At 62.0% G+C, this 57,237-nt stretch carries 51 protein-coding genes (2 of these 51 cut by a window edge); 37 read left to right on the forward strand and 14 right to left on the reverse strand.

From position 1 onward, the window contains the following. From purD to PFLQ2_RS03145, 3 genes are all read left to right on the forward strand, one after another. A protein-coding gene (gene purD / locus PFLQ2_RS03155; protein WP_003186241.1) for a phosphoribosylamine--glycine ligase crosses the window boundary here: on the forward strand, positions 1 to 853 show its 3' portion. The gene continues 443 nt to the left of window position 1, outside the view; 853 of the gene's 1,296 nt are visible here — the last part of the coding sequence; its start codon lies beyond the left edge, outside the window; it ends in the stop codon at positions 851 to 853. Between the two features lie 99 nt (positions 854 to 952). After that, positions 953 to 3,727 carry a hybrid sensor histidine kinase/response regulator gene (locus PFLQ2_RS03150; RefSeq protein WP_003186244.1) on the forward strand — a complete coding sequence of 925 codons (2,775 nt, stop codon included), beginning with the start codon at positions 953 to 955 and terminating at the stop codon, positions 3,725 to 3,727. 62 nt (positions 3,728 to 3,789) lie between these two features. Further along, a complete protein-coding gene (locus tag PFLQ2_RS03145) occupies positions 3,790 to 4,386 on the forward strand; it encodes a MarC family protein (protein WP_003186248.1) in 597 nt (198 codons plus the stop codon). Between the two features lie 18 nt (positions 4,387 to 4,404). Here the strand turns inward: PFLQ2_RS03145 and PFLQ2_RS03140 are convergent, their stop codons facing one another. Next, entirely contained in the window at positions 4,405 to 5,223 is an 819-nt protein-coding gene (locus PFLQ2_RS03140; RefSeq protein WP_003186249.1) for a hypothetical protein, read from the reverse strand. A 227-nt stretch (positions 5,224 to 5,450) separates the two neighbouring features. On the opposite strand from PFLQ2_RS03140, the gene PFLQ2_RS03135 reads away from it, so the two are divergent. Beyond that, positions 5,451 to 6,092 carry a hypothetical protein gene (locus tag PFLQ2_RS03135; RefSeq protein WP_003186251.1) on the forward strand — a complete coding sequence of 214 codons (642 nt, stop codon included), beginning with the start codon at positions 5,451 to 5,453 and terminating at the stop codon, positions 6,090 to 6,092. Between the two features lie 77 nt (positions 6,093 to 6,169). On the opposite strand, the gene PFLQ2_RS03130 is transcribed toward PFLQ2_RS03135, so the two are convergent. The 5 genes from PFLQ2_RS03130 to cobG all read right to left on the reverse strand — a co-directional run bounded on the left by PFLQ2_RS03130 (position 6,170) and on the right by cobG (position 17,975). Next, positions 6,170 to 13,231 (reverse strand): TcdA/TcdB pore-forming domain-containing protein, encoded by a 7,062-nt coding sequence (locus PFLQ2_RS03130; protein WP_003186253.1) that lies wholly within the window; start codon positions 13,229 to 13,231, stop codon positions 6,170 to 6,172. Positions 13,232 to 13,614: 383 nt separating this feature from the next. Beyond that, positions 13,615 to 15,309, reverse strand: coding sequence for a precorrin-3B C(17)-methyltransferase (gene cobJ / locus PFLQ2_RS03125; RefSeq protein ID WP_003186254.1), 1,695 nt, complete (start codon positions 15,307 to 15,309; stop codon positions 13,615 to 13,617). Beyond that, complete coding sequence (locus PFLQ2_RS03120) at positions 15,306 to 16,037, reverse strand: precorrin-2 C(20)-methyltransferase (protein ID WP_003186256.1); 732 nt, start codon at positions 16,035 to 16,037, stop codon at positions 15,306 to 15,308. Before PFLQ2_RS03120 ends, cobJ begins: the two co-directional genes overlap by 4 nt. Continuing rightward, positions 16,037 to 16,663 (reverse strand): precorrin-8X methylmutase, encoded by a 627-nt coding sequence (locus PFLQ2_RS03115; RefSeq protein WP_003186258.1) that lies wholly within the window; start codon positions 16,661 to 16,663, stop codon positions 16,037 to 16,039. Before PFLQ2_RS03115 ends, PFLQ2_RS03120 begins: the two co-directional genes overlap by 1 nt. After that, entirely contained in the window at positions 16,656 to 17,975 is a 1,320-nt protein-coding gene (cobG, locus tag PFLQ2_RS03110; RefSeq protein WP_003186260.1) for a precorrin-3B synthase, read from the reverse strand. Before cobG ends, PFLQ2_RS03115 begins: the two co-directional genes overlap by 8 nt. A 417-nt stretch (positions 17,976 to 18,392) precedes the next feature. Between cobG and PFLQ2_RS03105 the strand changes: the two genes are divergently transcribed. The 24 genes from PFLQ2_RS03105 to ureC all read left to right on the forward strand — a co-directional run bounded on the left by PFLQ2_RS03105 (position 18,393) and on the right by ureC (position 41,037). Further along, entirely contained in the window at positions 18,393 to 19,604 is a 1,212-nt protein-coding gene (locus tag PFLQ2_RS03105; protein WP_003186262.1) for a bifunctional cobalt-precorrin-7 (C(5))-methyltransferase/cobalt-precorrin-6B (C(15))-methyltransferase, read from the forward strand. Next, entirely contained in the window at positions 19,597 to 20,694 is a 1,098-nt protein-coding gene (locus PFLQ2_RS03100) for a cobalt-precorrin-5B (C(1))-methyltransferase (protein WP_003186264.1), read from the forward strand. The genes PFLQ2_RS03105 and PFLQ2_RS03100 overlap by 8 nt, the downstream gene beginning before the upstream one ends. Further along, positions 20,691 to 21,413 (forward strand): cobalt-precorrin-6A reductase, encoded by a 723-nt coding sequence (locus tag PFLQ2_RS03095; RefSeq protein ID WP_003186266.1) that lies wholly within the window; start codon positions 20,691 to 20,693, stop codon positions 21,411 to 21,413. Before PFLQ2_RS03100 ends, PFLQ2_RS03095 begins: the two co-directional genes overlap by 4 nt. Positions 21,414 to 21,472: 59 nt before the next feature. Beyond that, on the forward strand, positions 21,473 to 21,808 hold the full coding sequence (locus PFLQ2_RS03090; RefSeq protein ID WP_003186267.1) for a type II toxin-antitoxin system RelE/ParE family toxin: 336 nt from the start codon (positions 21,473 to 21,475) through the stop codon (positions 21,806 to 21,808). 4 nt (positions 21,809 to 21,812) lie between these two features. Beyond that, the gene (locus PFLQ2_RS03085) at positions 21,813 to 22,136 is read left to right on the forward strand and encodes a DNA-binding protein (RefSeq protein WP_003186269.1); all 324 of its coding nucleotides are present in this window, start codon (positions 21,813 to 21,815) and stop codon (positions 22,134 to 22,136) included. Positions 22,137 to 22,436: 300 nt separating this feature from the next. Continuing rightward, on the forward strand, positions 22,437 to 22,847 hold the full coding sequence (locus PFLQ2_RS03080; RefSeq protein ID WP_003186271.1) for a DUF2946 domain-containing protein: 411 nt from the start codon (positions 22,437 to 22,439) through the stop codon (positions 22,845 to 22,847). A 46-nt stretch (positions 22,848 to 22,893) separates the two neighbouring features. Further along, positions 22,894 to 23,373, forward strand: a complete 480-nt coding sequence (locus PFLQ2_RS03075) for a copper chaperone PCu(A)C (RefSeq protein ID WP_003186273.1) — start codon at positions 22,894 to 22,896, stop codon at positions 23,371 to 23,373. Positions 23,374 to 23,430: 57 nt separating this feature from the next. Then, positions 23,431 to 23,820, forward strand: a complete 390-nt coding sequence (locus PFLQ2_RS03070; protein ID WP_003186275.1) for a DUF2946 domain-containing protein — start codon at positions 23,431 to 23,433, stop codon at positions 23,818 to 23,820. 83 nt (positions 23,821 to 23,903) lie between these two features. After that, the gene (locus PFLQ2_RS03065; protein ID WP_003186277.1) at positions 23,904 to 26,030 is read left to right on the forward strand and encodes a TonB-dependent copper receptor; all 2,127 of its coding nucleotides are present in this window, start codon (positions 23,904 to 23,906) and stop codon (positions 26,028 to 26,030) included. A 100-nt stretch (positions 26,031 to 26,130) separates the two neighbouring features. Then, complete coding sequence (locus tag PFLQ2_RS03060; RefSeq protein WP_003186279.1) at positions 26,131 to 27,510, forward strand: PepSY-associated TM helix domain-containing protein; 1,380 nt, start codon at positions 26,131 to 26,133, stop codon at positions 27,508 to 27,510. 202 nt (positions 27,511 to 27,712) lie between these two features. Beyond that, positions 27,713 to 28,501 carry an ABC transporter ATP-binding protein gene (locus tag PFLQ2_RS03055; RefSeq protein ID WP_003186282.1) on the forward strand — a complete coding sequence of 263 codons (789 nt, stop codon included), beginning with the start codon at positions 27,713 to 27,715 and terminating at the stop codon, positions 28,499 to 28,501. After that, positions 28,498 to 29,445 (forward strand): ABC transporter substrate-binding protein, encoded by a 948-nt coding sequence (locus tag PFLQ2_RS03050; protein ID WP_003186283.1) that lies wholly within the window; start codon positions 28,498 to 28,500, stop codon positions 29,443 to 29,445. The genes PFLQ2_RS03055 and PFLQ2_RS03050 overlap by 4 nt, the downstream gene beginning before the upstream one ends. Next, entirely contained in the window at positions 29,442 to 30,452 is a 1,011-nt protein-coding gene (locus tag PFLQ2_RS03045) for a FecCD family ABC transporter permease (RefSeq protein WP_003186285.1), read from the forward strand. Before PFLQ2_RS03050 ends, PFLQ2_RS03045 begins: the two co-directional genes overlap by 4 nt. A gap of 311 nt (positions 30,453 to 30,763) precedes the next feature. Next, a complete protein-coding gene (gene urtA / locus PFLQ2_RS03040) occupies positions 30,764 to 32,029 on the forward strand; it encodes an urea ABC transporter substrate-binding protein (RefSeq protein ID WP_003186287.1) in 1,266 nt (421 codons plus the stop codon). A gap of 160 nt (positions 32,030 to 32,189) precedes the next feature. Then, positions 32,190 to 33,692 (forward strand): urea ABC transporter permease subunit UrtB, encoded by a 1,503-nt coding sequence (gene urtB / locus PFLQ2_RS03035; protein ID WP_003186289.1) that lies wholly within the window; start codon positions 32,190 to 32,192, stop codon positions 33,690 to 33,692. Beyond that, on the forward strand, positions 33,692 to 34,768 hold the full coding sequence (gene urtC / locus PFLQ2_RS03030) for an urea ABC transporter permease subunit UrtC (RefSeq protein ID WP_003186292.1): 1,077 nt from the start codon (positions 33,692 to 33,694) through the stop codon (positions 34,766 to 34,768). The genes urtB and urtC overlap by 1 nt, the downstream gene beginning before the upstream one ends. Then, positions 34,768 to 35,637: an urea ABC transporter ATP-binding protein UrtD gene (gene urtD / locus PFLQ2_RS03025; RefSeq protein ID WP_003186293.1), complete on the forward strand. Its 870-nt coding sequence runs from the start codon at positions 34,768 to 34,770 to the stop codon at positions 35,635 to 35,637. Before urtC ends, urtD begins: the two co-directional genes overlap by 1 nt. 133 nt (positions 35,638 to 35,770) lie before the next feature. Further along, positions 35,771 to 36,469, forward strand: a complete 699-nt coding sequence (urtE, locus tag PFLQ2_RS03020) for an urea ABC transporter ATP-binding subunit UrtE (protein ID WP_003186296.1) — start codon at positions 35,771 to 35,773, stop codon at positions 36,467 to 36,469. A gap of 30 nt (positions 36,470 to 36,499) precedes the next feature. Then, positions 36,500 to 37,351, forward strand: a complete 852-nt coding sequence (locus PFLQ2_RS03015; protein ID WP_003186298.1) for an urease accessory protein UreD — start codon at positions 36,500 to 36,502, stop codon at positions 37,349 to 37,351. Positions 37,352 to 37,502: 151 nt separating this feature from the next. Then, on the forward strand, positions 37,503 to 37,805 hold the full coding sequence (ureA, locus tag PFLQ2_RS03010) for an urease subunit gamma (RefSeq protein ID WP_003186301.1): 303 nt from the start codon (positions 37,503 to 37,505) through the stop codon (positions 37,803 to 37,805). A 9-nt stretch (positions 37,806 to 37,814) separates the two neighbouring features. Continuing rightward, complete coding sequence (locus PFLQ2_RS03005) at positions 37,815 to 38,348, forward strand: GNAT family N-acetyltransferase (RefSeq protein ID WP_003186303.1); 534 nt, start codon at positions 37,815 to 37,817, stop codon at positions 38,346 to 38,348. A gap of 5 nt (positions 38,349 to 38,353) precedes the next feature. After that, on the forward strand, positions 38,354 to 38,842 hold the full coding sequence (locus tag PFLQ2_RS03000) for a GNAT family N-acetyltransferase (protein WP_003186305.1): 489 nt from the start codon (positions 38,354 to 38,356) through the stop codon (positions 38,840 to 38,842). 41 nt (positions 38,843 to 38,883) lie between these two features. Beyond that, positions 38,884 to 39,192, forward strand: a complete 309-nt coding sequence (locus tag PFLQ2_RS02995) for an urease subunit beta (protein WP_003186307.1) — start codon at positions 38,884 to 38,886, stop codon at positions 39,190 to 39,192. Positions 39,193 to 39,336: 144 nt separating this feature from the next. After that, the gene (gene ureC / locus PFLQ2_RS02990; RefSeq protein WP_003186309.1) at positions 39,337 to 41,037 is read left to right on the forward strand and encodes an urease subunit alpha; all 1,701 of its coding nucleotides are present in this window, start codon (positions 39,337 to 39,339) and stop codon (positions 41,035 to 41,037) included. Between the two features lie 172 nt (positions 41,038 to 41,209). Here the strand turns inward: ureC and PFLQ2_RS02985 are convergent, their stop codons facing one another. Both PFLQ2_RS02985 and PFLQ2_RS02980 read right to left on the reverse strand, forming a co-directional pair. After that, on the reverse strand, positions 41,210 to 41,509 hold the full coding sequence (locus PFLQ2_RS02985; RefSeq protein WP_003186311.1) for a chaperone modulator CbpM: 300 nt from the start codon (positions 41,507 to 41,509) through the stop codon (positions 41,210 to 41,212). A gap of 59 nt (positions 41,510 to 41,568) precedes the next feature. Continuing rightward, a complete protein-coding gene (locus PFLQ2_RS02980) occupies positions 41,569 to 42,510 on the reverse strand; it encodes a DnaJ C-terminal domain-containing protein (protein WP_003186315.1) in 942 nt (313 codons plus the stop codon). Between the two features lie 298 nt (positions 42,511 to 42,808). On the opposite strand from PFLQ2_RS02980, the gene PFLQ2_RS02975 reads away from it, so the two are divergent. Beyond that, positions 42,809 to 44,083, forward strand: coding sequence for an Hsp70 family protein (locus PFLQ2_RS02975; RefSeq protein ID WP_003186316.1), 1,275 nt, complete (start codon positions 42,809 to 42,811; stop codon positions 44,081 to 44,083). Between the two features lie 69 nt (positions 44,084 to 44,152). Here PFLQ2_RS02975 and PFLQ2_RS02970 read toward each other — a convergent pair whose 3' ends face one another. From PFLQ2_RS02970 to PFLQ2_RS02960, 3 genes are all read right to left on the reverse strand, one after another. Next, the gene (locus PFLQ2_RS02970; protein ID WP_003186318.1) at positions 44,153 to 45,166 is read right to left on the reverse strand and encodes an AI-2E family transporter; all 1,014 of its coding nucleotides are present in this window, start codon (positions 45,164 to 45,166) and stop codon (positions 44,153 to 44,155) included. 205 nt (positions 45,167 to 45,371) lie between these two features. Beyond that, positions 45,372 to 45,674, reverse strand: a complete 303-nt coding sequence (locus PFLQ2_RS02965; protein WP_003186321.1) for a PsiF family protein — start codon at positions 45,672 to 45,674, stop codon at positions 45,372 to 45,374. 210 nt (positions 45,675 to 45,884) lie between these two features. Further along, positions 45,885 to 46,775 (reverse strand): esterase/lipase family protein, encoded by an 891-nt coding sequence (locus PFLQ2_RS02960; protein ID WP_003186324.1) that lies wholly within the window; start codon positions 46,773 to 46,775, stop codon positions 45,885 to 45,887. Between the two features lie 216 nt (positions 46,776 to 46,991). Here PFLQ2_RS02960 and PFLQ2_RS02955 point away from each other — a divergent pair, with 216 nt between their 5' ends. After that, entirely contained in the window at positions 46,992 to 47,522 is a 531-nt protein-coding gene (locus PFLQ2_RS02955; protein ID WP_003186325.1) for a ferritin-like domain-containing protein, read from the forward strand. Positions 47,523 to 47,631: 109 nt separating this feature from the next. On the opposite strand, the gene PFLQ2_RS02950 is transcribed toward PFLQ2_RS02955, so the two are convergent. Then, positions 47,632 to 49,707 carry an AsmA family protein gene (locus PFLQ2_RS02950; protein ID WP_003186329.1) on the reverse strand — a complete coding sequence of 692 codons (2,076 nt, stop codon included), beginning with the start codon at positions 49,705 to 49,707 and terminating at the stop codon, positions 47,632 to 47,634. Between the two features lie 382 nt (positions 49,708 to 50,089). Between PFLQ2_RS02950 and PFLQ2_RS02945 the strand changes: the two genes are divergently transcribed. From PFLQ2_RS02945 to PFLQ2_RS02915, 7 genes are all read left to right on the forward strand, one after another. Beyond that, complete coding sequence (locus tag PFLQ2_RS02945) at positions 50,090 to 50,473, forward strand: hypothetical protein (RefSeq protein WP_003186331.1); 384 nt, start codon at positions 50,090 to 50,092, stop codon at positions 50,471 to 50,473. Positions 50,474 to 50,628: 155 nt separating this feature from the next. Continuing rightward, the gene (locus PFLQ2_RS02940) at positions 50,629 to 51,261 is read left to right on the forward strand and encodes a TetR family transcriptional regulator (RefSeq protein WP_003186334.1); all 633 of its coding nucleotides are present in this window, start codon (positions 50,629 to 50,631) and stop codon (positions 51,259 to 51,261) included. Positions 51,262 to 51,470: 209 nt separating this feature from the next. Further along, complete coding sequence (ureE, locus tag PFLQ2_RS02935) at positions 51,471 to 51,971, forward strand: urease accessory protein UreE (RefSeq protein WP_003186336.1); 501 nt, start codon at positions 51,471 to 51,473, stop codon at positions 51,969 to 51,971. Continuing rightward, entirely contained in the window at positions 51,968 to 52,642 is a 675-nt protein-coding gene (locus tag PFLQ2_RS02930) for an urease accessory protein UreF (protein ID WP_003186338.1), read from the forward strand. The genes ureE and PFLQ2_RS02930 overlap by 4 nt, the downstream gene beginning before the upstream one ends. Positions 52,643 to 52,651: 9 nt before the next feature. Next, entirely contained in the window at positions 52,652 to 53,266 is a 615-nt protein-coding gene (ureG, locus tag PFLQ2_RS02925; RefSeq protein ID WP_003186339.1) for an urease accessory protein UreG, read from the forward strand. 32 nt (positions 53,267 to 53,298) lie between these two features. Beyond that, the gene (locus PFLQ2_RS02920) at positions 53,299 to 53,871 is read left to right on the forward strand and encodes a HupE/UreJ family protein (protein WP_003186341.1); all 573 of its coding nucleotides are present in this window, start codon (positions 53,299 to 53,301) and stop codon (positions 53,869 to 53,871) included. A gap of 173 nt (positions 53,872 to 54,044) precedes the next feature. Then, positions 54,045 to 55,220, forward strand: a complete 1,176-nt coding sequence (locus tag PFLQ2_RS02915; RefSeq protein ID WP_003186344.1) for an AGE family epimerase/isomerase — start codon at positions 54,045 to 54,047, stop codon at positions 55,218 to 55,220. A gap of 54 nt (positions 55,221 to 55,274) precedes the next feature. Here PFLQ2_RS02915 and PFLQ2_RS02910 read toward each other — a convergent pair whose 3' ends face one another. Both PFLQ2_RS02910 and PFLQ2_RS02905 read right to left on the reverse strand, forming a co-directional pair. After that, a complete protein-coding gene (locus tag PFLQ2_RS02910; RefSeq protein ID WP_003186346.1) occupies positions 55,275 to 56,039 on the reverse strand; it encodes an SDR family oxidoreductase in 765 nt (254 codons plus the stop codon). A 784-nt stretch (positions 56,040 to 56,823) separates the two neighbouring features. Continuing rightward, positions 56,824 to 57,237, reverse strand: the 3' portion of a protein-coding gene (locus PFLQ2_RS02905) for an ABC transporter ATP-binding protein (protein ID WP_003186348.1). 303 nt of this gene lie beyond the right edge of the window; only the last 414 of its 717 coding nucleotides appear in the window; the start codon falls outside the window, past its right edge; its stop codon occupies positions 56,824 to 56,826.

Below are 57,237 nucleotides of genomic sequence, written 5' to 3' on the forward strand. Positions count from 1 at the left end.
GGCCGCCGGTAAAGGCGTGATCGTTGCCATGACCCTGGCCGAAGCCGAAGACGCGGTGCGTGACATGCTGGCCGGCAACGCCTTCGGCGACGCGGGTTCGCGCGTGGTAATCGAAGAGTTCCTTGATGGCGAGGAAGCCAGCTTCATCGTCATGGTGGACGGCAAGAACGTCCTGCCGATGGCCACCAGCCAGGATCACAAGCGCGTCGGCGATGGCGACAGCGGCCCGAACACCGGCGGCATGGGTGCCTATTCCCCTGCCCCGGTGGTCACCGCCCAGGTGCATCAGCGGGTGATGGACCTGGTCATCTGGCCGACCGTGCGAGGCATGGCCGAAGAAGGCAATGTCTACACCGGTTTCCTGTATGCCGGCCTGATGATCGACAAGGCTGGTAACCCAAAAGTCATCGAATTCAACTGCCGTTTCGGCGATCCTGAGACCCAGCCGGTAATGCTGCGCTTGCAGTCGAGCCTGGTGCTGCTGGTCGAGGCCGCATTGGCCCAGGCGCTGGACAAGGTCGAAGCCCAATGGGATCCCCGTCCAAGCGTCGGTGTGGTACTGGCGGCCGGCGGCTACCCGGGCGACTACGCCAAGGGCAGCGCGATCCGGGGCCTGGATGCTGCAGCCCGGCTGGAAGGCAAAGTGTTCCATGCCGGCACTGCGTTGAAGGACGGGCAGGTGGTCACCGCCGGCGGACGCGTACTGTGCGCCACCGCCATGGGCGCCAGTGTCGACGCAGCTCAGCAGCAGGCCTACAAGCTCGCCGCCGAGATCGATTGGGAAGGTTGCTTCTACCGCAAGGACATTGGCTACCGCGCCATTGCCCGTGAACGTGGCGAAAGTCCGGAATAACCCGGTCATTCAGCCGGGCAGGGGCCTATGGCCCTTGCCTGACTGTTCCGGCGCCGCGCATAGTTATAATCTGGCATCAACCTACGAAGGGATTTCGCCGTGCGCTGGCTCAGGATTGCCATAGGCTTTACCGTTACCCTGCTGACGCTGCTCTGCGTGCTCCCGGCCCAGGCCGCGCCAGGCAGTGGCTGGGCGGTATTGCTCGATGAACAGGGCGACCTGAAACTCAGCGACATCCGCTCTGCCCGCTACACCAATCAATTCAGTCCCGTCGACCTGGACCGCCTCAGGGCGGCCGAACCCGGCGGGGCCTTGTGGCTCCGTTTCCGCCTGGCGCCCGACAGGCATGAACAGATCCTGCGAATTTTCGCCCCCGACCTGCTACGCCTGAATCTCTATGTGCTGGACGGCGACGCGCTGATCGACCAGCAAGTCAGCGGCAACTCGCTGCCCCATACCGAACCTACGGTGCCCAGCAACGACTTCATGTTGCCCCTGCCCCGCAGCGAGAAACCACTGGACGTCTACCTGCGACTGGCATCCCGGCATGAACTGCGCCCGTACGTGACCCTGCAATCGGCGGTCGTGGCGGCGGCCGACCAGAACCAGACGCTGGTCTATGGGCTGCTGTTCGGCTGCATCGCCATGCTGATCCTGCACAACCTCACCCGCTACGCCTATACCCGCTCGCGCAGTTGCCTGTGGCTGGCGGCCTGTGAAGGGCTGCTGATGCTGAGCCTGATCCTGCTGCTGAACCTGGCCGGGCCCTGGCTGCCCGACTGGCCGGAAGTCCAGACGCCAGGCGCCTACCTGGCCCTGCTGCTGACGGCACCCTGCGGCCTGATGTTCGCCTACCGCTTTTTCGCCCCCCTGGGCCCGCACCCGCTGAACCGGCTGCTGCTTGGGGACATCGTATTCATCATGCTGTGCAGCCTGTTGCTGCTGTTCGTCAACACGCTGCCGCTCAATATCATGACCTATGCCCTGGTGGCCCTGGCCGGCTTGAGCATGCTGTTCGTCAGCGCCTGGCACTGGCAAAAGGGCTACCGCCCGGCACGGCTGTTCGTCGCGGCCATGGTGGTCTTCAACCTGGGCACGCTGATCATCCTTCCCGCCTTGCAAGGGCTGACGGAAGTCCCGCCCCAGGGCCTGATCATCACGCTGCTGGTGTTCATCTGCATCAGTGGCCTGTTGATGAGTGTCGCCCTGGGCGAGCGCCAGCGTTCGATCAACGAAAGCCGCTTCAGCATCAGCCGCGACCTGGCGGCGAGCAACGCCGAGATCAATGCCAAGGCCGAGTTCCTGGCCAAGATCAGCCACGAGATCCGTACCCCGATGAACGGCGTGCTGGGCATGACCGAGTTGCTGCTGGGCACACCGCTGTCGGTCAAGCAGCGCGACTACGTGCAGACAATCCACAGCGCCGGCAATGAACTGTTGACCCTGATCAACGAGATTCTCGACATCTCCCGCCTCGAATCCGGGCAGATCGAACTGGATGACGTGCAGTTCGACCTCAACGCGCTGATCGAGGACTGCCTGAGCATCTTCCGCGCCAAGGCCGAACAGCAGAATGTCGAGCTGATCAGCTTTATCCAGCCACAGGTGCCGCGCGTGATCAGCGGCGACCCGACCCGATTGCGCCAAGCGCTGCTGAGCCTTTTGGAAAACGCCCTGAAAAAAACCGACGAGGGCGAGGTATTGATCGTCGTCGCCCTCGACGAACGCAGCAACCAGCCGCGCCTGCGCATTGCGGTGCAGGACAGCGGCTCGCCGATGGATGCCGAAGAACGAGACACGCTGATGCATGCAGAACTGCACAGCAAGAACTTCCTCTCGGCCACGCGCCTGGGCGGCAACCTGGGCCTGGTCATCGCTCGCCAGTTGATCATCCTGATGCACGGCGAGTTCGGCATCAAAAGCGGCAGCAGCCAGGGCAGTACCTTGTGGCTGACCTTGCCCCTGGATCCCGATCGCCTCGAACATCCGACTTCCGATCTCGATGGCCCGCTGCAAGGGGCACGGGTGTTGATCGTCGACGACAACGACACCTGCCGCAAAGTACTGGTGCAGCAGTGCAGCGCCTGGGGCCTGAACGTCAGCGCGGTGCCGTCCGGCAAGGAAGCCCTGGCACTGCTGCGCACCAAGGCGCACCTGCGCGACTATTTCGATGTGGTCCTGCTGGACCAGAACATGCCCGGCATGACCGGCATGCAACTGGCGGCCAAGATCAAGGAAGACCCGAGCCTGAACCACGACATCCTGTTGATCATGCTCACCGGCATCAGCAACGCGCCGAGCAAGATCGTGGCGCGCAACAGCGGCGTCAAGCGCATCCTCGCCAAGCCGGTGGCCGGCTATACCCTCAAGACGACCCTGGCGGACGAGTTGAACCAGCGCAACCGGGGCCAGGCCACGACCGTGCAGGCCAATGCCGGTCCGCCCACCCCGGTCAAGGTTCCGAGCGATTTCCGCATTCTCGTGGCCGAGGACAACAGCATTTCCACCAAGGTCATCCGGGGCATGCTCGGCAAGCTCAACCTGCAACCGGACACCGCCAGCAACGGCGAGGAAGCCCTCAAGGCCATGAAGGAGCAGCGCTACGACCTGGTCTTGATGGACTGCGAAATGCCGATCCTCGATGGCTTTTCCGCCACCCAGCAACTTCGCGCCTGGGAAGTCGGCAACCAACGGACCCGTACTCCGGTGGTGGCGCTCACCGCGCACATCCTCGCCGAGCACAAGGAGCGCGCCCGTCAGGCCGGGATGGATGGGCACATGGCCAAGCCGGTGGAGTTGTCACAGTTGCGCGAGCTGATCGAACACTGGGTGGCCCAGCGCGATCAGCAGAACCGTACCGCGCAAACCTCCTGAGCCGACAGGCGGTAAATCGCCTGTTAGACTTCCGTCGTCTTCCTCCGCCTTGAGCCTCGATCATGCTTCATGTGCTGTTCAGCGTTTACCTGAAGATGCTGGTGCTCTACAGCCCCTTCTTCGTGCTTTCGTGTTTTATCGGCCTGACGCGTGGCTATTCGCGTAAAGAACAACGGCGCCTGGCCTGGAAGGTCGCAACCGCGACGCTGGTGTCCAGCGTGTTGCTGTATTTGTTCGGGCGAGTGATTTTCAGCGTGTTCGGCATCACTGTGGATGCGTTCCGCATCGGCGCCGGCAGCGTATTGTTCATCTCGGCGCTGGGCATGGCCCAAGGCAAGTCGGCGGTACAGACTGACAATGTCCAGCAGGACGTCACCATCGTCCCGCTGACCATTCCATTGACCGTTGGCCCTGGCACCATCGGCGCCCTGCTGGTGATGGGCGTGAGCCAGCCGCACTGGGACGACAAACTCATGGCCATCATCAGCATCGCCCTGGCCAGCTTCACCGTCGGGGTGGTGCTCTACCTGTCCAGCCGCATCGAGCGGATTCTTGGCGACCAGGGCTTGCAGATCGTCAGCCGCCTGATGGGGCTGTTTGTGTGCGCGCTGGCGGCGCAGATTATTTTCACCGGAGTGAAAGGCTACCTGGTGCCGTAGCCCTGGCAGCGCCTGGGGTCAGGCGCGCTTGCGGCGGGCGAACCTTCGGCTCAGGACTTCCCGGCGATGCACGCCCAGATACTCTTCGATGTCCTGGCGGAACTCTTCGTAACGAACCGGGTTGAAGGTCACGAATGATTTGCCGCGGAAAATCTCTCGCGCTGAAGACTGCCAGTTCACGAAAAGAACCCCACCGTTACTCGAGGCGCCGGTCTGTTTTATCGAAGTGGACGAGGCGATCAGGATGCCGTTGGCCAATTGTTCGCACGGGATGACCGATAGGCGTGCACCGTCAGCCGTCTTGACCTGATTGTTGAACAGACTGATGGTCTGCTCATCGCGCTTCAAGCCATCGATCGTGGTGTTCACCACCGCCCCCAGCACCGTCGCGGCCGGCACGCTGGCCTTCACACCCTCGATGATCCCCTTGACGATATCGCTGATGACAAAATCCATGTCCACCCGCCGGGTACTTTCGGAATAACGGGTATAGCCGTCATCGGCGACAAAGCAGCCCAGGTCGTGCAGGCACTGGATGAACGCGTCGTACCACGCCCGGGTATTCTTGCCGCCGGGCACTTCGAAATTGGCTTCCATAATGGCCATGGTCATCAGGTTTTCCATGATCGCCATGTTATTGAGCGACATGTTGTTGCCATAGCCAACAAGCGCATCGCCTAGCATAAGCGCGTCCATGTCCTTGGTCGGGCTGTCAGGCTGCTCCAGCGACCGGCGTACACGCCGCCCCGTAACGGCCAGCGTCCTGCGCCGGTTTATACGGGCCTGGATCAACTCAACACTTTGCGCCACACTGATCGAACTTTCGAACTGTTCCATAATCGTCTTCCTTGTTGTGAGTTAACGTTCGCTCCTGCGAACCAGCCTCAATCTAATTCACACTTCCAAAAAACAACAACACCAACTAATTGCAATATATGTAGCCCACAACGCCTGCCACAACTTCAACATCCGGACTTATATTCACGCCCATCCGCACGAGAAGAGCATTCATTATGATCTGTCCAGAAAGTGCGACAGCACACTCAACTTAGCGGAAAGCTTTCATGAATAATGGACTATTAACCGGGCTGGTCACCGGCCCCAATCTGTTCTCGTATATCGGCGCACCGTCCCTGCCCGACCACAACGACATCGCCGATTGCAATAACGTCGCCACCCGATCAGCCGATCTCGGCCATCATCGCTACGCAGATCCCAAGGGCTGGTTCGAAGAATATGCCCGCACCTTGGACTTCCTCGGTTGGTCGCTGTATGGCGACTCCATCCACACACGGACACAACATATTGTCTCGGGCTCCGTGGCTGATTTCCTTGTGGAGAGCGCCTACGCGATGAAGGATGCACGGCAGGCAAACGCGATGATCGATACCCTCGACACATTGAAGACCGATCACCCGGCCCTACTCTCCTTTGACAACGAAACCCAGGAAGGCGAGACGTTCCAAGTTGTCCCGGCCCGATACGACGCACAAGGCAACCTGCATATTGCCCTGTTCAAACTTGAACTGAGTGTTGAAGTAAAAAGACGCAGCTTCCTGTTCTGGAATTGGGAAAAACGCTCGGCCAGGATTATCCAGCGCAGGGCTTTTTTGAAGCTGGACAGACGGGAACTCGACAGCAAAAGAGCGCTTGTCGACAGGTTAGTGAATGAACACTTGATGAGACGATTCAACTTAAGAAAATGATCGTCCAGCGGGTTGCGGGTGATAACACCTGCAACCCTCCTTTATTCAAAGCCCACGCGTAGATGGACTGCCTGGGATCAATCCACCGAGTTGGTTTCCACCTCGGGGGACACCTCCAACAACGCTTGCAGCGTGACGCCGTTCGAGACGTCCTGCAGGGCGCTCAACCGCTCCACTAACGTTGAAACGGCATAATGTCGATGCTCACCGAAACTGAGCAGCACATCGCCACGCAAGGTGACGTCCGCCGCATACACTTGGCGAAGAATCAGACTATGTCCGCTGTTGGGATCAAGGATAACCAGGTGCTCCTGGACCCTGCTGAGCAATAACTCATCAGGCTCATCCAGCTCCCAGACCAACTTGCCGGGAACAGTCACCGGGCCGCCCAGCGGAGGCCGGCAGTCGAGGACGACCGACTTGATTCTCAACCAGGCCGTCCTGGACAGTCGGTAACTCACCGCGCCCTGGCCCATGCGCAGGACCAAGACCCTGACGTCATCCGGCATCAACGCCACGAGATCATCGACCTTCGATTCCTGGCTCTCGACCACCAGCACTTCGCCGTCACGCTGGACATAACTCAGCGGCCCGCCCAGGCCCGTATCTGGCAGGGCAAGCAGCCTTCCATTGCTGCTTTCATGAAGCAGTACATTGGTCTGCCGCTGGGTCCCCAATACATCGAACGATTCCGGGATGGCGGCCTTGGGAACCCGGATCACCCGTTCCGTCCCGGTCACGAACCACTTCAGGCTACCGGACTCCTCCACCGACAACAGCGGACTATGGGGCACCCGGGCGACCAACTGCCTGAGGCCGTCGATCTCCCGCCCCCCTTGAGTGGCGACCCACTCCCGAGTGACACCGGTGATCCGTGCCGGCTCCCCATCGCGCAACACGACCACCACGCCGTCGAGTGTCACGCCGCGCAAGCCAGCCCCCTCGACCGTCAGTTCGCCAAACTGCCAGGGCGCCCATTCACGTTGCGGTTGGGGTAGCGCTTCCGATTGCAGCAATTGCGAACCCTCGCCGAAGGCAGCGTCGAGCGTTTGCGGATCGATAAACCCCTGGCGATAGATTTCGCCACTCGCCACGTCGAACAACCAGGCCGCCTCGCTATCCGGGGTGGCCCCCAGCAGCCGCAACTCCGTTGCGCTACCTAAGTCAGCCAGCAGCAACCGGTTGCCGACGTACCAGGCGCACAACCGCTCGTCACCGCTAACGTTGGTCAAACCGATGAGGACAAGACTTTTACTCCCGTGCCGCTGGGCCAACGTGTCCAGTTCCGACCACCACTGTGCCCGGCCCTTGAACCACTGTTCCCTAACGCCAGCCAGCGCCAGGTCGCCTTGGCCACTCAGGTTGTAGAACACGCCTCCCGAGGTCAGGGCCACGTAGCCACCGTCAACGGCGATGACATTTTCCAGGCTAGGGGTGTTGGTCCACCTGTTGGACCAATGCCCCTTGCCCTCCACCAGAGTACGCCGCCTGCTGCACAGTTCCTGTTTGAGCCTGTCGTAGATGACAAACACATCGCTATCATCCGGTGGTGCAAGCAGCGTCAGATCGGTCATGTTCTTGATCGAGTCGGGCCATCCACGCGGCTGGTTTCGCCTCGGCGCGGGACGGATGATCAAGCGGTCACTGCGGCGAACCCAGGCCATGTCCCGCCATTGCGCGTCGGACTTCCAACAGATCGAAACGAAGGGCGCCGGCTGCCAATTGACGGTGACAAAAGTGTCCTCCGGGTTGGTATTCGGCGTCAGGGGCAGGCTGTCGCCCAGCACCTGCGACCAGTCGGCCAGCGTCTCGCTGGCGCTCAAGGCCGGTTCCATTACCAGATCCAGCTCTCGCGTGTTTGAACTGAGCAGCAGCTGCCCATCATGGATTACATACCTCAGCACATCGACGGTCTGGTCCGCGCGGGTGACTTGCTGGACGACATGAATCACTCCTTGGGCGTCCGCCTCGATGCTCTTGATGGTGCTTACCAGGTTGCTGGTGCTGCGCAACCAATACCGATGGCTCAATAACCCGGTGAGCGCATCGACTTGCCAGATGATCAGGGTCTGCGGATTGTAGAAATAGCAGGCACTGCCCACCACCGCCCCCAGCAGCGCCTCACCGGCACCCGGCAGATCATCGCGGATATAAAGGAAACGGTCCTCCTTCGCGTCATACCAGGCGGTGATCCGGCGGGGCTCGTCCGGGTCCTCAAATGGAATGAGGTGGTGGCTAATCGGTGTGTACGCCATCGCTAGACGGTGGTCTCGAGCCAGGGCCTTGAAATGATCCTGCAATGTTTGCTGATCCATGTCGGGCGGTGCGTCCAGTTCCAAAAGCACCAGCGTGCGATTGGTCAGATCAACCTTGAATATTTGATTGTCGGCGAGCCGCAGTGAAATCTCATGGCGCCACCCTCCAACGATCGTCACCTGAACGTCGTCGATGAAAAACTTATCGTAACTCTCAATCCTTATCTCTTGCTCCGAGGCCCAAGAGGCGTCCATAAACCAAGTGGACACCTGCAGGCTCGTCGATTCCAGGCTCAGTCTCACGCCGGGGTGAATGACCAATGCGCATCGTTTGCCGGCCCCCTGGATTTTATAAGCGATCATGTTGTGCCAAATCGGCGGAATAAGAGGCACCACCAGTGAACGGTCAGCACTGTCGAGCACCACGTCGATCACCGTTTGCCGATAATCGGGAACCATGCGACGGACGATGTACTCGCTGGGAAACGAATAAAAGGAAAACTGAAATTGCCAGCTGCCGTCCGCTTTCCTTTTCTCCAGGCGTCGCGCCGTGTCGAACCCGGTGTCATGACGCGATGTCGCGAATGGCAGGGCGATGTACTCATATCGGTAACAGGTTTGCGGTGTGCAGGGCAGTACGATGACTTGGCCGGCAGGTGGCTTGAATGCAACTTGACCCGGCAGACCTAGATCTCGACGAATGTTAATGGCCCGATCGTAATCGAGCTCTATCGTTGGCACCCCAAAATGATCGCGTTGTGGATAGAGCTTGGGGCTGTCCAACATCAATGCGCCCCGAGTCAGATCTAGCGTCTGGACGATCAACGAGGAGCGCGGCAGCCATGCACCCTGCCTGGCATCAAACCGGTACGCCTGCAGATGAGCCTTGGCGATTTCATCGAATAACAACCCGACCTCTTTGGCTTCTTCGGCGACGATAGCAAAACCCTGGGCCAGCGCCCCCACCCCCACCGCCAACCCACCTAGAATCACAGCGGCGCCACCAAGCACCGCGCCAGCGGTCGTGGCACCAACGGCGTACGCGCCCACCGACAACACCAGGCTGGCCGAATCGAAAGCCAATTGGGTGCCGAACTGAGCGCGTTCAACATCGTTGTGGGCCGTCGACAATTGGTAGATGTCGAACCCGACATTGGCCAACTGCAACAATCCCCCGGTCGCTTCGCTCATGCTGGAGCCCACTGCTGCCTTGACCACGGGCGCGACGGTGCGGGCAATCAGTTTCTCTTCGACCAGTGCCTGCCGAACCAGGCCGACCAGGCCCGCGATATCCACCACGTTGCCATGCGCCAACTGCGCGTAATTGACATAGGCGTGCAAGCGGACCGCCAGGGTCAGGGGCCGACCAGACCCCTCTTGGCTTCGCAACGCGTTCATCAGCGCCTGTATGGCGAAACCGGCGTTCAGCGTGTGGACACTCCCCACCTCGGTGGGATCGCTTGGCACGAAGGGTTTGTTGGCCAATGCCGAAAACTGTTCCGAGAGGTAGCTTTTTATCCGCAGGAGCCGATGGTCATCCGTGACGACCCGGACCAGTTGCTCAGGATTGACCGGATCGATCAGGCTCACCCGGTACGCCCCATCCGGCGTGACCTCCAGCGTGTCGAACAACGGCACAAGATGAGCCGCCAGTTGGTTTTCCTGCTGGAGCCGGCTCGTCGCTTGTTCGATCTGCCGGCTCCACCAATGTCCATCCAGGGCCAGTAGACAGCTGCCCAGCCGAGGATTGTTCTGCAACGACTGCCCACGGGCGCTGGCCAACCGCTGCCTCATAGGGCGTTGCGACTGCCCAGGCAAGGCGCCGGGTTGCAGCAGATGCTCCACCGTGAACCCATCGGACAGCTGCAAGGCCGAGACCTTTTCATTTTGCAGGTCGATCAGATCGAATTCCGGTCGGTTTTCAGAACCATAGGCGGCGTAATAGCGGGCCATGCCCTCTTTCTGGAAAAAATGCTCCAAGCCACGCAGGAATGCCTCCGGGCCCTCGAACTTGCACAGGCCAAAATTGGGGTCGAAAAAATGATAGAGGGAGCGTTCTGCGCTGACGGTCTTGGCCACCAGCATTGAATGGTTGTCCGAGTTGAGCAATAGCGTACGGGGGCCAATGTGCTTCTCGAGCGCGGCAGTGACCCGATCAAGGTTCGCCTGTCCAAGCGACGTACCGACGTCACTCATCGGTACGTCCCGCAGGGCTTCCAGCGCGTGGAGGAAGCCTTGGGAATCGTCTTGCTCCGGTTCGAGCACAGCCAGGAAGAAACGCTCGCGTAAAAGTCCGGAGGCGCTATCACCTTGGGCCAGCGCCGCGCTCATCACCAGCGCCAACGGATAGCAGCGCCCCCCAATCGCCTCGCCATCGCGATTGAGCAACAAATCCTGAGGAACCATTTGAACGCCGTTGTGCCCGAATCCGTCAAGCAACTGCCCTGACCGCTCAATAACCTCGATACGATGCTCAAGGGCGGCCACTTTCTGGATTCGCGCCACCTGACGTCCCCACTGGAACAAGGTCCGTGCCTCCTTCAAGGCGGTTTTTTTCAGTTCCAGTGCGCTGTCGGACGGCATCGACGCGTAAGCCGGATCGCCTCCCAGGCCGCTCATGAATCGTGCGGCCTTGCGCTTGTACAGCTGCCGCTCGATGGCCGCATAACGTCCGGAAACGCCCTGTTCGGCTACGCCGTTGGCCAGGTTTTCCAGCTCGCTGGTGGCTGCATTGAAATGCGGGTTATCCAGGGAGTCCATCCCCAGTAGCAGGCCCAGCGACAACCGCTGCAAAGGACTCGCTTCAATGAAGCGGCGGGCGCCACTGGCGATGTCACTCAGCACTTCATCAATTCCCTGGTCGCGGATTTTTTCATCGCTCAGGAAGACCGGAACAAGCGCGTCAGGTGACTGGCTCTTGATGAGCTGGCGATCATCGAAACTCAGCGGCAGTGGCTTATCAAAACGGATTTCACCGTCATGCCCCTGGCGCATCGCTTCGATGAATGGCTCGCCGAGCCCCTCGGCCAAGCGTTCCAGCACGTCGGTCAGCAGCACCGCCCGCCCTTCGATCAGCGGCCAGCCCTGCTGGAACTCGACCGTAGACTGCTTGAGCAAGTGCGCGATATCGCCGCTGTAGCGCGCCTTATACTGACCCTCACGCCAACGCGCGCGCTCCTCGCGGACCCATTTCTCGGCATCGTTGCCGTTGGCCTTCCAGGAGTGATCCTGCTCCTCTTCGGTAGCACCGTTAACCGTCCGGTTGGGTGCAATGGCCGCCTCCTTGCGCAAGGTTGCGGCCGCCTCAGCGCTCAAGTGCGCCTTCGCGTAGTCGACCATGCCGTCGCGCATGGCTCCAGGGCCCGTCAGATGAATGGTGCCCTCACTCTCGAGCCGAATACCGTCGCCAAAATGAGTCGCTACGGCCGTTACCAGGGCAATCGCGGCGGGCACTTGCTCCATCGGCAGTTCGCTCAGCGGCCCATAGGTTTTTTCGAATACCTCCTCCGCCACATCCAACATGGCAGCCACATCGCTCGATGAAACACCACGCTGGGCCGCCAACCGCATCGAGGCATCGATCAGTTCGTAATTGGACCGAAAGCGATCGATCACCGTTTGGAGTATCTCGGCGCCTGGATGAGCCATCAAAAACGCGTTGGATAACGCCTGTTCCATGGCGAGAGCCCGAAGCGCAAAGGGCCGGGCAAGCCGTTGCTCCGGTGCCTCGAAGACCTCGCCCAGACGCGGCCGGCTCTTCGCGAAAGTTTCCAATGCTGGAAAATACTCAGTTGGAATCCCCCCGTAATAATGGGAGGAGGCCTGGCGACCAGGCATCCACTCGGGATTGTTGTTCAGCAACAGTTGCAGGAGTCCCAGGCGGGCCTCACGGTCAAAACCACTGATATCAACGGTGCCCAGCGTGTTCGACAATGGCGGAAGGTGGTCGATATCGGTATGACTGCCGCCTTCGGCAAACAGGACTTCGGCGCGCACGACATCAGACGCTGCCGCCATGTTTCCACTCAACCGCATTTCCCTTTCATAGATATCTTGTAACTGTAAAGAAATGGCGCCGGCAGCCAAGTCGCGCAACTCGAAGTCGCTCATGTCCAATACACTGCGACGATTGCGTTCCAATTGTTCTCGCAGCTCTACCGCATCCTGGCCGTAGGCGCGCACCAGTAAATCTATCCGGGCCTCATCGGCGGACTCACCACTAGCTACGGCTTTATTAATATGAGCATACATTTGTTGTTTCAAAACAACGGCGCGCCTTTCGTACGCGGCACCCAATTCAGTTTCGGAAATAGTGTCTTCAACTCCTTGCAGGAATACATCCGCCTTGGCCGATTCGACAATAAGTTTATTGGTTTGCCAAGCCAGGAGCGCATCACTGTCGTACCACAAGTTCAAGGTATAACCCTGCGGAGCCAAGACCTGTTTCCACACATTGAGGTAGTCGCGTTGAATACCACCGAGCCCACCACCCAGCCACGTAAAGTTCAATGTCCTGGGAACCTCCGTGGCAACCTGCTTCATCTGCTCGGCACTGAATTGAAGGCGCGCTTCATGACTTTCGATCCTGCTATATATCTGCGGCAGGTCCGGTCCGGTGCCAATAGGGCCTGAAGTGCGCACATCCAGGCTGCGCCGTGTCCGACGGTTGCCGAGGAACCCGGCCAACGTCTGTTTCAAGAGCCCTAATGGCTCGAGCAACCTCCGGGATTCCGGCATACCGACACAGGCGAAGTAGTAGCGGATGACCGCATCGTATTGCTCACTGTTTTTGTACGGCAACAACACCCGCTCAAGATCTGATAATTTGAAAAGACTGATGAACTTGACCAAACCGTCACTGTTTAAGCTTTCTGCTTCCTGCATAAAAGACACTCCTTATTTACTTAACTCATAAACAGACCAAAACAAACATAAAAATATATGCCGCAACAGGCCGTGCTAAAAGACAGGCAAACTACCGCTTAAAATCCAACCGTTCAAACAGGAAGGCTTTCAATGCATTTCAAAGAGCGACCCAGACTAAGAATTTCACGCTTCTTTTTATTCGGGAACAAATAAAGCGAACGAATCGAAAACGCGGTCCTGAAGTTCATATTTATCCCGTGGCGAGGGAGCTTGCTCCCGCTGGGCTGCAAGGCAGCCCCAAAAGCAGCGACTCGATCAATCTGATACACCGAGGTGTCAGGTGAGGGCTGCTGCGCAGCCCAGCGGGAGCAAGCTCCCTCGCCACAAGTGAACAGTGCGGTTCAGGAGGCAGGCTTGTGCCCATACCAACGAGGCGTGTAGACCCAGTTTCCGCCGGACGCACGCGGGAATAGGCAGGTCGTGGAAGAACCGATCAGCACCATGGTGCGCATGTCCACCTGATCCGGGGTCAACGCCCCCAGCGTCGTGACGCGCAGTGTCTGGCCCGGACGACCGATATCGCGGCCTAACACCACCGGCGTCTGTGCCGTACGATGGTGCGCGACGATCTCCAGCGCCCGCCCCAGTTGCCACGGGCGGGAACGGGAAATCGGGTTGTAGAACGCCAGGGCCAAGTCCGCCTCGGCGGCCAGGTCCAGGCGTTTTTCGATGATCGACCACGGCTTGAGGTTGTCCGAGAGCGACATTACGCAAAAGTCATGGCCCAGTGGCGCCCCGGCCTGGGCGGCCGTGGCCAGGGAGGCGGAGACCCCAGGAAGGATCTGCAGATCGACGGTGTGCCAATGGGCATCCGTCGACTCATGCAATGCTTCGAGCACCGCGGCGGCCATGGCGAACACGCCGGGATCACCGGATGACACCACCACCACGGAGCGGCCCTGGGCCGCCAGTTCGAAGGCATGGCGGGCACGCTGCATTTCTTCGCGGTTGTCGGTGCAGTGCTGTATTTGATCAGCCCGGAAAGGGCCGGCCATGCGCACGTAGGTTTCGTAACCCAGCACATCGGTCGCGCGGTCGAGTTCGGCGCGCACCGCCGGGACCATTAACTCCGCCGCCCCCGGGCCAAGGCCGATCACGGCCAGACGCCCCCGCAGGCGGCCGATGCGCTGTGGATCGACGGGCTGCTCGGCCACGGCAACGGCATGACCGTCCACACGCTGGACCAACGCCGGTTGGCCGAGGGCTTCAGCCAGCCATTGGCCGACCTCGCCATTGGCCGGCGCGAAACGCAGCGGCACGTTCAAGGCCGACGCGGCCTCATGCAATTCCGGCCGAGCCATGTCGCTGTCCGCCGCCAACAGGCACGCCAGCGCCTGCACGGCGAGGCCGGCCTCACGCAAGGCCTCGCCAATAGCCGGCGACGCACCCGCGCTTATCGCCACGACGACGTTGCGCGGATAAATACGCAGCTCATCCACCGATGGCGTGCCCGCAGCGCTGTCGATGCGGATCGCCAGCCGTGCCTGTTCGTCCTCAGGCAATTGCACCTGGTCCAGCCACGGCGCGGCGCCTTCAATACGTACCGTCTCGCCGGCCAGCAAGTCGGAGACGAAACGCTTGCCCTGCTCCAGGTCGCCGAGGCTGTAGCCGCTCGGCGGATTGAGCAGGCACGTGCCGAAACGCAATTCGCCGCTGGTGGTGATGGACGGCGCGACTTGCAGGGTTTGCGCGATATCCCGGGCCATGACGTTGACGCCGCCCAAGCCACCCAGCAGCGGCACCACGGCGCTGCCATCCTCGGCCACCGCCAGCACGGGCGGCTCGACGCCTTTTTCCAGCAGCAGTGGCGCCAGCGTGCGGATGACAATGCCTGCCGCGCAAAGGGCGATGATCGGCGTGTCTTGCCGGTAGAGCTCGCGCAACGTGGCGCCGAACTCCAGGTATTGCCGATCCGCGCCGTCGACCCGACCGGCCAGGCCATGGATCATGGCGTCCGGGTAGCGCTGCTGGATCCGCCGCGCTGTGGCCAGGCTGCCTGGACCGAGAATGACAATTGCCGCAGCGTTGGCCGTCATCCCTGCCACCGTTCGCCCGGCACGATGATCAACGAGAAGTACGGCGAGGACATCGGCTCGACGTCATCCAACGGCACGATTTTCTGGTTGGCCATGGTCGCCCGCTCGACGTACAGCGCCCGTCCGTCCAGCCCCAGTTCCTGAAGCACTTGGCGGACCTTGGGAAAGTTGCGCCCCAGCTTCATGATCACCGCCGCATCGGCATCGGCCAGACGACGCTTGAGTTCCTCATGAGGCAACACCCCGGAAAGCACCGACAGGCTCTGGTTGCGATAGACCAGCGGCGCACCGAGCACCGAGGCGCCACCGAGCATCGAGCACACGCCAGGAATGACCTCGGCGTCATAACGCTCGGCCAGGCGATCATGCAGGTACATGTAGGAGCCGTAGAAGAACGGGTCGCCTTCGCAGATCACCGCCACGTCACGACCGGCATCCAGGTGCACGGCCAGGTGTTCGGCGGCGGTGTCGTAGAAATCGGCAATCACCTGCTCGTAGGACAGCGGCGCCGGCAATGCTTCGGTGGTGACCGGGTAGACCAGCGGCAGCAAGGTCTGGGCTTCTTGCAGATGGGCTTCAATGATGCCGAAGGCATTGCCCTTCTTGCCCTTGGCGACAAAGTACGCCACCACGGGCGACTCACGCAGCAGGCGCAGGGCCTTCACCGTAATCAATTCCGGGTCACCGGGGCCTACGCCAAGGCCGATCAGACGTCCAGGCTGCTGCATCATTCAATCTCCGTAGCGAGGGCGTTGACGGCGGCGGCGGCCATGGCACTGCCGCCAAGCCGACCTTGCATGATCACGAACGGAACGCCACGGCTATTGGCCGCGAGCATCGCCTTGGATTCGGCGGCACCGACGAAGCCCACCGGGAAGCCGAGGATCAGCGCCGGTTTTGGCGCGCCGGCGTCGAGCATTTCCAGCAGGTAGAACAGCGCGGTCGGCGCGTTGCCGATCACCACGACGCTGCCTTCCAGGTGCGGACGCCACAGCTCCAGGGCCGCCGCCGAACGGGTGTTGCCCAGCTTCTGGGCCAACGCCGGCACGCCCTCGTCACGTAAGGTGCAGATCACCGGGTTGTTGGCTGGCAGGCGAGCCCGGGTGACGCCTTCGGAGACCATCCGCGCATCACAGAGGATCGGTGCACCAGCGGCCAGCGCCTGACGCCCGGCTGTGCCCGCGCCTTCGGAAAACTGCAAGCCGTCGATGGCCTCGACCATGCCGCAGGCGTGGATTACCCGCACCGCAAGCTTCTCAAGGTCAGCCGGAATGCGCGCCAGGTTGGCCTCGGCGCGGATGATCGCAAAAGAGTTGCGATAGATCTCCTGACCGTCGCGGATGTAATCAAGCATCAAGGGGGCTCCGGGGGCGCGCGTCGAGCCAGTGGCCGAGCGCTTCAATAGTCAGATTGTGCGCCTGCAACGCGCCGAAACCCGGCAGCGTCGCATCGCGAAAATACAGGTCGTAACGACCGGGGGCCACCGCCAGCAAAGTGGCAGGCGCGATATGGGCTGCCGCGCAGGAACGCGGACAACCGGACAGATGGATCTTCAAGGTTTGACCCTGGCGTTGCAGCAGCTCGGCCAGTTGCCGGGCATCGGCCTTGGTATTGGCCAAGGCGTTGCCGCAGCCACTGGAGCCGGTGCAGGCGATGAGTTGCGCCAGGGGCTGATCAACCGAGCACAACAGGCCCAATTCCTCGAGACGCGCCAACACCTGGTCCGCATCCTCGCGGCGCAGGTTGGGCAGCAGCAGGCTTTGCCAAGGGGTGAAGCGAAGGCTGGCGTCACCCTGCTCCCGCGCCAATCGTGCCGCGCCGCGCAGCATGACGGCGTCGAGCCGGCCAAGAGGCGCCGCCGCGCCCACGTAGACCCGGTCGTCGCGCTGGGGATGGGCGCCGAGGTGCAGCCCGTCGATGGAGGCGTCCCGCTGCCAACCCATGCACGATTGCAGCGGCACGCGACGGGCCAACTGGGCGATGAAGTCGTCCAGGGGCACTTCACTCAGCAAATGGCGCATGCGTGTCTGGTCCGGGCGAGCCCGCTCGAGAAACTGCTCCAGCACCGCCACCACCAACGCATGCCCCTGGGCCAACGGGACCCTTCCCGCCGGTTCATCCAGCGGCGATCCGGCCAAGCCGAAGGCCAGCCAGGGCTCGCCATCGCAAACAAGGGCCGAGAGCCAAAGGTCGTGATGATGTTCGAGCATCGCCATGGCTTCGCCGCCATCCAATTGCACGGCGAACTTGGCCGACAGCTCATGGAAGCGTTCATGGGTTTGCAAGGTAACGAGGATCCGCGCGGCCAGCGGGCGAGTATCGACCAGCATCTGCCGGTCGATCCCGGCCGAGGGGCTGAGCATCAGGTTGCGCACGTCATCGCCGGCCGGCGTTCGCGGGCCGAGTCCGGCGGCCAGCAGTTGCTCGATCAACGCGCCGTGCCGCGGACCGATCCCGCGGATTTGCAGGTTGCCGCGATTGGTCGCCTCGATCACGCCTCCGGCAAATCCCTCGGCCGCCGCAGCCACCGCATCGGCCTGATCCGCCCGGATGGAACCGCCATCGAGCTTGATCCGGCAGATCCCACCGTCCAACGCCTGGACGACACGCAACAAACCCGGACAACCCGAGGGGCGTATGACGTTGGTTGATGGACGTTCGTTCAAGGGATAACCGGTAGACAAGGCACGCCACGACGGCGAAGGAGCGCCATTATGCCTGCTTTGCCGGGGGTCATGAAAAGCTTGCCGGTCGGATTAATAGGGCCAAGCACAAAGTTTGTGCACAACCCAATTCAAACTGTGGGAGCGGGCTTGCTCGCGAAAGCGGTCAGTCTGAGACCGCGATGTTGAATGAATCGACGCCTTCGCGAGCAAGCCCGCTCCCACATTTTTGATCGAGTTGCCCGCAAATTCTGCGCTCAACACAAATCCACGGTGGGAGCGAGCCTGCTCGCGATAGCGGCCTGCCCGTGCCGATGCTACCGCGCCAGGCGCCTGATCCGCCTGGGCGCGGTATGATGGCGGCCCGGTTCGCGGGTGACGCAGCCCCGCCGAGCAAACACATTTTTTAGAGGAACACAGATGACACCCTGGCTGACCGTAGTGGGCATCGGTGAAGAAGGCTTCAAGGGCCTGGGCAAGGTTGCTCGCCGTGCGCTGCTGGGGGCCACGCGGATCGTTGGGGCGCAGCGCCAGCTGGATCTGCTACCCGTGTGCATCCGCGGCGAACGGGAACTGTGGCCCAGCCCGTTTTCCCTGGAGCCGCTGCTGGCCCGCCGAGGCGAGCCGGTGTGCGTGCTGGCCAGCGGCGACCCGATGTTCTACGGCGTGGGGGCGAGCCTGGCGAAGCAGGTGCCTGGCGAGCAGATGTTGGTCGTCCCGGCATCGTCGTCCTGTTCGCTGGCGGCGGCGCGCATGGGATGGCCGTTGCAGGAAGTGGTCACGCTGTCGCTGGTGGCGCGGCCCTTGGCGGCGCTCAATGTGCATTTATCCACCGGCGTCAGACTGTTGCTGCTGAGCAATGACCGCCACTCTCCTGCCGCCGTGGCGCAGTTATTGTGCGAGCGCGGATTCGGCCCCAGCCCCATGACCGTCCTGGAACACCTCGGCGGCCCGGCAGAACGACGGATCGACGGCACTGCGGCGCAATGGTCCGATCCCGACGGCGCCGACCTGAACCTGATCGCCGTGGAATGCCGGGCCGAACCGTCCGCGTTGCGTCTGTCACGCCTGGCCGGCCTGCCGGACAGCGCGTTCGAACATGACGGCCAACTGACCAAACGCGACGTGCGCGCCGTCACCCTGGCGCGCCTTGCGCCCACTCCGGGCGAGTTGCTTTGGGATGTTGGCGCCGGCAGCGGCTCCATCGGCATCGAATGGATGCGCGCCCACCCCAGTTGCCGAGCCCTGGCCATCGAAGCCGACGAAGGCCGCCAAGGCTTGATCGAACGCAACCGCGATACCCTCGGCGTGCCCGGCTTGCAGTTGGTTCGCGGCAGAGCCCCACAGGCGTTGGAAAACCTGGAGCGTCCGGACGCGGTGTTCATCGGCGGCGGCGTCACCCGCGAAGGCGTGCTCGACGCTTGCTGGGCCCACCTCAAGCCTGGCGGCCGGCTCGTCGCCAACGCCGTGACCCTGCAAAGCGAGATGACGCTCATGGACTGGCGCGAACGTCATGGCGGCGAACTGACCCGGATCCACATCGCCCAGGCCCAGCCATTGGGTGAGTTCGACACCTGGCGCCAGGCCTTGCCGATCACCTTGCTGGACCTGACGAAACCTCTCGATGCGTGACGAAACCGCCGAACAACCCGCCCCCCTGCGCAGCGGCCTGACCACCGGCAGCTGCGCCACCGCCACCAGCCTGGCGGCGGCACGCTTGCTGCTCGCGGGCACTCATGCCGACGCCGTGGAGATCGTCCTGCCCAAGGGCAAGCAGGTGCAGATGCGCCTGGAGTTCTGCCGGCTGACCGAGCAAGGCGCCGAGGCCGGGACAATCAAGGACGCAGGCGATGACCCGGACGTGACCCACGGTGCGTTGCTGTTTTCCCAAGTGCGCTTGATCGCCGAACCCGGGGTGCGCTTCCTCGCCGGTCGCGGCGTAGGCACCGTGACACGGCCGGGGCTGGTGCTCGCCGTCGGTGAGCCGGCGATCAACCCGGTGCCGCGCAAGATGATCGGCGATCACTTGGGCCGGCTGGCCGAGGACAACGGTTATGCCGGCGGTTTCGAGGTCACGGTCAATGTCGAGGGCGGCGAAGCCTTGGCATTGAAAACCATGAATCCGCGGTTGGGCATCCTCGGCGGCCTGTCGATCCTTGGCACCAGTGGCATCGTCCGACCGTTTTCCTGTGCGGCCTACATCGCCTCGATCCACCAGGGCATCGACGTGGCGACAACCAACGGTTACCAGCACGTCGCCGCCTGCACCGGCAACGCCAGCGAAGACACCATGCGCCGGGTCTACAACCTGCCGGAAATCGCCCTGATCGAAATGGGCGATTTCGTCGGCGCCGTGCTCAAGCACGTGCGCAAGGTGCCGGTGGAAAAGCTCAGCCTGTGCGGCGGTTTTGGCAAGATCAGCAAACTCGCCGCCGGTCACATGGACCTGCACAGCCGCCATTCGAGCATCGACCTGCCACAACTGGCCGAATGGGCAGCCGCCATCGGTGCCGACGAAACCTTGCAGCAAGGCATCCGCGAGGCCAACACCAGCCAGCAGGCCCTGGCCATGGCCAGCGCCGCCGGCATCGCCCTCGGCGACGCGGTATGTGCCCATGCCCTGGCCTTCGCCCGTAGCGTCGTGCCGGCCCAGGTCCAGGTCGAAGTCTTCGCCATCGACCGCCAGGGCGGGATCGTCGGTCACGCCGGAAGCTTTCAATGAAACGCATTCTGCTGCTGGGCGGCGTCACCGAAGCCCTGGTCATCGCCCGCACCCTTGGCCCCCGGCACATCTACAGCTTGGCGGGCGTCGGTCGCGTGCCCACGGACCTGACCTGCCAGGTCCGCGTCGGCGGCTATGGAGGTGCCGCGGGCCTGGCGCAATTCATCCGCGACCAGGGCATCGACCTGCTGCTGGACGCCACCCACCCCTACGCTGCGCAAATCAGCCAGAACGCCGCCGACGCCGCCCGCGCCTGCGGCATTCCGTGCTGGGCCCTGCGCCGTCCGGCATGGCAACCCCAGGCTGGCGATGACTGGCGCGAAGTGGCCGACTGGGCCGAACTGATCCAGGCCCTGAAGCCCTTCCACCGCCCTCTATTCACCCTCGGCCGCGAACCCTTGCAACATCTGAACGAGATTCCCCCAGAGCAATTCTGGACCCTGCGCGCCCTCGATATTTATCCCGCCAATGAACGCTGCGAAGTCATCGGCGCCCGCGGACCATTCCACATCGAAGGCGAGCGCGAGCTGTTTGAACGGCGGCAGATCGATGTGCTGATCAGCAAGAACAGCGGCAGCACGGCCACCGAGCCGAAGCTGGAAGTGGCGCGGGAGCGGAGGGTGCCGGTGCTGGTGTTGAAGCGGCCGGTGTTGGCGGGGGTGGATCGGGAGTTTGAGAAGCTTGACGAAACACTTGAGGCGTTGGCGCTTCTGGCCTGATGAGACAAGATCACTGCCTTGCATGAACAGTAACCTATTTGTTACCTTCAGGGCCGCATGTGATCACACTCGAAGAATATCTACAGGACAACGATACAAGTCCATTCGAACGCTGGTATTCCAGTCTGGATGCCCGGGCGGCATACAAAGTATCTAACGCATTGATGCGATTGGAGATGGGCAACACCTCGAATATCAAATGGTTCGACGGGTTAGGTGCATACCGCATCAACTGGGGCCCAGGCTATCGCGTGTACCTGACCCAGGAAGGTAAACGCCTGATTATTTTATTTGGCGGTGGTGATAAATCCACTCAGAGAAAAGACACCAAGCAAGCGAAAAAATTAATTGCTGAATTCCGGGCCCGGAAGAAGACAGAAAGGAACATGAGGTAACGCAATGGCTCTTACTCGAAGCTATAAACATACGATTGCCGAACGCGCCAAGCGTGATCCCGAGTTCGCTCAGATTTTGCTGGATGAAGCGGCAACCTTATTCTTGAATGGCGAACCAGAGATGGCGAGGATGATTCTTCGCGATCTCGTGAACGCCACTGTTGGCTTCGAAGAACTGTCCAAGGAAACTTCCAAGCCGAGCAAGAGCTTGCATCGAATGCTCTCAGCCAAGGGCAATCCAAGCATGGACAACTTGGCGGCAATATTCGCGGTCATTCGCACCACGTTAGGCGTCGACATGCAGGTGCATGCTGTTCCTGCAAATTGAGGTACGCGGTAACAAGCGATTGACTGATCACTCCGTGGCGAGGGAGCTTGCTCCCGCTGGGCTGCGCAGCAGCCCCAAAAAAGTCGATCTGCATTCTGCCGACATACCTTAACTTGAAGATTCAGGGCCGCTTCACGCCCCAGCGGGAGCAAGCTCCCTCGCCACCCCGCATCCACTTACAAAACTGTTTGCTACTGTTAAGGCAAACCCTGCGACCCTACACCGCATACGCCTTTTTACTTATCAACTCCGATCAGGCTAAATACCGCCACCTGATCGCCCAACCGAGCGGATTGCCCCATGTCCCGACAACGGCTTGCATTTGCCTGGATCGCCTGCTTCGCAGTGCTGTTCAACATGCTTGCCATGCCGCTTTCCAGCAACGCCGGCGCAATGGCCAAGGCGCAGGCCCAAGCGCCGTCGGAGCAGTTGTTGTGGGGCAGTTTCTGTTCGTCCAATGGCATGAAGATGGTGGCGATTCCCCTGGGCAAGTTCGAACAGGGCTCGCCGCAGAAGGACAACCACTCGACGATGCAGCATTGCTGGTGCTGCTCCGGTTCGGTCCCGTTGGTGGCGCTCGCCGGGCATATCCCGCAGTTGTACCTGGATGCCCAACTGGCCCATCGCGGCGCAATCCACTCCAAGCTCGACAGCCCCACGCCTCGCCAGCAATGGCCCAGCCTCAACCCCCGCGCCTCGCCCCTGGCCTGATTCCCACCGCATGAACCTGCGTCCTGAATCGTTCCGGAGAATCGCCATGTTGAACAGACTCATCCTGCTGGCTGCCTTGCTGCTTCCCGTCGGCTTCGCCCAAGCTCACCAATACAAGGTCGGCGCGCTCGAGATTGCCCATCCCTGGTCCCAGGAATTGCCGCCCAATGCGCCGACCGTGGCCGCCTATTTCGTCATCCACAACAGCGGCACCACCGCCGACAAACTGCTCAGTGTCGACACGCCAATCGCCGGCAAGGCCGAGCTCCATGAGCATGTGATGCAAAACGACCTGATGAAAATGCAGCCGGTGCCTGTCGTGGATATTGCCCCCGGCGCCACCGTTACCTTCGCGCCGATGGCGTATCACGTGATGCTGCTGGATCTAAAAGACCGCAGCCTGCTCAGCGACGGCAAACGCTTCCCCATGACGCTGCATTTTGAAAAAGCCGGGGATGTCACGGTCGACGTTGCGGTGCAGAAAAAGGCGCCTGACGGCACGAAAACGCATATGCACGCGCAGTAGTCGTAGCCGCCCATGCACGCTCCTCGCGCCAGACTGTCCATGCCCCGCCGTCAGCCCATGAGCCTGACACGCGGTAGCTGGATCAGCCTGTTCGCCATGTTGATGATCTTTATCGGCCCGCTGGTTTCCCAGTCGATGCCGATGGATCAGCGCATGTCTTCGTCCATGTCCACCGCCATGTCGATGGACATGACCATGGACATGACGGCGCACGAAACGCCAGCAGCCGAACATTGCCCACCCCAGAGCGAGCATCACGCCCTGTGGGAAAAATGCGGCTATTGCAGCCTGCTGTTCAACTGTCCGGCCCTGACCGGCGGCCACAGTTTCACTGTCTTCGATACACCGCTCGCCAATACCTACACCAGTCCCTCCCCGCGCCTGGGCCATGCCCGGCCAGCGTTCTTCCCGGGTGCTCGCACCCGCGCACCACCCTTCGCCGCGTAAACCCGACACATACCTCACCCGGTCGCACAAGACAGTTCCAGGCTGCCCGACCGTGTCGTTTACGTCTGTTCGATGGAATCATCATGTCCAGGTTTTCTGCCGGCATCGCTTTGGGCACTGCCCAGGCCAGTTGCCCCCCGAACGAGCCCCGGGTTCGTTTGCGTCACACCGTCGCCGCGCTGTGCGGCCTGCTGCTTGCGCCCTATGCACTCGCCGATGAGCACGAGTTTCACCTGAGCGAGGTCGAAGAACTGAGCCCGACGGTCATCACCGCCATTGCTCCCAGTTCACCATTGACTGTCGTCACCAATCCCAAGGACCCTCGCCAGCCGGTGCCGGCCAGTGATGGTGGCGACTACCTCAAGACCATTCCTGGCTTTGCCCTGGTGCGCAACGGTGGCACCAATGGCGATCCGGTGCTTCGCGGCATGTTCGGCTCGCGGCTGAACATCCTCACCAATGGCAGCATGCTGCTGGGTGCCTGCCCAGGGCGGATGGACGCGCCGACGTCCTACATTTCACCGGAAACCTACGACAAGCTCACCGTGATCAAGGGTCCGCAAACCGTGCTCTGGGGCCCCGGCGCATCGGCGGGAACCGTGCTGTTCGAGCGCGAGCCAGAACAGTTCGGCGAGTTGGGCACGCGGGTCAACGCCAGTGTGCTGGCCGGCTCCAACGGCCGTTTCGACAAAGTGGTGGATGCCGCCGCCGGTGGGCCGCTGGGGTATGTACGAGTGATCGGCAACACCGCCCACTCGGACGATTACCGCGACGGCAACAACGACACCGTGCCCTCGCGCTACGACAAATGGAACGGCGATGTCACCCTCGGCTGGACCCCGGACGCCGACACCTTGCTGGAATTGACTGCTGGCAAGGGCGACGGTGAGGCGCGCTACGCCGGGCGCGGCATGGACGGCTCCCAATTCAAGCGCGAAAGCCTCGGGCTGCGTTTCGAACGTTCCAACATCGGTGACGTGCTGGATAAGGTCGAGGCGCAGGTCTATTACAACTACGCCGACCACGTGATGGACAACTACACCCTGCGCACGCCGTCCGGCACCGGGATGATGGCTGGCCCCATGGCTTCCAACGTCGACCGGCGCACCCTCGGCGCGCGCATCAAGGCCACCTGGCGCTGGGCCGATGTGCAACTGATCAGCGGCCTGGACGCCCAGACCAACGAACACCGCCAGCGCAGCAGCATGGGCGTCGACACCTACAAGGAACTGCCGTACACCAAGGACGCCGACTTCCATAATTACGGCGTGTTCAGCGAATTGACCTGGTACGCCGCCGATCGCGACAGGCTGATCACTGGCGCCCGGCTCGACCGCGCCTCGGCCAAGGATTACCGCCAGAGCATCGGTTCCGGTATGTCGGCCCGCCCCAACCCCACCGCCGATGATACCCGTGCCGACACGCTACCCAGCGGTTTCGTGCGCTACGAGCACGACCTGGAAGACAGTCCCACCACCCTTTATGCCGGCCTGGGGCACTCGCAACGCTTCGCGGATTACTGGGAGCTGTTCTCGCCTAACGCCGGCCCCAACGGCTCATTGAATGCCTTCGACGCGATCAAGCCGGAGAAAACCACCCAGCTCGACTTCGGCCTGCAATACAAGGCCGAAAACCTCGAAGCCTGGGCATCGGCTTATGTCGGCCAAGTGCGCGACTACATCCTGTTCGACTACACACCCGGGATGATGGGCACCACTTCCCGGGCCGAGAACATCGACGCGCGGATCATGGGTGGTGAGCTGGGCGCAGCCTACAAGCTGACCGAACACTGGAAGGCCGACGCAACCCTGGCGTATGCCTGGGGCAAGAACAGCAGTGACGGCAGCGCCTTGGCACAGATGCCGCCGCTGGACGCACGCCTGGGCCTGACCTACAGCGAAGACCGCTGGAGCGCCGGTGCCTTGTGGCGGGTGGTGGCGGCGCAGCACCGTGTCGATGAGAACAAGGGCAACGTGGTGGGCAAGGACTACGGCACAAGCTCCGGCTTCGGCGTGTTCTCGCTCAATGGCGCCTACCGCATCAACGCGCACTGGAAGGTCAGCAGCGGCGTCGACAACCTGTTTGGCAAAGCCTATGCCGAGCACCTGAACCTGGCCGGCAACGCCGGATTCGGCTACCCGGCGAGCGACCCGCAAGCCATCAACGAACCGGGGCGTACGCTTTGGACGAAGGTGGATATGAGTTTCTGACAACAACGGCGAGCCTGGCATATCACCCCGTGTTCAGCCAAGGCTTCGCTGAAACCGCACAAAACATAACGATCACATTTGCCCTGCGGAGTGCTTTCTGATGAGCCAACCGAAACCCAATTTCTACAATCTGGCCTGGCGCTGGCATTTCTATGCCGGGCTGTTCGTGGCGCCATTCATGGTGATGCTGTCCCTGACCGGCATCATTTACCTGTTCAAGCCGCAACTCGATCCGCTGATGTATGGCAGCCTGCTGAACGTGCCCGCCGGGCATCACACCCTGGCGGCCGATGATCTGCTCAAGCAGGTTCGCCAGGCCTACCCCGAAGGCCAGGTCAAACAGTACCTGCCGCCAGTCAACGCCGAGCGCAGCGCGCAGTTCGTGGTGATCGACAAGGGGCGGGAGCTGAACGTATTCATCGACCCGTACCATGGCGACGTGTTGGGTGAGCAGGATGCCAAAAACAACCTGCAAGCCATGGCCCGGGCCATCCACGGCGAATTGCTGATCGGCACCGTCGGCGACCGCCTGGTGGAAATGGCCGCCGGCTGGGGCGTGGTCCTGGTGGTGTCGGGGCTGTACTTGTGGTGGCCACGCGGGCAATCGTCGGCCGGTGTGCTGTGGCCGCGCTGGAGCAGTCGTGGTCGGTTGTTCTGGCGCGACCTGCACGTGGTCGTCGGGTTCTGGGGCGCGGCGTTGCTGTTGGTGATGCTGCTCAGCGGCATGACCTGGACCGGTTTCTGGGGCAAGCAATACGCCGACCTCTGGAACCGTTTCCCGGCGGCGATGTGGAATGACGTGCCCAAGTCCGACGTCGAGGCCGGCAGCCTCAATAACGCCCACCGCCAGACCGTGCCGTGGGCCATGGAGAACACGCCGATGCCGATGTCCGGCGACCACGCCGAGCATATGGCCCACGGTGGCATGCACGAAGGTCCTGCGGCGCCGACCGTCAGCCTGCAAGCGGTACAGGACATCGCTACCGAACGCCAGGTCGAGCCCGGCTACAGCATCACGATTCCAACGACCGCTTCGGGCGTGTTCACCATCGCCGTGTTCGCCGACGACCCGCGCAACGACGCCACCCTGCACGTGGACCAGTACACCGGCAAGGTCCTGGCGGACGTGCGCTGGGCGCATTACAACGTTGTCGCCCGCGCCACCGAAACCGGCGTGATGCTGCACGAAGGCAAGATGTTCGGCCCGCTGAACCAGATCATCGTACTGCTGATTTGCCTGATGATTTTGCTCAGCGCCGTGAGTGGCCTGGTGATCTGGTGGAAGCGTCGCCCCCAGGGCAAGCTCGGCGTACCGCCGCTGCGTCACGACCTGCCGACGTGGAAGGGTGGGGTCTTTATCATGCTGGCCTTGGCGGTGGTGTTCCCGTTGGTGGGGGCTTCGTTGGTGGTGGTGTGGTTGCTGGACCGACTCGTCACCCGGTTCAATCGCCAGGCTGAGGCGGCTTCATCTTCAAGCTGAAGACAGCGCGTTAACGGAAGGCGGCGCGAAGCCTCTACAATCGCGCCCGCTTTCCAAACCACGAACACCCTCCAAACTGTGGGAGCGGGCTTGCTCGCGAATGCGGTGTGCCAGTCGACATTCACGTGTCTGACACACCGCATTCGCGAGCAAGCCCACTCCCACAATGGTCGACGTTTCAATCCAAATGCCGAGTAGCTGCATGACCTCACTAACCCTCACCCACCTCGCCTGGACACCCCTGGGCCATGGCCATTGTCATCACCAGTTCCAGCTGCGTGATGCCACGCTGCAGGTGGCAGCCGGGGAGTTCGTCGGGTTGATCGGGCCCAACGGCAGTGGCAAGACCAGCCTGTTGCGCTGCGCCTATCGCTTCAGCCGGCCGGAACAGGGTGAGGTCAAGCTCGCGCACCACGACCTCTGGAAACAATCCTCACGCTGGTGCGCCCAGCGCATCGCCGTGGTGCTGCAAGAGTTTCCCGACGCCTTCGGCCTGACGGTGGAAGAGGTGGTCGCCATGGGGCGCACGCCCCACAAGGGCCTGTTCGACAGCGACAACCACGAAGACCGCCGACTGGTGCTCCAGGCATTGGCATCGGCAGGACTCGAAGGCTTTGGCGATCATGCCTTCGCCACGCTGTCGGGTGGGGAAAAACAGCGGGTGATCCTCGCTCGCGCCCTCGCCCAGGAGCCGCAATTGCTGATCCTCGACGAACCGACCAATCACCTCGACCCGCATTATCAATTGCAATTGCTGCGACTGATCAAGGGCCTGGGCATCGGCACCCTCGCCAGCCTCCACGACCTGAACCTGGCCGCCGCCTTCTGCGATCGCCTGTACGTGATCGAACACGGGCGCATCGTCGCCAGCGGTACACCCAAGGACGTCCTCACCGCCGGGCTGTTGCGCGAGGTGTTCGGCGTCGAAGCCCTGGTGGACGAGCACCCGCTGTCCGGCTACCCACGAATCACCTGGATAACCCAACCATGATCCTGCGCGCCTTGCTGTTGCTGCCCCTGCTGCTGGGCAGTGCCCACGCCATGGCTGAAGCCACCCGCTACCCGTTGACGATTCAGAGCTGCAACCGCCAGGTGGTATTCAACGAGGCGCCTCGGCACGCCGTCAGCCACGACATCAACATGACCCAGATGATGCTCGCCCTGGGGCTCAAGCCACGCATGGTCGGCTACAGCGGCATCAGTGGCTGGAAATCGGTGACGCCCGAGATGGCGAAGATTCTCGACGGCTTGCCGGAACTGGCCGCCAAGTACCCATCGGTGGAAACCTTGCTCGGTGCCAACGTGGATTTCTTCTTCGCCGGTTGGGACTACGGCATGCGGGTCGGCGGTGACCTGACGCCGCAGACCCTGCAACCGCTGGGTATCAACGTGTACGAACTGACCGAGTCCTGCGCGTTCGTGATGAAACGTCCAGCGGCCTCGCTGGAAGATACCTACAACGACCTGCGCAACCTCGGGAAGATTTTCGACGTCCAGGAGCGTGCCAATGCCCTGGTCGCTTCGATGCAAACCCAAGTGGCCGACGTTCAAAAGCATCTGCCCGGCGAACGCCCCCGCGTGTTCCTGTATGACAGCGGCGAAGACCGCGCCATGACTTCTGGCCGCCTCGGCATGCCCCAGGCCCTGATCGATGCAGCCGGCGGCCGCAACATTCTCGATGATCTGGAAACCAGCTGGACGCGGGTGAATTGGGAGAACGTAGTCGAGCGCAATCCGCAGGTGATCGTGATCGTCGACTACGGCGAAGTCAGCGCCGAGCAGAAGCAGCAATTCTTGCTGGACAACCCGGCCCTGCAATCGGTGGAAGCGATCCAGCAGCGACGCTTCATCGTGATCCCCTACGTGCAGGCCACGCCGGGCATCGATAACGTGCTGGCGGTGCAAACCCTGGCGCGGGGTTTCCACCGCCAATGAATGATCGTCGCTACACCGCCCTGCTGATGTTCCTCGGCGCGCTACTGCTGGTGTCATGTGTGGTGTCACTGGGCTTCGGGCCGGCACGGGTGCCGGTGGCCGTGGTCTGGGACATCCTGCTGCACAAGGCCCTCGGTGTCGGTGAGGTGCATTGGACACCCGGCCAGGAGCACATCGTCTGGCTGATCCGGTTGCCGCGCCTGCTGCTCGGTGCCTTGGTGGGCGCCGGGCTGGCGCTGATCGGTGCGGTGTTGCAAGCGGTCACCCGCAATCCGCTGGCCGATCCGCACCTGCTGGGTGTCACCTCCGGCGCGACCCTGGGCGCGGTGATCGTGGTGCTGCATGTCGGCGAAATCATCGGCATGCTGACGCTGCCTCTGGCCGCGTTCTTCGGCGCGCTGCTGAGCATGTTGTTGGTGCTGGCGATCGCCAACCGCCAGGGCCGCCTGGAGAGTGACCGCCTGTTGCTGTGCGGTGTAGCGGTTTCATTCGTGATGATGGCGGCGGCCAATTTGCTGTTGTTCCTCGGTGACCATCGCGCCAGCTCCGCGGTGATGTTCTGGATGCTCGGCGGCCTGGGCCTGGCCCGCTGGGAGTTGCTGGCAGTGCCGGCCGCCAGTGTGGGGCTGGGGCTGATCTTGCTGTTGGGCATGGCCCGGCCGCTGAATGCGCTGATGGCCGGCGAACAGACTGCCGTGACCCTGGGCCTGAACGCGGCGCGGGTGCGGCTATGGATCTTCTTGATCGCGTCCTTGATGACCGGCGTGCTGGTGTCCATCAGCGGCTCGATTGGTTTTGTCGGGCTGATGGTGCCGCACATTGCCCGGCGCCTGGTGGGCGCGGAGCACCGTCGGCTATTGCCGGCCTGCGTGCTGCTCGGCAGCCTGTTTCTGGTGTGGGTGGACGTAGCGGCGCGGACACTGATTGCGCCGGAAGACTTGCCGATTGGTGTGGCTACCGCAGCCATCGGCGGCTTGTTTTTCATCGGCCTGATGCGCCGCCGCTGAACCTTGTGGGAGCGGGCTTGCTCGCGAAGATGGCAGCACATTTAACATCCCTGTGACCGACCGACCGCCTTCGCGAGCAAGCCCGCTCCCACATTTGATATTGGGTAACAGAGGTATCTGCGCCCCAATGTGGCGCACCCCTTCGCACCAGAACCCATGACGCGTTCGCTCATGGTGCATCGCTCTCCTTTCCCGTCGCCCTGCCCCCGCATTTCCAAGCCTTTCTCCGACCGGGCACACCCCTTGCAAAAGCGCCTTCAGCGTTTGCATCTGCCCTCGAAAAAAACTCATAAGTCCATGGAGATCGCACAATGAAGCGTCGTAGCTTGATCAAGGCTTTTACACTCTCGGCAAGCATTGCCGCGATGGGCATGGCCTGGACCGTCCAGGCCGCCGAGACCATCAAGGTCGGCATCCTGCATTCGCTGTCCGGCACCATGGCGATCTCCGAAACGTCCCTCAAGGACATGGCGCTGATGACCATCGACGAGATCAACGCCAAGGGCGGGGTCAACGGCAAGAAGCTGGAAGCGGTGGTCGTGGACCCGGCGTCGAACTGGCCGCTGTTCGCCGAAAAGGGCCGGCAGTTGCTGACCCAGGACAAGGTCGCGGTGGTGTTCGGCTGCTGGACGTCGGTGTCGCGTAAATCCGTGCTGCCGGTGTTCGAGGAACTCAATGGCTTGCTGTTCTACCCGGTGCAATATGAAGGCGAAGAGATGTCGCCGAACGTGTTCTACACCGGTGCGGCGCCGAACCAGCAGGCGATTCCGGCAGTGGAGTACCTGATGAGCGAAGAAGGCGGCAGCGCCAAGCGCTACTTCCTGCTGGGCACCGACTACGTCTACCCGCGCACCACCAACAAAATTCTGCGTTCGTTCCTGCATTCCAAAGGCGTGGCGGACAAGGACATCGAAGAGGTCTACACGCCGTTCGGCCACAGCGATTACCAAACCATTGTGGCCAACATCAAGAAGTTCTCGGCGGGCGGCAAGACGGCGGTCATCTCCACGGTCAACGGCGACTCCAACGTGCCCTTCTATAAAGAATTGGCCAACCAAGGCCTGAAGGCTACCGACGTACCGGTCGTGGCGTTCTCGGTGGGCGAAGAAGAACTGCGCGGCATCGACACCAAACCGCTGGTGGGCAACCTGGCCGCGTGGAACTACTTCGAGTCGGTGGATAACCCGGCGAACAAGAAATTCGTCGATGCCTGGAAGGCCTACGCCAAGGCCAAGAACCTGCCAGGCGCCGACAAAGCCGTGACCAACGACCCGATGGAAGCCACGTATGTCGGCATCCACATGTGGGCGCAAGCGGTGGAGAAAGCCAAGTCCACCGACGTCGACAAAGTCCGCGAAGCCCTGGCCGGCCAGACCTTCGCCGCACCGTCGGGCTACACCCTGACCATGGACAAGACCAACCACCACCTGCACAAGCCGGTGATGATCGGCGAGATCCAGGCCGACGGTCAGTTCAACGTGGTCTGGCAGACCGAAGGCCCGATCCGCGCCCAGCCGTGGAGCCCGTTCATCACCGGCAACGACAAGAAGCCTGACTATGCGGTGAAGAGCAACTGAGCCCATGGGTGTTGGTCCGAATCCCCGGGCCGACACAACTCCCTTGTGGGAGCGGGCTTGCTCGCGAATGCGGTGGGTCAGCCAGGATGAATGTAGCTGATACACGGCTTTCGCGAGCAAGCCCGCTCCCACAATAGAAGTCCGCGCAAGGCCAACAAATATGCCCACCGCTCTTTACCGCCTCATCCTCGCCCTGGTGCTGCTATTGCCACTGGAGGCGCACGCCGGTGACGCCGAAGACTTCGTCGCCGCCAACCCGACCCAGCAAGCCAAGCTGCTGGAGACCTGGGCCGCGCAGCCTGAGCCTGAGCGCGTCGAGTTGATCAACGCCTTGCAGCAAGGCCAGTTGACCGTCGACGGCCAACCCAAGACCCTGCGCCTGAACAACCGCTTGCGCGGGCTGATCGAAACCGCCCTCGCCAGCCATCAACTGCTCGCCGTGGATGCCCCCACACGCCTGGGCGCCGCGCAGCAGCTGCAAAAAAGTGCCCGCCCGGCCCAACTGGCGTTCCTCGACCGGCAACTGGCCGGCGAGCAGGACGAAGAGGTACATGCCGCCCTGAGCCTGGCCCTGGCGAACCTGCAATTGGTGGACGCCAACCCGGGCGTGCGCCTGGCCGCCGTTCGCTTGCTGGGGGAAACCGGCGATCCGCTGGCCCGCACCCGCCTCGAAAGCCTGCTAGAACCCGGCATCGAAAGCGATGCCAGTGTACGCACCGCCGCCGAAACCAGCCTCGCCCAAGTCAAACGCAAACTGCTGGTGGGCGAGCTACTGGGCCAGGCCTTCAGTGGCATGTCCCTGGGCTCGATCCTGCTGCTCGCGGCCCTCGGCCTGGCGATCACCTTCGGCTTGCTCGGGGTGATCAACATGGCCCATGGCGAGATGCTGATGCTTGGCGCCTACTCCACTTATGGGGTGCAGATGCTGTTCCAGCGCTTCGCCCCGAACGCCATTGAGTTCTACCCGCTCATCGCCCTGCCGGTGGCGTTTTTCATCACTGCGGCCATCGGTATGGCCCTGGAGCGCACGGTGATCCGCCACCTCTACGGCCGCCCGTTGGAAACCTTGCTCGCCACCTGGGGTATCAGCCTGATGCTGATCCAACTGGTGCGCCTGGTGTTCGGCGCGCAGAACGTCGAAGTCGCCAACCCGGCCTGGTTATCGGGCGGGATTCAGGTGTTGCCCAACCTGGTGCTGCCGTACAACCGCATCGTGATCATCGCTTTTGCGCTGTTCGTGGTGGTGCTGACTTGGCTGTTGCTGAACAAGACGCGCCTGGGCCTGAACGTGCGTGCCGTGACACAGAATCGCAACATGGCCGCCTGTTGCGGCGTGCCCACCGGCCGCGTGGACATGCTCGCCTTCGGCCTCGGTTCAGGCATCGCCGGGCTGGGCGGCGTGGCCCTGAGCCAGATCGGTAACGTCGGCCCGGACCTGGGCCAAAGCTACATCATCGATTCGTTCCTGGTGGTGGTGCTCGGCGGCGTCGGCCAGTTGGCCGGCAGTGTGTTCGCCGCGTTCGGCCTGGGTATCGCCAACAAGATTCTCGAACCGCAGATCGGCGCCGTGCTCGGCAAGATCCTGATCCTGGCGTTGATCATTCTGTTCATCCAGAAGCGTCCGCAAGGCCTCTTCGCGCTCAAAGGACGGGTAATCGACTGATGAACCAGCCCCTGATGCTCACGGCCACGCAAAAGGCCGGTCCCAAAGTCACTCTCGCCGTTGGCGTGGTGATCCTGGCGGTGTTGCTCAGCCTGCCGCTGCTGTCGTTGCTGGTGGCGGACAATCCGCTGCACGTCTCGGCTTACACGTTGACCCTGGTGGGCAAGATTCTTTGCTACGCCATCGTCGCCCTGGCCTTGGACCTGGTCTGGGGCTACGCCGGATTGCTTTCCCTCGGCCATGGGTTGTTCTTCGCCCTGGGCGGCTACGCCATGGGCATGTACCTGATGCGCCAGGCGGCCGGGGATGACTTGCCGGCGTTCATGACCTTTTTGTCGTGGACCGAACTGCCCTGGTACTGGACCGGCACCAGCAGCTTTGCCTGGGCGATGTGCCTGGTGGTGCTGGCGCCAGGTTTGCTGGCGCTGGTGTTCGGTTTCTTCGCCTTCCGTTCGCGGATCAAGGGCGTGTATTTCTCGATCATGACCCAAGCCCTGACCTTCGCCGGGATGCTGCTGTTTTTCCGCAACGAAACCGGGTTTGGTGGTAATAACGGCTTCACCAATTTCCGCTCGATCCTGGGCTTTGGCATCACCGAGCCGGGCACCCGGGCGGTGCTGTTCCTGGCCACCGTGTTGTTGCTGATGGCGAGCCTGTTCATCGGCTGGCGCCTGGCCCGCAGCAAGTTCGGTCGGGTACTGACGGCCCTGCGTGACGCGGAAAACCGTCTGATGTTCTGCGGCTACGATCCCCGTGGTTTCAAGCTGTTCGTCTGGGTGTTGAGTGCGGTCCTGTGCGGTCTGGCCGGGGCGTTGTATGTGCCGCAGGTGGGCATCATCAACCCCAGCGAAATGTCGCCGACCAACTCCATCGAAGCCGCCGTGTGGGTGGCCCTCGGCGGGCGCGGCACGCTGATCGGGCCGTTGCTGGGCGCCGGGGTGGTCAACGGCATGAAGAGCTGGTTCACCGTGGCGTTTCCTGAGTATTGGTTGTTCTTTCTTGGCGCGCTGTTCATCGTCGTGACCCTGTACCTGCCCAAGGGTGTGATCGGGTTGCTGAAAAAGAGGGGCGAATGATGCGAATCACTCCAACGGCTCAATTCATGCTCGAACCCGCTTTCTTTCCGCCAGAACCCAACAAGGACGCCGGCAGCAGCCGCGACGCCATCGGCCTCGGCCAAGCGGCAGGCGTTGGCCTGAACACCCGCCATGGCACCATCCTGACCCTGGAGGACATCAGCGTCAGCTTCGATGGTTTCAAGGCCTTGAACGACCTGAACCTGTACATCGGCGTCGGTGAATTGCGCTGCATCATCGGCCCCAACGGTGCGGGCAAGACCACCTTGATGGACGTCATCACCGGCAAGACCCGACCCAGCCACGGCAAGGCCTGGTTCGGCGAAACCCTGGACCTGACCAGCATGAGCGAAGTGCAGATCGCCCAGGCCGGCATCGGGCGCAAGTTCCAGAAGCCCACGGTATTCGAGGCCTTGAGCGTGTTCGAGAACCTGGAGCTGGCACTCAAGACCGACAAGTCGGTGTGGGCCAGCCTGCGGGCAAAATTGACTGGCGAACAGCACGACCGTATCAGCGAAGTGCTGGAAACCATTCGCCTCACCCCCTCGGTCAATCGCGCTGCCGGACTGTTGTCCCATGGGCAGAAGCAGTTCCTGGAGATCGGCATGTTGCTGGTGCAGGACCCGCAACTGCTGCTGCTCGACGAACCCGTGGCGGGCATGACCGACGCTGAAACCGACTTCACCGCCGAACTGTTCAAATCCCTGGCGGGCAAGCATTCGCTGATGGTAGTGGAGCACGACATGGGCTTCGTCGGCGCGATTGCCGACCACGTCACCGTGCTGCACCAAGGCAGCGTGCTGGCCGAAGGGTCGCTGGAACAGGTGCAGGACAATGAGCGGGTGATCGAGGTGTATCTCGGTCGATAGACCTGCAAACACATACTCCCTGTGGGAGCGGGCTTGCTCGCGAAGGCGGTGTGTCAGTTGAAAAATATGTTGGATATACCGACCTCTTCGCGAGCAAGCCCGCTCCCACAGGGGATTTGAGGGGATTTAAGACATGCTGCAAGTCGACAAGCTGCACCAGTACTACGGCGGTAGCCACATCCTGCGGGGCCTGTCCTTCGATGTGAAGGTCGGCGAAGTAACCTGCCTGCTGGGGCGCAACGGCGTGGGCAAGACCACCCTGCTCAAATGCCTGATGGGCCTGTTGCCGGCCAAGGAAGGCGCGGTCAATTGGGAGAGCAAGGCCATCACCACCTTCAAGCCGCACCAACGGGTGCACGCCGGCATTGCGTATGTGCCTCAGGGCCGGGAGATTTTCGGCCGGCTGACAGTAGAGGAAAACCTGCTGATGGGCCTGTCGCGTTTTCCCGGCGCCGAGGCCAAGGAAGTGCCGGCGTTTATCTACGAATTGTTCCCGGTGCTGCTGCAGATGAAACAGCGCCGTGGCGGTGACTTGTCCGGCGGCCAGCAACAGCAGCTCGCCATTGGCCGGGCCCTGGCCAGCCGTCCGCGCCTGCTGATCCTCGACGAGCCCACCGAAGGCATCCAGCCCTCGGTGATCAAGGAAATCGGCGCGGTGATCAAGAAACTGGCGGCCCGTGGTGACATGGCGATTCTGTTGGTGGAGCAGTTCTACGACTTCGCCGCCGAGCTGGCCGATCAATACCTGGTGATGTCCCGGGGCGAGATCGTGCAGCAGGGGCGCGGAGAAAATATGGAAGCCGAGGGTGTGCGCGGGCTGGTTACGATCTAGTCTGTAACGTCCTGACGATCATTGGAAATCATGAACCTACCCGTCTCTCCATTGGTGCCTTCGGCCCTGTTCACCCCTAGCTGGCATGCCGAGTTGGAGCTGGGCTACGCCCGATTCAGCGACAGCACACGGCCGGTCCAGCGTCGCCACACAGGCCCGCTGCGGGTGCAAAAACACTTGTATGCCGAAGGGCCCGAGGTCTGCCAGCACATCATCGTCCACCCGCCCGGCGGGATTGCCGGCGGTGATCGCCTGGATATTTCAGCGCACATTGACAGCGGCGCCTGGGCGCAACTGACCAGCCCCGGCGCAGCCAAGTGGTATCGCGCCGCCGGCCCGGCGTACCAACAACTGACCCTGATCGTGGCCCCCGGCGGAACGCTGGAATGGCTGCCCCAGGAAACCATCGTGTTCAGCGCGGCCCAGGCTGAGCTCAGCACCCGCATCGACCTGCAGGGCGACGGACGTTTGTTCTACTGGGACATGGTTGCCCTCGGCCGACCGGCCAGCGGCGAGCGCTTCGATCTCGGGCATTTCCAATCGCGGCTGGACATTCGTCGCGACGGCCAGTTGCTGTGGCATGAACGCCAGCGCATTGTGGGCGGTGACGGATTGCTCGACTCGCCCATCGGCCTGGACGGCAATCCGGTGTTTGCCACGTTGCTGGTCACCGGTGAGATCGACAGCGAACTGCTGGAGCAGTGCCGGTCCCTGGGCCATGAAGTGCGCGGCGACCTGACGCAATTGCCCGGGCTGATTGTGGCGCGCTGCCTGGCGAGCGAAGCGTTGCTGGCGCGGGGGTGGTTGATTGAATTGTGGCGGCTTCTGCGCCCGTCGCTGCTCGGTCGAGAGGCCGTACCACCGAGAATCTGGAGCACCTGAATTTGCTTTCCTGTGGGAGCGGGCTTGCTCGCGAAGGCGGTGTGTCAGCCGACTCAACTGTTGAATGTGAGCCCGCATTCGCGAGCAAGCCCGCTCCCACAGAGGTACATGTTTTTAGCCCGATTTATTTATCTGCCCTTATGGATTGCACATGGACCTGACCCCACGCGAAAAAGACAAGATGCTAATCTTCACCGCCGGCCTTGTGGCCGAGCGACGACTGGCTCGGGGCTTGAAGCTCAACTACCCGGAGGCCATGGCTTATATCTCCGCGGCCCTGCTCGAAGGCGCCCGTGACGGCCAGACCGTGGCCGAGCTGATGCACTACGGCACCACGTTGTTGAGCCGCGAACAGGTGATGGAAGGCATCCCGGAAATGATCCCGGAGATCCAGGTCGAGGCGACGTTTCCCGACGGCACCAAACTGGTCACCGTCCACCAGCCCATCGCCTGAGGCCGCACCATGACCTACTTCGTTCGTGACGCCCTGCCGACCGACCTGCCGGCGATCCGCGACATCTACAACGACGCGGTGCTGAACACCACCGCGATCTGGAACGACCAGCCCGTGGACCTGGGCAACCGCCAGGCGTGGTTCAGCGCCCGGCAGGCCCAGGGTTACCCGGTGCTGGTGGTGGTCGACGCCGAGGACAACGTGTTCGGCTACGCTTCATTCGGCGACTGGCGGCCCTTCGACGGCTTCCGGCACACCGTTGAGCATTCGGTGTACGTGCGCAGCGACCAACGCGGCAATGGCCTCGGTCCACGGTTGATGAGTGCGCTGATCGAGCGCGCCAGAGCCTGCGCCAAACACATCATGGTCGCCGCCATCGAAAGCGGCAACGCGGCCTCGATCCGCCTGCATGAGCGGGCCGGGTTCGTCACCACCGGGCAGATGCCTCAGGTGGGGATCAAGTTCGGTCGCTGGCTGGACCTGACTTTCATGCAGTTGTACCTCAATCCAGGGGCGCTACCGCCTGCCGCCAACAAGGAGTGAAACCGATGAACGCCGCCCAGTTGCGTCGAGTCCACGCTGAAAGCTTCGCGCACTATCGCCAGGGCCTGATCGATCTGCTGCTCGACGCCGTCGGGTATGGCGCCAGTGTGGGGTTCATGGCCGATCTCGATGCGGTCCAGGCCCGTGCTTATTTTGACGAGGTCCAGGCCAGTCTCAACCAGGGCCACTTGCTGCTGTGGGTGGTGGTCAAGGATGAACAGGTGCAGGCCAGCGTCCAGCTTGGCCTGTGCCAGAAGCCCAACGGCCTCAACCGTGCCGAAGTGCAGAAGCTGCTGGTCCGCGGCGAGGCCCGCCGCCGGGGGCTGGGCCAGCAATTGATGAGCGCCCTGGAACTCGGCGCTCGCCAGCACAAGCGTGGCCTGCTGTACCTCGACACCGAGGCCGGTTCAGAGGCCGAGGCCTTCTACCGCGCCATGGGCTACACCCGCGTCGGTGAACTGCCCGACTACTGCCAGAGCCCGGACGGGACCTAAAGCCCGACCGCCATCTACTACAAGACTTTGGGGCAACCGCAATGATTCCAGGGCAATATCAGGTCCAGCCCGGCGATATCGAACTCAACGTCGGCCGCCGCACGCTCACGCTGAACGTCGCCAACAGCGGCGACCGGCCGATCCAGGTCGGCTCGCACTATCACTTTTTCGAAACCAACGACGCCCTGACCTTCGACCGCGCCGCCAGCCGCGGCATGCGCCTGAACATCCCGGCTGGCACGGCGGTGCGCTTCGAGCCGGGGCAGAGTCGCGAGGTGGAGCTTGTCGATCTGGCCGGGCATCGGCGGGTGTTCGGGTTTGCCGGGCGGGTGATGGGCGATCTGGATTGACACGCCCTTGTGGCGAGGGAGCTTGCTCCCGCTCGGTTGCGCAGCAACCGCAAAAAAGCGAGGACTGCTGCGCAGCCCAGCGGGAGCAAGCTCCCTCGCCACAGTAGATCGCACATTTCGATTTTTGAATTCCAAGGCAAGCACATGAAGATTTCGAGACAAGCCTATGCCGACATGTTCGGCCCCACCGTCGGCGACAAGGTCCGCCTGGCCGATACCGAGCTGTGGATCGAAGTGGAAAAGGACTTCACCACCTACGGTGAAGAGGTGAAGTTCGGCGGCGGCAAGGTGATTCGCGATGGTATGGGCCAAGGCCAACTGCTGGCCGCCGAGGTCGTGGACACCCTGATCACCAACGCGCTGATCATTGATCACTGGGGCATCGTCAAGGCTGACGTCGGCCTCAAGGACGGGCGTATCGCGGCCATCGGCAAGGCCGGCAACCCGGACATCCAGCCCGACGTGACCATCGCCATCGGCGCCAGCACCGAAGTGATTGCCGGTGAAGGCATGATCCTCACGGCCGGAGGCATCGACACTCACATTCATTTCATCTGCCCGCAGCAGATTGAAGAGGCGCTGATGAGCGGCGTCACCACCATGATCGGTGGCGGTACGGGCCCGGCCACCGGGACCAACGCCACCACCTGCACTTCCGGGCCGTGGCACCTGGCGCGCATGCTCCAGGCCGCCGATGCGTTCCCGATGAACATTGGTTTCACTGGCAAGGGCAACGCCAGCCTGCCGGAGCCGTTGATCGAGCAGGTCAAGGCCGGGGCCATCGGCCTGAAGCTGCACGAAGACTGGGGCACCACCCCGGCGGCCATCGACAACTGCCTGAGCGTGGCAGACCAGTACGATGTGCAGGTGGCGATCCACACCGACACCCTCAACGAGTCCGGCTTCGTCGAAACCACCCTCGCAGCGTTCAAGGGCCGCACCATCCACACCTATCACACCGAAGGCGCGGGTGGCGGTCACGCACCGGACATCATCAAGGCCTGCGGCTTCGCCAATGTGCTGCCCAGCTCGACCAACCCGACCCGGCCGTTCACCCGCAACACCATCGACGAGCACCTGGACATGCTGATGGTCTGCCATCACCTGGACCCAAGCATCGCCGAGGACGTGGCGTTTGCTGAAAGCCGTATCCGTCGCGAGACCATCGCCGCCGAGGACATTCTCCACGACCTCGGCGCATTCTCGATGATCAGCTCCGACAGCCAGGCCATGGGCCGCGTCGGTGAAGTCATCACGCGTACCTGGCAGACCGCCGACAAGATGAAGAAACAACGCGGCGCCCTGCCCGGCGATGGCGAAGGCAACGACAACTTCCGCATCAAGCGCTACATCGCCAAGTACACGATCAACCCGGCGATCACCCATGGCATCAGCCATGAAGTGGGCTCCATCGAAGTGGGCAAGTGGGCTGATTTGGTGCTGTGGCGTCCGGCGTTCTTCGGCGTCAAGCCGACCCTGATCCTCAAGGGCGGCGCCATCGCGGCCAGCCTGATGGGCGACGCCAACGCCTCGATCCCGACGCCACAACCCGTGCACTACCGGCCAATGTTCGCCAGCTACGGCGGCTCGCGCCACGCCACCAGCCTGACCTTCATCAGCCAGGCCGCCGCCGAGGCGGGTCTACCGGAGCAATTAGGCTTGAAGAAAAAAATCGCCGTGGTCAAAGGTTGCCGCGATGTGCAAAAGACTGACCTGATCCACAACGACTACCTGCCGAGCATCGACGTTGATCCGCAGACGTATCAGGTCAAGGCTGATGGGGTGTTGCTGTGGTGTGAGCCGGCTGAGGTGTTGCCGATGGCGCAGCGGTATTTCTTGTTTTGATGAACAGTTGAATACCCGGCCAAACACATCACCCGTGGCGAGGGAGCTTGCTCCCGCTCGGTTGCGCAGCGACCGCCAAAAAGCGAGGGTCGCTGCGCAACCCAGCGGGAGCAAGCTCCCTCGCCACAGGGGGTATCTGCGGTTCAAGGTAAGTGTCTGACTCAGATCCGAGTCACTCCACCAACCGCCCCAACCGCTGCTTGAGCATGCGGTTTTCGGTACGCAGTTGCTGCACTTCCTCCAGCAGGTCCAGCGCCAGGGCGACGCCTTCCCATTCCAGCTCCAGTTCGCGTCGTAGCTTAGCCGCACGGCGGGCCAGGACCAGTTCGTAATCGGTGAAACGCCAATCCGTCGGGGCCGCGCCGTGGGGCTCGAGGATGCCATGGGCGACAATCTCAATCACGTGGACATCCTGCAACGCGGCGGCCTCGCAGAATTCAGTCAGAGTCAGTTCAATGATCGGGTTGTTCATGGTCTGTTCTCCCAATGCCTTAGCGGTCGAGTCTAGCCACAGGTGCTGTGTTCAACCGATCAGAAATTCTCCCGCGGATCGAACGCGGCTTTCTTCGCCAGTTCTGCCCACAGTGCCTTGACCGCTTCATCGTTGGCCTTGGGCATCACGGCCTTGAGCTGCACGAACAGGTAGCCGCGCTCGCCGGCCTTGTTGCGCAGGCCGTGGCCCTTGGCGCGCATGCGCTGGCCATTCTGGCTGCCGGCCGGGACCTTCAGGTTGATCTTGCCGGTGAGGGTCGGTACCGCCACTTCGGTGCCCAGCGCCAGTTCCCACGGGGCCAGCGGCAACGTGATGATCAAGTCCTGGCCTTCGACGTCGAACTTGGGGTGCGGCGCGAAACGAATGGTCAGGTACAAATCGCCATTGGCACCACCTCCGATACCTGGCGCTCCCTGGCCCTTGAGGCGGATACGTTCGCCGTCCGCCACACCGGCCGGAATCTTCACGTTCAGGCTTTTGCTGGTATTGCTCACGTGCTGGCCGGCCGCGTTGTACTGCGGCACCTGGAAGCTGACCTTTTTCGACTCGCTCGACAGGGTCTCTTCCAGGAAGATCGGTAATTCCATTTCCACGTCTTGCCCTCGACGGCCGGCGCTGCGCCCTGAATGTCCGCCACCGAAACCCGGTCCGCGATTACCAAAGATCGAACTGAAGAAGTCCGAGAAATCCCCCGTATCCTGGCCGCCACCAAAGCCGCCACGGCTCTGCCAGCCCGGCGGGCCCTGGAACGGCTGGCCGTGCTGGCCATAACGACGCAGGTCGTCGTACTCGGCGCGCTTGTCGGCGCTTTTCAGCGCTTCATAGGCTTCGGAGACGTCCTTGAACTTGGTCTCGGCGTCTTTTTCCTTGCTTACGTCCGGGTGGTATTTGCGCGCCAATTTGCGATAGGCGGCCTTGATCGTGGCGTCGTCCGCCGTCGGCTCCACCCCCAGAATCTTGTAATAGTCTTTGAAGTCCATCGAAGGATCACCATCCGTTATCGATATCGCACCGCCACCCGCAGCATGCTCGTGATACAAGTCCTGGAGTTTGACCGATCTCAAGGTTTGTGACCGGGCGGTGCAGCAGAAGTTTATCGGCAGCCGGTGGCGGTTCTTTGTACCCGCCCTGTGGCTACCAGGCTCATGCCAGCAAGTTTGGGGGTCTTGAGGCGTCTTTCAAGGCCAGCGTTTGCGAATTAGCAGATAACCGGCCTTCGAATCCGGGCCACACTGGCATACACTGCGCGGCCGTTTTTTCAACCGGAACCCGAAAGACATGAAAAACGCATCCCCGGCCCGTGCCTGCGGCATCGACTTTGGCACGTCCAACTCCACGGTCGGCTGGCTGCGCCCCGGCATGGAAACGCTGATCGCGCTGGAGGACGACAAGATCACCCTGCCCTCGGTGGTCTTTTTCAATCTCGAGGAACGCCGCCCGGTGTATGGCCGCCTGGCCCTGCACGAATACCTGGAAGGCTACGAAGGCCGGCTGATGCGTTCGCTCAAGAGCCTGCTGGGTTCCAAGCTGATCAAGCACGACACCAGCGTGTTGGGTACGGCGATGCCTTTCAAGGATCTGCTGGGCCTGTTCATCGGCCAACTGAAGAAGCGCGCCGAAGAAACCGCCGGTCGGGAGTTCGAAGAGGTGGTGCTGGGTCGCCCAGTGTTTTTCGTCGATGACGACGAACTCGCTGACCAGGAAGCGGAAAACACCCTGGTGGACGTCGCTCGCGCCATCGGCTTCAAGGACGTTTCGTTCCAGTACGAGCCCATCGCGGCGGCCTTCGACTACGAGTCGACCATCGAGAAAGAAGAGCTGGTGCTAATCGTCGACATCGGCGGTGGTACGTCGGACTTCTCCCTGGTGCGCCTGTCGCCCGAACGCCGCACCCACGACAACCGTCACGCCGATATCCTCGCCACCGGCGGCGTGCACATCGGCGGGACCGATTTCGACAAGCAACTGAGCTTGCAGGGCGTGATGCCACTGTTCGGCTATGGCAGCCGCATGAAAAGCGGCGCCTACATGCCCACCAGCCACCACATGAACCTGGCGACCTGGCACACCATCAACGCGGTGTACTCGCAAAAATCCACCCTGGCCCTGGGCAGCATGCGCTATGACATCGAGGACACCGGCGGCATCGACCGGTTGTTCCATCTGATCGAACAGCGCGCCGGGCATTGGCTGGCGATGGAAGTGGAAGAGACCAAGATCCAGCTGACCCACACCGACCAGCGTCACCTACCCCTGGACCGGATCGAGCCGGGATTGAGCGTGGACCTGAGCCGGGCGCTGTTTGAATCGGCCATCGGTGGATTGCTGGAGCGCGTGCGTGCCAGCGTCGCGCAACTGCTGGGCGATGCCAATGTGCGTGTCGATCAGGTCGATACGGTGTTCTTCACCGGCGGCTCCAGCGGCATCCCAGCACTGCGCAACAGCGTCTCGGCGATGCTGCCCCAGGCGCGGCATGTCGAAGGCAACATCTTCGGCAGCATTGGCAGTGGGTTGGCAATCGAGGCGATGAAGCGTTACGGCACCCAGGTCTGATCCAAGTTCTGCGGCGCGCCCATCGCGAGCAGGCTCGCGATGGCGTCAGAACAAGCGACGCCTATCCGATCAAACCATCCCCACCTGCTTCAACTCACTCTTGAGGTAGGCATAGTAAATCGGCCCCGCCACCACCCCCGGCAGGCCGAACGCGGCTTCGAATACCAGCATCGCCATGAGCAGCTCCCAGGACTTGGCGCTGATCTGCCCACCAACGATCCGAGCGTTGAGAAAGTATTCGAGCTTGTGGATCACGATCAGGTAAACCAGCGCCGCCACGGCGACCCAGATCGACAATGACAGCCCGACGATAGTGATCAGTGTGTTGGAGATCAGGTTGCCAATGACCGGCAACAGCCCCAGCAGGAAAGTCATCACGATCAACGTTTTGGTCAGCGGCAGCTTGATGCCGAACAGCGGCAGCACCACTGCCAGGAAGATCCCGGTGAAGAAGGTGTTGAGCATGGAAATCTTGATCTGGGCGAAGACGATGTTGCGAAACGCCTTGACCAACAGGTTCAGGCGATCGAACAGCGCAGCGGCCAGGGGCTTGCGCTTGGTCAGGTCGGGGATGCGCTGCAACGCGACGATGGCCCCCAGCACCATGCCGATCAGCAACGTCACGAACATATGGGCCGCGTCCTTGCCCACCAGCTGCAAATCGCTCAGGTGCTTGCTGATCCAGTCACCGATCGCCACCCGGAACTCGGCGGCGCTCGCCGGCAGGTAGGCATCGATGAACGGTGGCAATTGCCCGCGGGCGCGGTCGACCACGCCCATGAACTTGTCCAGGGAGGCGCCGGGATTTTCCGCTTCATGCAGCAGGAAACTGAAGGCGCCGGCGAAAATCAACGTCAGCACACTGACCACCAGCGTGCCCAGCAACGCCACCGCCAACCAGCGGGCACGCCGGCCTTCGATCAGGCGCTGCAATTGCGGGGTGAGCATGTTCACCAGCTCGAACACCAGCAACCCGGCCAACAGGCTCGGCAACAGGCGCAGCGGCAATACCAGCAGCAGCCCACCGAAAATGATGACCCAACTGATCACCAACAACACATGACGCTGAGAAAACGTTGGCATACAGCCTCAGAACGGAACGGCGTGAAAGGATTGGCAGTCTGCCAGCCTTCCACTGGCAGCACTAGGCATTGTATCGGCCGACTTTCGTCGGGGTTCAGGTATTTTTTCATCGGCTGTGGGAGCGCCATCGCGGGCCAGCTCGCTCCCACATTGGATTTGCCTGGCTCGCGACAGGATCCTCACAGGCTCAGGCAAACCCAGGCTTTCACTTCTTCTTCAGGCAATCGCTCATGAACGCCTTGCGGGCATCGCCTTTAAGCGCCTGGGTGGTCGCCGTCGCATTGCAGGTCTTCATGCGCTCCTGCGGCGTGCTCGGTGTGGCGGCCGTGGCGGCTGGAGTCGCCTTGAGGCAAGTACTCATGAAGGCTTTGCGCTCATCGCCCTTGAGGGCCTTGGTCGTGGCGTCGGCGTTGCAAGTGGTCATCTTGGTTTGCTGGGCCGTGGCGGCGAAGCCTTGGGAACAGAGCAGCAAACCGATCATCAACAAAGGCACACGCAGCATCTTCATGGTGTTTCTCCTGGTGGCCGCCCGAACGGAACGGCGATGAAATGCAGTGTAGACAAAGCCTGTTACACCTTCATCTGCTTCGATGCCTGATCTACCGCCTTCGCGAGCAAGCCCACTCCCACATTCGACCGGGGTTCCTCAGAAGGAATGCTGTCAACTGTGGGAGCGGGCTTGCTCGCGAAGAACGATAACGCGGTCTTGTTTGACGATCTAAACCCCCGCAGCCTTCAACCGCTCGGCATGCTCAACGAACAACCGGATCGGCTCGGCGCCCTTGCCCACCAACCCCAACGACTGGTTGACGATGTCGAAATGATCCAGCGGATACTCGTCGCCAATCACCGTGCCCAGGTGCGAGCTGTAGCGCCCCACCATGCCGTCGCATTGCCCCGCCTCGCGAACGAAGGTGCGGGCGAACAGGCGGCAACTGCGATTCGTGCCGTCGAACAGGTTGCGTCCCTTGTCGGTCTTGCCCGGCTGCAAGGTCCCGGACCAGGAGTAGTAACGTACACCGTTGACTTCCTCCGCCCCTTGTCCGCCCCAGGTGTCAGGCAATCCCTGGGTAAAACGCTGGTTGAACAGGGCCACCCCTGCCGTCGTGAGCGAAGCATGGGACGCATGGACATCCACTGGCAGCTTCGGCCCGCGATAGCCGGTATCCAACAGGCTCATCAGTGCATTGATCAATCGCAACGCGGCGCTGAGCAAACGGCCCTTGGCGCTGTCGGCCGGGTAGTGCGTTTGCAGATAGTCGGCCAGCTCCGAGCCGTGGTTGGGGCCGGCCACCGACGTGACCGACGCTATCAGGTCCGGGCGTTTGGCCGCAGCGTAGCGGGCGGTGAGACTCCCCTGGCTGTGGCCGATGAGGTTGACCTTTTGCGCACCGGTTTGTCGCAGGACTTCGTCGATCCGCGCCAGCAACTGCTCACCGCGCACCTCGGAAGAATGCAGCGGCGACACCTTCACCGCCACGACCACGGCCCCATCCCGGCGTAACGCCTCGACGATCCCATACCAGTACGGATACAACACCAGGCGAATGAACCCGAGCATTCCCGGGACCAATACAAGCGGGTAGCGAGTGGCGCAGCGTTGCGACATGGCGACATCCTTGTGATCAACAGGGGGTCAGCATCGGTAGCGATGATGACCAGTCTATGACACCCGCATCGCTTCAGCCTGCCCGTCTCGGTCAGTTGCCGCGCGCTACGCATTGAATCATCCAGTAAAACTTTTTCCGGATCGCATCACTCAGAACTAAAGCGATCACGCCAGCAGAGCGTGACGCCTCACCGGATCAGCCTACAGGAGAACGAGATGAGCGACATGCACCTGACCGACGTCACGACCCTGCGCGAACGTGCGCGCCAGAATGTCCAGAATGGCGCGGTCACCGAAGGCTATAACGCCGATCGACAGGAAATCATCCGCCTGCTGAACGAAGCGCTGGCCACCGAACTGGTCTGCACGCTGCGCTACAAACGCCACTACTTCATGGCCACCGGCCTCAAGGCCAGCGTCGCGGCCAGCGAATTTCTCGAACACGCGACCCAGGAAGCCGAACATGCCGACAGGCTGGCCGAGCGCATCGTGCAACTGGGCGGCGAGCCGGAGTTCAACCCCGACCTGTTGACCCGTCACTCCCATGCCCAGTACGTGGCGGGCAACACCCTGAAAGAGATGGTGTTCGAGGATCTGGTGGCCGAACGGATCGCCATCGACAGCTACCGAGAGATCATCCAGTACATCGGCGAAAAAGACCCGACCACCCGGCGCATCTTCGAGGACATCCTGGCCCAGGAAGAAGAGCATGCCGATGACATGGCCGACATCCTGGCCGATTTGTAATTGCCGGGGCCCCATCGCGAGCAAGCTCGCTCCCACATCGGATGAGGAATGATGCGATCCGGTGTGGAAGCGAGCTTGCTCGCGATAGGGTCAGTCGCCTTGGCGCAGATTACCGAGTTGGCTTGACGGTCACCGGTGCCTTGCCTGCCTTCATCTGCTCCAGCAACGGCGCGCACTGGTTCGGTTCGCCACCGCTGGGGGCCACCAGCGCCAGCAGCCCGGCTGCCGGCGCGGCGATCACGCCCAGCGCGACCATCCCGGCACCGCGTAGCATCAGCGGCACCGCCTTGATGCCGGCGGCAGGCTTGGCGAACGCGCCGCGCACATACAGCGGCGAGCGCAGGGAAATCAGCCGCCAGCCCTTGGATTCCGGGGTAATGGTCAGGTCCAACTGCTCGGTCGCCATGTTCGCCGTGCCATCGATGTAGATGATCGCGTTCTCGGTATCGAACACAAACAGGCGAGTGGTCGCCAGGCCTGTCTTGATGTCGAAGTCCGCTGCCGCGCAATTGATCTTCACTTCCTTGTCGCCAAAGACCTTTCCCACCACATAATTACCCACGTTCAGCCCCGCCAACTCCATCAGTTCGCGGCTGATGGCGCCGTCGTTGATGAGCATTTTCAGGGTGCCGTTGGAAGTGCCCAGCAGCGCCGCCACTGAATTACCACGGCCACTGATATCGGCGTCGCCGTTCAGCTCGCCAAAGCTGGTCTTCATCGGTTCGAAGCCGGGGAACAGTTGCTTGAGCTTGAAGCCCCGCGCGGTCAGCTTCGCCTGGCCTTCCAGCGGTTGGGCATGCCCATTGAGACGGATCTGCGCATCGAGACGGCCCCCGGCCACGCCGAAGCGCAGGGGTTCCAGGCTCAGTTGGCCATCGTTGAGCACCAGGTGCGTGTAGAGGTCGGTGAACGGCAATTGCGCGCTGTGGACGATGCGTTTGCCGGTGAACTCGACATCGGCATCCATCACGCTCCAGCGCTCGGTGCGAAACTCCTCCACCGGCAAGACCTTGTCGGCAGGCTGCTTGCTGGCGCCGCCCCGGTTCTTTTGCTCGGTGTTGGAATCGGCACCAATCAGCGGCGCCAGATCGCTGAACAGCAGTTGATTGGAGACCAGCGCGCCGCTGAGTTTTGGCCGGGGCTGGCTGGCGACATAGGCCAGGTCGCCATGGATATCGCTCTCACCGATCTTGCCGTTGAACGCCTCATAGCGAAACAGCGCCCCGCCGGGTTCGTGGAGCTTGGCGATCAGGCGGCCGTCGGTGGCATAGGGCGGCGAATCCGGCAGGGTCACGCCGGTCAGCGGATAGAGACCGGCGAGGCTGTTACCGGCCAGTTTCAAGCGCAGGTCGAGGGCGCCGAGGTTCGTTGGGTCGGTGAGGGTGCCGGCCAATTCGATGCGGGTATTACCGATCTTCGCCTGGGCCTGAAGCGGAAAGGGTCGTGAAGTATCCTGCAACGCCAGCAGGCCGCCGACCTTGCCGGATCCACCCAGGTCTTGCCCGTGATATTGGCCGTTGACCTTGAAGGCGAACGCATAGTCTTGCGGTGCCGCGCCCTGGTCCCGGGCTTTTTGGGCGGCCTTGTCACCAACAATGTCACTGAACGGAATGGGCTTGCCCAGCGGATCGACCACCAGGTCGAGGCGGGTCTTCAGCGCCTGGTCGTCCAAGGTGACGTGGCCTTTGTCAAAGCCAATGGCGCCGATGTCCACGACCCAACTGGACGGTTCGGCGTCCGGGTCTTTCGGGTCGAACTGGAAGGTCCAGTTGGCGCGTCCGTCGGCCAGGCGTTGCAGGTTCGCGTCGGGCTCCGTCAGGTCGATGCGCGGAATCACCACGCGCCGGGCCAGCAACGCCAAGGGGGAAATGCGTAACTCGACGCGCTTGAGGGTGACCATTTGCGCAGTTTTCGACCAATCCGGGTTGCCCAGGCTCAAGTCTTCGGCCACCACATGGGGCCACGGCAGCCAGGCTCGCCAGCCGCCTTCCTCCGGCTCGCGCTGCCAGATCACCGCCAGGTTGCCGTTGATGGCAAACGGGCGATGCAACTCCTCGGAAACCTTGGTGTTGAGCACGGGTTTGACGCGGTTCCAATCGAAAAACGCGATGATCAGCACCAGCACTGCCAGCAGGACAACAAGGCTGGCGAAGCTCCAGGCGAGGATTTTTGAGGTGCGCGTCATGCACAAGGCTCCTGATGACGAATCAGCGTCCAGACCGCGACGCTTTGAAGGCGAGCCTGTAATCGGCTCGTACGAATAGTAGGACTGGCGAAACGGCTGACAGGTTTAACACCAGACACGATGAACGGTCTGAAAAATGTCGAAATCCTGACCGATCCGCCAGCTTGTTGTTACCGCGCCCGCACATTTGCGAAGCGGCAGTGGGTACAAAATACCCATCACAGGGCAAAACCATACCTCCAGAAGGCCCGTTTTAGAGCCTTCCCTCAGAACAATCAATTCCGTTGATTATTACCATTGTCTTTATGAACTTTTATATCGACTTATCGAGAGTAGCATTGCCTCCGTACCCACTTTATCGCCCTCCCAAGGAGCAACGATCATGAAACGCCAATTACTGATGAGCCTTTCCCTTTCACTGCTGGCCTCTACTGCCTTCGCCCTGCCAGCTTCCGAACAAGCGATCCCACAGGTCAAGGACAGCCATTCTGCCTACAGCCAGACTGTTGCTGAAGGTGGCCGTGACAGGCTGAAAGAAAAAGGCTTGGTAGAAGGTGGTTCCGACCGCACGCCACAAGGCCAGACCCTGGCAGCCGACGGCTCCGAACGCACCCCACAAGGCCAGACTCTGGCAGCTGACGGTTCCGACCGCACCCCACAAGGCCAGACCCTTGCCGAAGGTGGTTCTGACCGCACGCCTCTGGGTGAAGCCCTGGCAGCTGACGGTGGTGACCGCGTGATCGAACGCAACAGCGCAGTGAGCTGAGCCCATGGTGGCCATGAAAAAAGCCCGATTCCTGCAATCGGGCTTTTCTTTTCAAGCGCTTCGTTTCCCCGCCTGACCCCCTTCTACCGTTCGACGCCGGCAAAGCCGATTTGCTAAAGTGCATCGCTCTCGTGAATCAGAAGTCAGCCTTTGCGATGCTGCCCCGCGCCGAACAGAAACAACAAACCCGAATTGCCCTGATGGATGCAGCCCGTCATTTGATGGAATGCGGCCGAGGGTTCGGCAGCTTGAGCCTGCGCGAAGTCGCCAGGACGGCGGGCATAGTGCCCACGGGTTTCTATCGGCACTTCGACGACATGGACCAACTGGGCCTGGCCCTGGTCAGCGAAGTCGGCCAGACCTTCCGCGAAACCATCCGCCTGGTGCGCCACAATGAATTCGTCATGGGCGGCATTATCGATGCGTCGGTGCGCATCTTTCTCGATGTGGTGCAAGCCAACCGCTCACAATTCCTGTTCCTGGCCCGCGAGCAATACGGCGGCTCCTTGCCGGTGCGCCAGGCCATCGCCCGGCTGCGTGAAGGTATCAGCTCCGACCTGGCCGCCGACCTGGCCTTGATGCCCAAGCTGCAACACCTGGACCTGGCTGCGTTGAGCGTGATAGCCGACCTCATCGTCAAGAGCGTATTCGCCACGCTGCCCGACATTATCGACCCACCCGCCCAAGCCCCACCGGAACACCTCACGCCGCAAATGAAGATTACCCAGCAATTGCGCTTCATCTTCATTGGCCTCAAGCATTGGCAAGGGTTGGGTAGCACGGAATAACCCTTCCATTGTGGGAACGAGCTTGCTCCCGCAGGTTTTTCAACAGACACAAAACAGTGCGCAGCGTTGTGACGCGCACCAAAGTGGGACGCGACATCTCACTTCTGCTAAACACTTTTCACAGCATTCCCACCGCTATTCCTACATCCCCTTCGATTGGCAAGCCCCTTGCTCTAAACACAGCACCGTTTATTGCTGGAAGCACTCCGATGCTGGTGATTCATCGCAGAATCGACACTCAACCCCGCTGGGACGCCGAGCTGCACCTGACCTTCGACGCCCGCAGCAAAAGCCGCCTGCGCTGTTTCAGTGCCGAAGGTGAAGACGTGGGGTTGTTTCTGGAGCGAGGCCAACCCCCCTTGCATGACGGCGAATGCCTGCAGGCCGAAGACGGTCGCATCGTGCGTATCTGCGCCCGCCCCGAACAATTGCTGCATGTCACCTGCACCAATGCTTTCGAACTGACTCGCGCCGCCTATCACCTGGGCAATCGCCACGTCGCCCTGCAAGTGGGCGATGGCTGGTTGCGCCTGCTGGACGACTACGTGCTCAAGGCCATGCTCGAACAACTGGGCGCCCGCGCCGAATCCATCGAAGCCCCGTTCCAACCAGAACACGGCGCTTATGGCGGGGGGCACCACCATTCCCGGCACGGCGAGGAAGCTTTCAACTATGCGCCGCGCCTGCATCAATTCGGCGTGCGCACATGAACCCGGCCTGGGCGCTGCTGCGCCTGGCCAGCCCGCAGTTGCCGATTGGCGGCTACAGCTATTCCCAAGGGCTGGAAATGGCGGTGGACAACGGCCAGGTGAAAAATCCCGACGACGCGCGGCGCTGGATCAGCGATCAACTCCTGCTGAACCTGGCACGCTTCGAAGCGCCCCTGCTATTGGCCCATTGCAGCGCCGCCGCCTCGGACGACTGGGACGCCCTGCTACAACATTGCGAAGCACATCGCGCCAGCAGGGAAACCCGCGAGCTGTACCAGGAGAGCCGGCAGATGGGCTATTCGTTGCAGCAATTACTCGCTGGCCTGCCGGAACTCGACAGCGCCGCACGGGAATTTCTCACCGAGCGCAGCGAACCGCACTTGGCCCTGGGCTGGGCCCTGGCCGCCCGCGCCTGGCACATCGCGCCTCAGGATGCCCTCGCCGCCTGGCTATGGAGTTGGCTGGAAAATCAATTGGCGGTGCTGATGAAAACCCTGCCCCTGGGCCAGCAAGCCGCCCAGCGCCTGACCAGCGAACTGCTGCCGCTGCTGCAACAGGCCCAGCACAACGCCTCGAATATCGACCCCGATCATCACGGCAGCGCCGCGTTTGGCCTGTCCTTGGCGTGCATGGCCCATGAGCGCCAGTACAGCCGTCTGTTCCGTTCCTAGGAGACACACATGAATACACAACCTTTGCGCGTCGGTATTGGGGGCCCGGTGGGCTCCGGCAAGACCGCCCTGACCCTGGCCCTGTGCCTGGCCCTGCGCGAGCGCTACAACCTGGCGGTGGTCACCAATGACATCTACACCCGCGAAGATGCCGACTTCCTCGTGCGCAACGAGGCCCTGGCGCCGGAGCGGATCATCGGCGTGGAAACCGGCGGCTGCCCACACACCGCGATTCGCGAAGACGCCTCCATAAACCTTGAGGCGGTGGACCAGTTGAACCGGCGTTTCCCGGGGCTCGACCTGATCCTGGTGGAGTCGGGTGGCGACAACCTCTCCGCGACCTTCAGCCCGGAGCTGTCGGACCTGACCCTCTATGTGATCGACGTCTCGGCCGGTGACAAGCTGCCGCGCAAGGGCGGGCCGGGCATCTGCAAATCCGACCTGCTGGTAATCAACAAGATCGACCTGGCGCCGCTGGTGGGCGCGTCCCTGGAACTGATGGACAGCGACACCCGGCGGATGCGCAACGGCAAGCCCTTCGTATTCAGCAACCAGAAGACCGGCCAGGGCCTGGAGGAGATCATCGCCTTCATCGAGCGTCAGGGCCTGCTGACTGCTGCCTGACTTTTCTGACTTTCAACAAGGAAGCTTATCCAATGACATCTAAACGCATCCTCGGCGTGCTCGCCCTGCTGCTGGCCCCGGCTGTAGCCTTCGCCCACCCCGGTCATGGTGACAATGGCTTGATCGCCGGCCTCGGTCACCCTATCGGCGGGCTCGATCATTTGCTGGCAATGCTGGCGGTCGGCTTGTGGGCTGCGCAACAGCAAGGCGCGGCACGTTGGGCGCTGCCGTGCACCTTCGTCGGTACGATGTTGCTCGGCGGCTTGCTGGGTTTCGAAGGCCTGGACCTGCCCGCACTGGAAAGCGGAATCGCCGCCTCGGTATTGGCCCTGGGGCTGGCGGTGGCGCTGGCGGTGCGTCCGCCCTTGAGCCTGGCGGTTGGCGCGACGGCATTGTTTGCGCTGTTCCATGGCGTGGCCCATGGCCTGGAACTGCCGGACATGTCGAGTCCGTGGGCTTATGCGGCCGGGTTTGTCGCGGCCACGGCGGCGCTGCATGGTGCCGGTTTTGCGCTGGTGCGTGTGCTGCCACGAGCGGCGGCGCCGTTGGTGCGGTTGGCCGGGGCGGCTTCGGCGGCGGCTGGGGTGTGGTTGTTGGCGGGTTGATTCTTTAGCGCCTTCAATGACCCCTTCGCGAGCAAGCCCGCTCCCACAGTTTGATTGATCCCTGTGGGAACGGGCTTGCTCGCGAAGGCGGCCCGTCAGCCGCCCCATCTCCCCAGGCCTGCCACTCTGCTACCATGTCGCGCAATCGCCCCCAGCCGTGACGACGTCCGCCAATGCCTGATGCTTCCCGCCCCGCCCCCCAGCCAGAATTGACCGCCCTGTTCGCAGCGGTGCGCCAGCATTTTCACGACGTGATCGTGCCGATGTGGCAAGGCCCGGGCTGGAACACCGAACTGGCGTTGCCTTATGAGTCCCTGGATGCCGGACATACGCCACTGCCGCCCCAGCGCTACCGCGCCATGGCCTGCGCCCGGCAGTTGTACGTTTTCGCCAGCCTGATCGGCCAAGTGCCTCAGGCCGAAGAGCGGGCCAGCGCTTTGTTCCGTTCGTTGCAGCGGCATTTTCACGATGCCGAACACGGCGGTTGGTTCTACAGCATCGACCCTCAAGGCGCACCGCTGGACACCGGCAAGGACCTCTATACCCACGCCTTCATCCTGTTCGCCTGCGCCCATTATTGGGAGAAGGTCCGCGAACCGCTGGTGGAATCGGTGCTCAATGCTGCCTTGGAAGTCATCGCCCGACGCTTTGCCACGGGCGATGGCCTCTATGAAGCCAGCCTCAAGCGCGATTGGTCGACGCTCGGATCCGGCCCGCTGCAGAACCCTTTGATGCACCTGGCCGAAGCCTTCCTCGCCACCCTCTCGGTGCGCGAAGACGCCCACGTCCGCCAGGCGCTGTTGAGCCTGTGCGACGGCATGTTCCAGCGCTTCATCGACCCGCAGCGCGGCGTCATGCTGGAGAAACCACTCAAGGCTGTGGATAACTGGTTCGAACCGGGGCACCAGTTCGAGTGGTACTTCCTGCTGGCGAGCTCCCCCCTGCTGCGCAACGGCAAGTTGCACACGGCGCTGGAGCGAAGCTTCGGTTATACCGAGCAACAGGGCGTAGCCCCGCAGTCCGGCGCGGTGTGCGCCATGCGGGTCCTGGAACCGCAGGCAGCCCCACGGGACGCGACCCAGCGCATCTGGGCCCAGGCCGAGTACCTGCGGGCGCTGACCTTGCGCCCAGGGAGTGAGCAGCTCTTGCTGCGCCAGTTGCAGGCGCTGCAGCAACATTTCCTGCACGACAAAGGCTGGAACGAATGCCTGGACGCCGAAGGCACCGTCAGCCGTCGGGACATGCCATCCACCACGCCGTATCACCTGCTGACTTGCTACCGCGGGCTGGCCGATTATGTGGCGAGGGAGCTTGCTCCCGCTGGGTCGCGCAGCGGCCCCCAAAGCTAGCGACTGCTTCGCAGCCGAACGGGAGCAAGCTCCCTCGCCACGGGATGTCAGTCATCAAGTCTTGTTGCGCTCGATGGCAAACCCTGCCCAGGTCTGGCTCACCGGCATCAGTTCCAGGCTGTTGATGTTGATGTGCGCCGGCGTGTTGAGCACCCAGAAGATGGTATCGGCGATGTCCTGTGGCTGGATCGGCTCGGCCCCGGCGTAAGTCGCGTTGTAGCGCTCCTGATCGCCGCCGAAACGCACCAGGGAGAACTCACTCTCGCACAGGCCTGGCTCGATGTTAGTGACCCGCACACCGGTGCCTTGCAGGTCGCAGCGCAGGTTCAGCGAGAATTGTCTGACGAATGCCTTGCTCGCGCCGTACACGTGGCTGCCCGGGTACGGGTAGTTACCGGCGATGGAGCCCAAATTGATGATCCCGGCCCCACGACCATGGGCGATCAGGCGCGGCAGCAGCAGCCGGGTGCTGTAAAGCAGACCTTTGACGTTGGTATCGACCATGGTGTCCCAGTCATCGAGGTCGCATTTGGGGGCCGGGTCGACGCCCAGGGCCAGGCCGGCATTGTTGATCAGCCCTCGCAGCTTGGCGAAGGACGGCGGCAGATTGGCGATGGCCTCTTCCATGGCCTTGCGATCACGCACATCCAACACCAGGCCATGGACCTCGGTCTGCTTCGACAACTCGGCACACAGGGCATTGAGGCGCTCTTCACGACGACCGGTCAGCACCAGCTTCCAACCAGCCTCGGCAAAACGACGGGCGCAGGCTTCACCAAAACCGGACGTCGCGCCGGTGATAAACAGGGTGTTGGACATCGTGTTCTCCTTGCTAGAGCTTGAAACAACCATTAATGGAAATCGGCCAACAGCATGCCCGGCCTGGTACGGCAGGGGCAAGGCCCCTGGCGCAGGCTTTCGCCTGAACACTGCTCATAAAACAACCAATCTGCCCCAGGCCTTGCGGAACAAGGCTCGCAGCCGGTTGCCCGCACCTTATCCACAGGCGCGTCCACAGTAATCGGGGGCAAGTACAAACAGCGCAGGCCGCTGTGTATAAGGCTTTGCGAGGTTTTTCGGAATTTTTTTTTGCTTGACCGCGCAAGTGACCTTGTGCAGATCAAATCCTCTGCTATAAGCCGACGCCCACAGAGCGATGGCGCCAAGCCAGCAACGACGGCCCTCAGCGCGGTCTTTCCAGAGTTTAGTCACAGACTTATCCACAGGCTTAGCCCCTGGATTTCCAGCCTTGGATAAACCTCATCAAGGGCTTGACAACCACCGCTCACACTTGACCTGAAACGCCTGATCAAAAATTGATCACCCTCGTAGAGGCCACGTATTTAAAGGCTTGCAGCCAGCTACACCCACGTTACCCACAGCCAGTTCCACAGCAAACGGGGACAACTCAAAACCGAGACAAAACAACTGTTTGCGGCGACTTTATGTCGCGGTTTCACAGAGGGCTGGGATTGTTGTCCACAATTCTGGAGCCCCTGCAAAACCCCGGTGAGAGCGAGCTCGCTCCCACCAAGGGACAGTGGTGTTCCGGAGAGAAAAAAACCGGCGATCACTCGCCGGTTTTCTTATTGCTGCAGCCGCCTCAATGCCCGCCCAGATACGCGTTGCGCACCTCTTCGTTGGCGAGCAGTTCCTTGCCGGTGCCGGTCAGGCGGATTTCACCGTTGACCATCACATAGGCCCGGTCCGACAACTTGAGGGCGTGGTTGGCGTTCTGTTCCACCAGGAAGATCGTCATCCCGGTGGATGCCAACTCGCGCAGGGTAGCGAAGATCTGTTTCACCACGATCGGCGCCAAGCCCAGGCTCGGCTCATCGAGCAGCAACAGCTTGGGACGGCTCATCAATGCCCGGGCGATGGCGAGCATTTGCTGCTCGCCGCCGGACATGGTCATGGCCCGCTGGTTGCGCCGCTCCTTGAGCCGGGGAAACAGATCGAACATGCGCTGCATGTCTTCGCCGGCGAACTTGTCGCCGATGGGAATGGTGCCCATCAG

This window comes from Pseudomonas fluorescens Q2-87 (assembly GCF_000281895.1).
GTDB lineage: Bacteria > Pseudomonadota > Gammaproteobacteria > Pseudomonadales > Pseudomonadaceae > Aquipseudomonas > Aquipseudomonas fluorescens_S.

Excerpts from the sequence above, each read along its gene's own strand:
- PFLQ2_RS03050 (WP_003186283.1), top strand. The coding sequence starts at position 28,498 with ATGATCCTGCGCGCCTTGCTGTTGCTGCCCCTGCTGCTGGGCAGTGCC.
- PFLQ2_RS02965 (WP_003186321.1), bottom strand. The coding sequence starts at position 45,674 with ATGAAGATGCTGCGTGTGCCTTTGTTGATGATCGGTTTGCTGCTCTGT.
- PFLQ2_RS02945 (WP_003186331.1), top strand. The coding sequence starts at position 50,090 with ATGAAACGCCAATTACTGATGAGCCTTTCCCTTTCACTGCTGGCCTCT.
- PFLQ2_RS02955 (WP_003186325.1), top strand. The coding sequence starts at position 46,992 with ATGAGCGACATGCACCTGACCGACGTCACGACCCTGCGCGAACGTGCG.
- PFLQ2_RS03005 (WP_003186303.1), top strand. The coding sequence starts at position 37,815 with ATGACCTACTTCGTTCGTGACGCCCTGCCGACCGACCTGCCGGCGATC.
- PFLQ2_RS02940 (WP_003186334.1), top strand. The coding sequence starts at position 50,629 with ATGCTGCCCCGCGCCGAACAGAAACAACAAACCCGAATTGCCCTGATG.
- ureC (WP_003186309.1), top strand. The coding sequence starts at position 39,337 with ATGAAGATTTCGAGACAAGCCTATGCCGACATGTTCGGCCCCACCGTC.
- PFLQ2_RS03055 (WP_003186282.1), top strand. The coding sequence starts at position 27,713 with ATGACCTCACTAACCCTCACCCACCTCGCCTGGACACCCCTGGGCCAT.
- cobJ (WP_003186254.1), bottom strand. The coding sequence starts at position 15,309 with ATGACGGCCAACGCTGCGGCAATTGTCATTCTCGGTCCAGGCAGCCTG.
- PFLQ2_RS03065 (WP_003186277.1), top strand. The coding sequence starts at position 23,904 with ATGTCCAGGTTTTCTGCCGGCATCGCTTTGGGCACTGCCCAGGCCAGT.
- PFLQ2_RS02995 (WP_003186307.1), top strand. The coding sequence starts at position 38,884 with ATGATTCCAGGGCAATATCAGGTCCAGCCCGGCGATATCGAACTCAAC.
- PFLQ2_RS03045 (WP_003186285.1), top strand. The coding sequence starts at position 29,442 with ATGAATGATCGTCGCTACACCGCCCTGCTGATGTTCCTCGGCGCGCTA.
- PFLQ2_RS03075 (WP_003186273.1), top strand. The coding sequence starts at position 22,894 with ATGTTGAACAGACTCATCCTGCTGGCTGCCTTGCTGCTTCCCGTCGGC.
- PFLQ2_RS02960 (WP_003186324.1), bottom strand. The coding sequence starts at position 46,775 with ATGTCGCAACGCTGCGCCACTCGCTACCCGCTTGTATTGGTCCCGGGA.
- PFLQ2_RS02970 (WP_003186318.1), bottom strand. The coding sequence starts at position 45,166 with ATGCCAACGTTTTCTCAGCGTCATGTGTTGTTGGTGATCAGTTGGGTC.
- PFLQ2_RS03135 (WP_003186251.1), top strand. The coding sequence starts at position 5,451 with ATGAATAATGGACTATTAACCGGGCTGGTCACCGGCCCCAATCTGTTC.
- PFLQ2_RS03105 (WP_003186262.1), top strand. The coding sequence starts at position 18,393 with ATGACACCCTGGCTGACCGTAGTGGGCATCGGTGAAGAAGGCTTCAAG.
- ureE (WP_003186336.1), top strand. The coding sequence starts at position 51,471 with ATGCTGGTGATTCATCGCAGAATCGACACTCAACCCCGCTGGGACGCC.
- PFLQ2_RS02910 (WP_003186346.1), bottom strand. The coding sequence starts at position 56,039 with ATGTCCAACACCCTGTTTATCACCGGCGCGACGTCCGGTTTTGGTGAA.
- PFLQ2_RS02985 (WP_003186311.1), bottom strand. The coding sequence starts at position 41,509 with ATGAACAACCCGATCATTGAACTGACTCTGACTGAATTCTGCGAGGCC.
- PFLQ2_RS02950 (WP_003186329.1), bottom strand. The coding sequence starts at position 49,707 with ATGACGCGCACCTCAAAAATCCTCGCCTGGAGCTTCGCCAGCCTTGTT.
- urtA (WP_003186287.1), top strand. The coding sequence starts at position 30,764 with ATGAAGCGTCGTAGCTTGATCAAGGCTTTTACACTCTCGGCAAGCATT.
- PFLQ2_RS03140 (WP_003186249.1), bottom strand. The coding sequence starts at position 5,223 with ATGGAACAGTTCGAAAGTTCGATCAGTGTGGCGCAAAGTGTTGAGTTG.
- ureG (WP_003186339.1), top strand. The coding sequence starts at position 52,652 with ATGAATACACAACCTTTGCGCGTCGGTATTGGGGGCCCGGTGGGCTCC.
- PFLQ2_RS03085 (WP_003186269.1), top strand. The coding sequence starts at position 21,813 with ATGGCTCTTACTCGAAGCTATAAACATACGATTGCCGAACGCGCCAAG.
- urtD (WP_003186293.1), top strand. The coding sequence starts at position 34,768 with ATGCGAATCACTCCAACGGCTCAATTCATGCTCGAACCCGCTTTCTTT.
- PFLQ2_RS03115 (WP_003186258.1), bottom strand. The coding sequence starts at position 16,663 with ATGCTTGATTACATCCGCGACGGTCAGGAGATCTATCGCAACTCTTTT.
- PFLQ2_RS03095 (WP_003186266.1), top strand. The coding sequence starts at position 20,691 with ATGAAACGCATTCTGCTGCTGGGCGGCGTCACCGAAGCCCTGGTCATC.
- PFLQ2_RS03120 (WP_003186256.1), bottom strand. The coding sequence starts at position 16,037 with ATGCAGCAGCCTGGACGTCTGATCGGCCTTGGCGTAGGCCCCGGTGAC.
- PFLQ2_RS03070 (WP_003186275.1), top strand. The coding sequence starts at position 23,431 with ATGAGCCTGACACGCGGTAGCTGGATCAGCCTGTTCGCCATGTTGATG.
- PFLQ2_RS02920 (WP_003186341.1), top strand. The coding sequence starts at position 53,299 with ATGACATCTAAACGCATCCTCGGCGTGCTCGCCCTGCTGCTGGCCCCG.
- urtE (WP_003186296.1), top strand. The coding sequence starts at position 35,771 with ATGCTGCAAGTCGACAAGCTGCACCAGTACTACGGCGGTAGCCACATC.
- PFLQ2_RS03060 (WP_003186279.1), top strand. The coding sequence starts at position 26,131 with ATGAGCCAACCGAAACCCAATTTCTACAATCTGGCCTGGCGCTGGCAT.
- urtC (WP_003186292.1), top strand. The coding sequence starts at position 33,692 with ATGAACCAGCCCCTGATGCTCACGGCCACGCAAAAGGCCGGTCCCAAA.
- PFLQ2_RS03080 (WP_003186271.1), top strand. The coding sequence starts at position 22,437 with ATGTCCCGACAACGGCTTGCATTTGCCTGGATCGCCTGCTTCGCAGTG.
- PFLQ2_RS03015 (WP_003186298.1), top strand. The coding sequence starts at position 36,500 with ATGAACCTACCCGTCTCTCCATTGGTGCCTTCGGCCCTGTTCACCCCT.
- PFLQ2_RS03000 (WP_003186305.1), top strand. The coding sequence starts at position 38,354 with ATGAACGCCGCCCAGTTGCGTCGAGTCCACGCTGAAAGCTTCGCGCAC.
- PFLQ2_RS03145 (WP_003186248.1), top strand. The coding sequence starts at position 3,790 with ATGCTTCATGTGCTGTTCAGCGTTTACCTGAAGATGCTGGTGCTCTAC.
- PFLQ2_RS02915 (WP_003186344.1), top strand. The coding sequence starts at position 54,045 with ATGCCTGATGCTTCCCGCCCCGCCCCCCAGCCAGAATTGACCGCCCTG.
- PFLQ2_RS02930 (WP_003186338.1), top strand. The coding sequence starts at position 51,968 with ATGAACCCGGCCTGGGCGCTGCTGCGCCTGGCCAGCCCGCAGTTGCCG.
- PFLQ2_RS02980 (WP_003186315.1), bottom strand. The coding sequence starts at position 42,510 with ATGGACTTCAAAGACTATTACAAGATTCTGGGGGTGGAGCCGACGGCG.
- PFLQ2_RS03100 (WP_003186264.1), top strand. The coding sequence starts at position 19,597 with ATGCGTGACGAAACCGCCGAACAACCCGCCCCCCTGCGCAGCGGCCTG.
- PFLQ2_RS02975 (WP_003186316.1), top strand. The coding sequence starts at position 42,809 with ATGAAAAACGCATCCCCGGCCCGTGCCTGCGGCATCGACTTTGGCACG.
- ureA (WP_003186301.1), top strand. The coding sequence starts at position 37,503 with ATGGACCTGACCCCACGCGAAAAAGACAAGATGCTAATCTTCACCGCC.
- PFLQ2_RS03130 (WP_003186253.1), bottom strand. The coding sequence starts at position 13,231 with ATGCAGGAAGCAGAAAGCTTAAACAGTGACGGTTTGGTCAAGTTCATC.
- urtB (WP_003186289.1), top strand. The coding sequence starts at position 32,190 with ATGCCCACCGCTCTTTACCGCCTCATCCTCGCCCTGGTGCTGCTATTG.